The organism is Metabacillus lacus, assembly GCF_009674805.1.
In the GTDB taxonomy this organism is placed as follows: domain Bacteria; phylum Bacillota; class Bacilli; order Bacillales; family Bacillaceae; genus Metabacillus_C; species Metabacillus_C lacus.
This window is the reverse complement of record NZ_WKKI01000026.1, coordinates 1-51,741: the sequence shown is the minus strand read 5'-3', so window position 1 is coordinate 51,741 and position 51,741 is coordinate 1. Positions and strand designations below refer to the sequence as shown.

Below are 51,741 nucleotides of genomic sequence, written 5' to 3'. Positions count from 1 at the left end.
TTTTAGCGGTTTTTCAGCTCATAGCCGGAAATCCTCCGGCTATTGAGGGCTTTTTTAATAGGATTTTTTCAATAAGCGGAAAACGTCCGTCTATTTGAGTGTTTCATAATAGGTGGTCCTTCACGGGGGAGCCAGTACAATGAAGATAAGCGGATGAATTCCGGTTATATCAAAATCTGAACGAAATTTAGGCGAAATAAGGGTAGGATTTCCGGCTAATGTCATGAAAAGCCCGCATTTTAGCGGTTTTTCAGCTCATAGCCGGAAATCCTCCGGCTATTGAGGGCTTTTTTAATAGGATTTTTTCAATAAGCGGAAAACGTCCGTCTATTTTTGAAAATAAGTACCCCCCTAAGAATCATCATCCAGCCCAATCGTTCTTATCGCACAGCTACTAAACTGTCTGTTTATGAGTTATTTATTTTTACTCCTTAACCTAGTCTTATAGAGATGGACAGGAGGAACAGCAGTGAAAAAGTTTGTAAGAAGAGCGAGTTTGTTCAGCTTGGGGTTATGTACGATAGGTGTTCTAGTGATTTTGAGTTATCATCATATTCAACTGCAGAAAGAAGAAGAGTTGTTTGAGGGAAAGGGGAAACTGATAGAGGCAGCTGATACGAAGATCAATGTATATGTTGAAGGCAGGGGGACAGATACCTTTGTATTTATGTCTGGTGCCGGCATTGCTGCACCCGTTTATGAACTGAAGGGACTTTATTCCAAATTTTCAAGAAGCTCCTCCATTGCGCTTGTGGAGAGGGCTGGCTATGGATATAGTAACGAAACGAAAGATGGAAGAGAGATTGGTGAGATCCTGAATCAGACGAGAACAGCTCTTGCGAAAAGCGGGCTAAAGCCGCCATATATACTGGTTCCCCATTCCATCTCAGGCATCGAAGCAATCTACTGGGCACAGTGTTATCCCCAGGAGATCAAGGCAATTATAGGGCTTGATATCGGACTGCCTCATGAATATGCAAACCATCCGCTTGAATTTTCAGAAAAATTACAGATTGCTAGCATGAATTTTCTCCCGAAGCTTGGGATTCACCGGCTGTTTCCTGAAGCGGTCTATGACCCTGAAGTTCTAAGGCAATCCTTTCTGAATCGAGAGGAGAAGGAAATTTATAAGGCAATTTCTTATAAAAAAGCAATGACAGATAATATGAGGCAGGAGATGTTTATGAGCAGCAGAAATGGTGAAATCTCAGCATCCTTGCCTTATCCTGTACATACTCCTATGCTGTTACTCTCTGCATATAAAGAGAGTAACAGAAGCAATTTTGAAAAAAGGAAAAAAGAAAACTATGTCAATTTTGCTGATCATCTCCTACAATCAAAGGTAGCTGAGGTGAAAGGCAATCACTCTATCTATCTTTACGCTCCTGAGGAAATTCACCAGCTCACCTTGAATTTTTTAGAGACTATTGAAAAGGAGCAGTCCCATGAATTACACAGCAGCGATGATTGAGGATGATGAAATGATAGGAAGCTTTCTTAAGAAAATTCTTGAAAAAGAAGGCTTTCAGGTACATTGGGCAAAAAGCGCAGAACACGGAATTTCTGTTCTTAAAAGGGCTGACATCGGGATTATAGATGTGATGCTTCCCGGAGAAGACGGTTTTTCCTTGATAAGAAGAATGAAAGAAGGAGGATACAACATTCCAGTGATCTTTCTAACCGCACTGGATGGGATTGACGATAAGCTGGCTGGCCTGTCAGCAGGGGACGATTATGTATGTAAACCGTTCGATCCGAGAGAGCTTGCAGCCAGAATGAGAAATCTTCTTGCACAGACATATGGAACTTATACTGATATAGGCGGCGTTTTTATTAATGCCGAGACATCCAGGGTTTTTGCAGGAAAACCGTCCACCGAGGTAAAGTTAACGGCCATTGAAAGGAAAATCTTCTTTTATTTGTATCACAATAAAAATCACATTCTCTCAAAAGAACAATTTCTTACTTATTTATGGCACCTCGAGGACCGGAATGATAATCTGCTGAATGTACATATCAAAAAAATCAGGGCCAAATTAGGTGATCAACAAGGCAGATTGATTGAAAATATATATGGAGAAGGGTACAGGCTCAATACCTATAGCAAGCAATGAAATTAAAACGAAAATATCAGCTGATTTTAGGGATTGTCCTCATCTGCATACCTTTATCATTTATCGTTATTAACTTGGCTGTGACAGCGATTTATCAGCTGATAAAACCTTCAGAACCTTTTCATGAATCAATTTACTATGTTGTGATGCACGTATTGTTTATTATTTCTTCTCTTACGATTGTGGCAGCATGCTCACTGACCATCAATTCACTGCTCCATAAAATCAATAGACTCAAAGAAACTGTCAGGGAGCTTGCTTCCGGAGATACAATACCTGAAAAATTATCTGGAAATGGCAGAGATGAAATGGACGGGTTAATAGAGTCTGTGAATTTACTTATAGAAAGAACAGCGTTTAGAGAACTGGCGGCTGAACAGGAGAAGAAACTGCAGGAGGAATATTTAAAAAAACTACGGCATGACATTAATACGCCGCTGACGGCCATGCAGCTGCAATTGTTTTATCTTGAGTACGAACGGGGAGATCTGCCCTTGAAGTCGATACATTCTCAAATAGAGTATATTGGAGAACTTACGAGACAAATTCAATTAGAATCCACAGTTAGTTTGAAATCCTCCCATATACTAAAAGATCCTGTACACATAAATGAGCTTCTGCATAAAGTGGTGCAAAAGTGGAGCTATTTATTTCAATTAAACGGGATACGCATTTCAATCCATGAGTCTTCTCAGGATGAACTGATTTTGAATAGCAACAATGCCTGGCTGCACAGGATGTTTGATAATGTTTTTCAAAATACGCTGAGGCACTCAGACGCTGAGAATTTGCATATAGTCATTTCAAGAAGTTTGGTTGAGATTGAAGACAATGGGAAGGGATTTCAAAGCGGCCGGGAAAAACAAGGCCTTGGGTTAACGGTTATTGATGACATTGCTACAGCACTAGGCATCCCATATACCTTGTCCTCTGATTTTAATGGTACAAGATTTACATTTATATTCAATAGTCAAGATTTCTGAGATAACAAAAAACCCTTTAGGCAGCTGCTCAAAAGGGTTTTTTTGCTTTGGACTTTTATTTTCTGGATTGAGCTGCAAGCCACTCCATTAAAGACACTGTTTTTCCGTTAATTGTTGTTTTTACTTCATTGTTGTATACATAAATCCATGACCAGTGGCCGTCATATTGATAGGGAGTGCCATCTGCGCGTGTGTATGTTCCAGTCGTGTCTCTTACGTCATCAAACAAAGTCAGTACTGCATTCTTTGCTCCCGCAGCAAGTAAACGGTTGTGTGCAGGAATCGAATTATTCTGAGGCCGCAGCGTAAGGTCATTTAGTGCGTGAATCTGCCAGATTGGTGTGTTTGCTATTCTCCGGATATCCTCGTCGCTTACATACCTGTTATCAAGCCCCTGGCAAACTGGAAAGGCTGCAGCAAACGTATTCGGATAATCTCTTATCATCAGCATGGTCATGTAGCCTCCATTGGAAGCGCCGCCGATATAGATTCTGCTTGGGTCAATATCAGGGTTGTTTTTTACATGGCTTTGGATCAGTTCCATCAGGGCCTCTGTGTATTTGGAGGTGCCATCAGCATTCCCGGTCAAGCCATCCATCCACCGTGTTGGTGTTTGAGGCACCAATACATGTGCACCATTAAAATGGCTTTGAATGTCTTTGGTGATGAAATTGACCGCTTTGTTTGCGGCAAGGGGAATCGTAGGATCTGTACCGCCTTCTCCGCCTCCGTGAAGCCAGACAATCAAAGGGTTTCTTTTAGAATCTTTTACAGGAGAAAATGATGCATAGGTAAGGGACTTCCCTCCATGCTGAAAAAATCCTGTAGAAAAGTCTTCAATTAACAGCTTTTTGTCCCCATTGGATTTTTTCGCCGTTATGCCTGTGATTGTGCCTTTTTTCCCCGGGTTGGCTTTTATCTCTTTCGCCTGAGTGATGGTATAGTCAGTTTCAATCCAGTCATTGGATCCACCATAATAGTTTAAAGGGGAACCGATGGATAGCTGAGGACCAACTTCAAGCTCAAGCACTGCAAATTTCCCCCGTACTGCGGGACGTCCGTGCTGATCACCTGCATAAGCTTTTACAACTTTCCGATAGCCTTCTTCTAAGAACGGATTGGGCTTCCTGCTGTCATTTCTTTTGACAGACACTTTAAAAGTATCCTGGGTGATTGAATTCTTAGGAACAGGAGTACCGAGATCAATGATGACCTTGCTGATGCTCGCTCCCCAGTCATACACTTCTGTCACCGTAGAATAAGTTGTATCACGATTGTTCTTTTCTTTTGCTCCTGCATCTTCCAGGAAAAAGAATAGTAGGAACAGTGTTGTAACCATACTGATTAGTATTCTGCTTCTTTTTTTCAGCAAATTCATCTCCGCCTTTCATTATTTATGTAAGCAGTTACATTGATATTTTAATAAAAGAATAGAGAGAGAAATATGCAAAAACTAGCATTTCTTTAAGAAATTTCTGCATTATTTTATGATGGTGACTATCGCCTCAGCAATAAATAAGAGAAAAGCCCCTGCTCCATACAGACAAAGTACCAACCATGCCCACCTTTCATAAAGTGTAGAGAGAATTCTAGGCAGGTGTGGAGTGATCCGGAAATGACAGATATTTTATTGATATCGGGAAGCCCTTCGGCGTTTTCCAGAAGTGATATTGTTTTAAGTTATATTGGAATGCTGCTGGAGGAAAGCGGGCGCAGTTTTGATATAGTGAGTGTTCGTGATTTTCCTGCAGAGGTGCTGGCTCAAGGACTGTTTCAGCATCAAAGTATTAGCGAGTTCAGCAAGAAGGTTGCAGAGGCGGAGAAAATTGTAATCGCAAGCCCGGTGTATAAGGCATCCTATACAGGTGTTCTTAAAGCTTTGCTGGATCTTCTTCCCCAGGAGGCTTTTCTGGATAAACCGCTGCTGCCTGTAGCGGTCGGCGGAACAGTGTTTCATCTGCTCAGTATTGAGTACTCATTCAAGCCCCTGTTTTCAAGCCTCGGATGTACTTCCATTCTAAAAGGTGTGTATGCAGTTGACAGCCAAATTCACAAAGTTGATGGTATAACAGATTCAGCACTGGCTGAAAGAATTTCTGGAGAAGTGAACAAGCTGCTAAGTGTGTAGAAGAGCGGAGGAGCGCAGCATGAAAGTATATTGGTTTTTGCCAACGGCAGGTGATGGAAGATACCTGGGAACAAGCGAGGGAGAGCGGTCATCATCTATCGGGTATTTAAAGCAGGTGGCGATCGCTTGTGATGAAAACGGTTTTGAAGGAATATTGGTTCCCACCGGCAGAAGATGTGAGGATGCCTGGGTATTGGCTTCAAATCTCGCAGGTGAGACGGAAAAGCTTAAATTTCTAGTCGCGATGAGACCCGGCTTAATGTCACCTGCTTTATCAGCGAGAATGGCGGCGACTCTTGACAGAATCTCTAACGGAAGGGTGCTGCTGAATGTCGTTCAGGGAGGAAATCCCATCGAGCTTGCCGGTGAAGGGCTTCATTTAACAAGAGATGACCGCTATAAAATGGCCGATGAGTTTCTAACAGTCTGGAGAAACATGTTTACGGAAAAGTCGGTGAATTTTCAAGGAGATTTTCTTCATATTGAAGGTGGCGGGCTGGATCATTTTCCTGTCCAGAAGCCGTACCCTCCGTTGTTTTTGGGAGGTGCATCAAGAGCTGCGCAGGAGGTTGCCGCCAGGAATGTTGATGTGTTCTTAACGTGGGGTGAACCTGTAGATATTGTGGAAAAAAGAATTGCCGAAGTAAAGCAGCTGGCAAAAAAAGAGGGCCGGGAATTGCAATATGGTCTACGCATTCATGTGATTGTGAGGGAAACAGAGCGGGAAGCATGGGAAGCTGCTGAGTCGCTGATTAAATATGTAGACGAAGATATCATTGAAGAAACAAGAAAGAAGTTCTCTGTTTTTGATAGCAAAGCACAGACAGAAATGACCAGCCTCAGCATGAACCATGCAAATTCCCTTCAAATCAGAAAAGGACTTTGGGCAGGAATCGGCCTTGTGCGTGAAGGAGCAGGAACTGCCCTGGTCGGGGATCCCGATCAAGTTTTATCTTACATGAAAGAATACCAAAAAGCAGGGATCAGCCATTTTATTCTGTCAGGCTACCCGCATCTTGAAGAAGCCTACCGTGTCGGTGAACTGCTGCTGCCGCGGTTGAAGGATAGTTAAGGTTGACCTGGCACCTGATCGGGAATGTATCTTCTCCGGATCAGGTGCATTTTAAAAAGTCTGTTCCGCCGGTGCAGTAAGGTTTATCTATGCTTGATGGTTCTTATCATATGTAATGTTACATTTGATACTAAAGTACCCAGCACCGAAATTAATGCATAAAAGGGGATATAGATATATACGTCTAAATTGTTTAGAAATTGAAATCTTAGTAACAAGTAAGATAATAAAGAAGAAATGATCAGACTATAAAAATAAGTTCTTTTTTTGTTCTTACTTATTAAGTACAGAATGATTCCAATACAAAAAAACAAAATTGGATTGATGAAAAGCAGATTTAATATTTCCATTGGAGCGCTCCTGACTAAACCTGCATTACATAGTTTTTTAGTTATAATTCTATCTGAAACAATCATTTCATTATTTTACAATTTTAGTAAAGGGGTCATTTATACTGAAATAGAGAGTATTTGCTTTTATACGGAGTTTAGATTGCTTAGCTTATTATGTTACTACTGTTCAAACTGTACGTTACAATAGTAAAGGCACTAATCCTTAGCTTTTCGTCAATTTGTCAAATATAATTTGCCGCTCCTTTTTCAACTGCTGAAAACTTATCATAAGACCTGTAAGTCCAGCAGAAAGAGACGGAATAATACTGTATATTAGATAATTCCACTCTCCAGTAAGTAGAGAAGTTATTAGAAAAATAACTGGTAATCCGACTAATACAATTAAAGATACTGACACTCCAAGTTTGGGATTATTTTTCAATTGTTGTCACCCCTGTTCCTTTATATATCCATATTATACCATATTATACAGAAACCTTCTTTAACTAAACTGCCCTTTTAGCTTAAGAAACTTTTTTCATTTACATCTATTATGTTTACTAATTCATCTAAGGTGCCAATGCACTTAGTGATTTCAGGCAATTGATAAAAAGTACTAGTGGTTTCAAGATTATCTACTTCATTATCTGATGAATAAAGATAAATTTTCTTACTATTTCCAATAGCAATACCAAGTTCAACGTGGCTGCCTTTTCCTGCTGGTAATAAAACTACTACAAATTCAGCATCTATTACAGCATTGGTCTCCTTTTGACCAATCTCCTTAAGTTCCTCTAATGTAGTAATGTTTTCATTTAGAGTCCAATCATATGTATGGGTGAATCCTTTTTCTATCAACATTTTACTAACATACTTAACCTTTTCTGTGTTCTTAAAGCTGGATGCAATATAAAATTTCACTCTTTTACCCCCTTTTATATTCCTTCTTTCACTTAACTGTCCGTTTGTTAATTAAGGACTTCAACAAAAAAGGTGGTTAATCCTTCCTAGAGTAATAGCTGCAGTGCATTTTCTCGAATTTTACAGGAATGCTGTCTCATTAGCTACTAACAATCAAAGGTAAAAAAAAGCAATAGGGAATTTTTTTGACTACCGTCACGTACTACTCCTTACATACAAGACTAATGTGGTTTCGCTTGCTGCAAATAGAGGAATTTGATTTCCTGTCTTATCCCTTGGTAAAACAACGTTCACACCTAAAAATAGGATCTGGGAGGTATCGGCAGGAACTATGGAATGAGTTTGCAATAGCCAGGGACAAATACAAGTTACATGCTGAGATACCCTTTTCTTATGTAATCAATAGGATTGGAAATGAAACTTAAAAGTGGCAGGTCAGAAAGGAGTCTGAAAGCAGTCGAACTGAAAGATTTGGAAAATGACATAATTGAAAGCTTGCTGAACATTTGGGAAGTCTCTATATGGCAGAACCACTCGGCATTCTGGTTCAGATACAGCACTAATTACAGTATTTTACCTAGGTAAAAATACTATTACATAGGTAAAATCCTGCGTTCTGTTCCTTGCCTGCCTGTCAGCCTGCGGCTTGTCACTTATAGTGGATAACGTGTGGCCATAGTCCGGGCTGGGACGAGGTACCTGTCCCTGTGTCCCAAGCAATATCATTGCCAAACGGAGTGATGAAGCCTATAATAAGTTCTTATTCCTACTAATACGATCAGAAAAGGAGTGATTGAGTTGGCACAAACTCAATTAGGGCAGAGCCCTTCAAATAAATGGATATCCGCTCCAACAACGGTGGTTTCGAAATTAAATCCGGTTCAAAAGCCGTATGTTGCAGCAGGGGCTCTAGCAGCAGTCATTTTGTTTCTCGCTATTATTTCAATTGTCAGTACGGCACAGGGAGTTCTTTTTCTTATTGGTATATCTCTTGGTGTTACGCTTCTTCATGCCCGTTTTGGGTTTACTTCAGCATTTCGCCGCTTTGTTTCTGTAGGTAACGGGCAGGGGCTGCAGGCTCATATGCTGATGCTGGCAATTGCCAGTATCTTGTTTGCGATCATACTTAGTACAGGCTTCAGCTTCACAGGAATTACGCCCACAGGTTATGTTTCACCTGTGGGAACCAGTGTGATTGTAGGTGCATTTTTGTTTGGAATCGGCATGCAGCTTGGGAACGGCTGTGCATCCGGCACGCTCTATTCAGTTGGCGGAGGTCAATCTTCCATGATCTTGACGCTTCTTGCCTTTATCGGAGGTTCCGTGCTTGGGGCTTATCATTTTTCTTTTTGGATGAATGATACACCATCTCTGCCGGCGATTTCTCTTGCTGAATCAACAGGCCTTGGATATGGCGGTGCACTGATTCTTCAGCTTGCATTGTTTCTGCTCATTTACTGGGGAACCCTGCAGATTGCGAAAAGAAGAAAGTCTCCGAACATGAAAGCATTGCCGACTACGAACGGGTGGAAAAAGATTTTCAGAGGCTCATGGCCGCTGTTTGCAGCAGCCATCGTTTTGGCAGTTCTGAATGCGTTGACTTTAACTGTACGCGGAACACCTTGGGGAATTACGTCTGCCTTTGCTCTATGGGGCGGCAAATTCCTGATGATGCTTGGCATTGACGTGTCAGCCTGGGGTTATTTCGCAACAGAAGCCAATACCGCCGCTTTGAACAATACCGTACTCGCTGATACAACGAGCGTCATGAATTTCGGTATTATCCTTGGAGCATTTATTTCGGCTGCAGCACAGGGTACTTTTAAGCCCGGCAAAATCAAACTCGGAACTGCCGGTGCCGCTATCATCGGTGGCCTGCTGATGGGCTATGGTGCACGCCTTGCATTTGGCTGCAATATTGGTGCCTATTTCGGCGGAATTGCTTCCTTCAGCCTGCATGGCTGGGTGTGGGCAGCAATGGCTATGCTTGGTACAGGTGCCGCGCTGTTTATTCGGCCGCTGTTTGGAATGAGTAATCCTAAACCAACAGACTCTGTCTGCTAATCTATCAATCTGTGCTCGGTACAATATGTACCGGGCATTTTTTTGAAATCCCTGATCATCAACTCCACCTCATGCCTTTCCTCCTAGAAATCTCTCTATCATAAGTGTTGGAAATATATTGAATATTAGTAATATTTAATCTATTAATCTTTCTTCTATCGGAATATAATGTTATTGAAAAAGTAGAGGAGGGATCTCATGAAAAGAAGGAAGCTGTTAAACGCCGCAGCATTGATTGCTGCGGTTTCTTTCACACTGTCACCTTTTAACTACGAATCAGCAGCGGCAAAAACGCAAGTCTCCAAGGAATCAAGGGAAAGAGTAAAGGGAGTGTCTCAGGCACAGTACTCCTACAAAGATGCAATCCGGGAAACGGTATTTGTTGAAACGAAACTGGACTCAGATGGAGATGGCAAACCCGACAGAATTGCGGTTGATATTATGAGGCCAAAAGAAAGTGACAGTGGGTTAAAGGTTCCTGTGATTATGGACGCAAGCCCTTATTATGAAAGCATTGGAAGAGGAAATGAAAGCGAAGTAAAAGACCGTGACAAGGATGGAAGAAATGAAAAGTTTCCTCTTTTCTATGATAACTATTTTGTTCCAAGAGGATATGCAGTGGCTCTTCCTGAGATGGTAGGCACGAATAAGTCAGACGGTTGTCCGACGACTGGGGGCTTTGAAGAAATTGAGAGCATCAAGGCCGTGATTGACTGGATGAACGGCAGGGCAAGAGCGTGGGATGAGAACAATGGGGAAGTAAAGGCTAGCTGGACGACAGGAAACGTGGGCATGATTGGTAAATCTTACGATGGAACACTGGCAAATGGGGTAGCCGCTACAGGCGTTAAAGGGCTGAAAACGATTGTGCCGATCGGCGCGATCAGCAGCTGGTATCAATACTACAGATATGAGGGACTTACATATTATAACAACGGACCGGGCGGACTTGCCGGCAGAGTGGTCAGTTCAACACGCAAAGAAGTTTGCAAACCTGTGTTTGACCGCCTGAATGCAGGAGCTGATGATGCTTCCGGAGATTATAATGATTTTTGGGATGAGAGAAACTATGTGAAAGATGCGAAAAAAGTAAAAGCGAGTGTATTCGCAGTTCACGGCCTGAACGACTATAACGTAAAAATGAATCACTTAGAAAACTGGTGGTCAGCCCTGAATAAGCATAACGTACCAAGAAAGCTATGGCTCACCGAAACGGGACATGTTGATCCATTTGACTTTCGACGTGCCGAATGGGTTGATACGCTGCACCGGTGGTTTGATTACTGGCTCCTTGGAATGGAAAATGGAATCATGAAGGAGCCTGCGGTTGATATTGAAAGAGGAGCTGATCAATGGGAAACACATTCTTCCTGGCCGGATAGAAAGGCGCAGGCGGTAAAGGTCCGCTTCGCTCCAGGGAAAAACAGCACAACCAGCGGTGTGCTGACGACAGGTCCGGTAAAAGGAAATCCTACCCAGTCCTTTACAGATAACCCAAGACAGACTGAACAGCAAATGGTTTCCAATGAAACCAACGTCAAAAGTGACAGGCTCGCCTTTTTAACAGAAGAATTAACAGAGGATGTCAGAATCAGCGGAGTTCCGGAAGTGTCTTTAAGAGCATCCGTCAACAAGGAAGACGCGAATCTCGCGGTGTATCTCGTTGACTATGGGCTCGATACAAGAGTGCATCACGAGAGCAGAGGCGAAGGTATCAGCACCCTGAACACCGAGAGCTGCTGGGGAGAGAGCACACCTGAAGATGATGCATGTTACAGGGACACTGTGAAAACTACTCACACCGCACCGTATGAGGTAGTCACAAGAGGCTGGTTCCATGCGAAAAACTGGCGGTCAATTGAGAAAGAGAGCCTGTTGAAGCCTGGCAAAAGCTATACATTTCAATGGAGCGCACTGCCGGATGATTATGTATTCAAAAAGGGACACAGAATCGGCGTAATTATTGCAGGCAGCGACTTTAGACGGACAATTCCCTCCACTACAGGAGCTTCATTTGACGTGCAGCTTGGCCAGAGTTATATTGAGCTGCCGATCGTCAATGGGAAAAAGGCAGCGGGGTTTTAATGTTTAGAGAGAAAAATCTTACATGATATCCAATTTAGCATTAGGAATAACATTGTATGTAATTGTAAAAACTCAGACCTAAAATGCTCTGGGTTTTTTACGTTTTTATTAACTTCATAATCAGTTAAAGGACCCATTAGTATAGCATAGGGCATGTACATGATTGCTAAAACATTAGCTTATTCACTTTCTTTATACTTTAACTTCTCTAAATTTTCTTCCTTAGTTGAATAGCCTGTTTGGTAAATGTTATTCTTCTCTACCCAATAAAGATAGGTTACCTCTGGCTCGTCTTTGAATATCACCTCAATGTAATACGGATTAAGATGCTTATAACCATCTTCTCTATGAGGAATCGTTGTAATCATCCATTCGGCATGTGGATACTGTTGTTCTAAGTATGGTTCTAACATTTCAACTTTTTTCTCAATTTGTGCATCAATCCAAAAGGGTCTAGCTGTAAAAAATAAGCTATATGCGATAAGAACGACTGTGGCGAACACCAATCCAAGCTTCCTCAGCTTACCTTTCAAAATAAATGAAATAATGATGATTACTGCAATAGCCACACCTACAACCATAAACTCTATAACTTCTTTTGAGTGCATAATACCCTCCACGTTTTTTCTACTTCTATTTTACCGCCTGAAGAACAGAGACGGGTTGTATATGTCGTTTGTTTCTCTCTTGAATAACGATTTTTGATGTAATGGGCAATAATTCAGTTAAAGTTTTGGAAAAGTATGAAAATGATAAAAAGATAGAGGGATTTTCCCCTCATACTTTGAAAGCCTACCGACTTCAAGCGACTACACCTTTTTTTTGAATCAAGCTATTCTATAAAATCTATCCTTCAACAAATCGACTTCTCTACTTGAACAAAAAAAGTTAACTGCTTGTTGAAGTTAAGCTACTCGTTAACGCAATAAGAGTTAATTCTTTTTCCATCTCAATTGTACGAAATTAGAAACAAACCGAACAATTAACACTCCAATTAAAATAAAAATACCAGCAATATTCATTCCAAAAGGATTAAACCAAGAATTATTTGGAGGAACTACAAATTGTGTCCCCAAAGTTTCATTCACATCAACTATGTTTACTAAATCTTCTAAGGTGCCATTTCACTTGGTGCTTTCAGGCAATTGATAAAAAGTACTTGTGGTTTTGAGACTATCTACTTCATTATCTGTTCAATAGTAATACCAAGTTCAACGTGGCTGCCTTTTCCTGCTGGTAATAAAACTATGTTATTTTGTTTGCGGCTGGCTTATGGATATTGAGCTGATGGGGCAGTTTTATTCCCAAACAAGAGAACATCCATAAAAACTTTAATACAATAAAAAAGTAAAAATGATACCAAACAACATTTGTAATAGCATTTGCTTGAATTTCTTATCATCATTTTGGGCGCTTGATTATCCTTTTAAAAAGATACTAGTCCCGATGTGAAAATAGCATCCCACAGCTTCCAATTTTCTTTTTCTTTATTAACTTTGTTATTGTTATTGTCCAAAAATCTCCCTACCCATTATCAGATTACTTTTAACAAAGCCTCTTAATGAAATATCCAATATTTTCAATTGTATCACGTAATTCTTTACTGGAGGCTTAAAAGAATTTACAGGATGAGGATTAGCCCTTATGATTAACTCATTTTTTAGGTGCACAGTAATTATTGTAGGCTTGATCATTAAGATGCTATTTCAACACTAATTTGTTATAACAACAAATAAAGCAGGTCTAATTCATAAGTGAATTATCCTGCTATTTTTATGGCTATTTGTCACTTTTTTTTCGGAACCTCTTCATGTGCAGTGCAGACTCTTTGCTATTCACTCATGCTGCAGGGACTGTACAGCTTCTCCAAACAGAGTTTGAAAATTGCTGACCATGACATCAAGGGACCATTTTTGCTTTGCCCATTCTCTGGCATTCTGGCCCATGAGGATTCTTCCTTCATCATCAGTGAGGAGAGAGAGCAAAAGACTGCTGAGTACAGAGCTGTTTTCAACAGGAAACACCAAGCCGTTGTTTCCCTGACTGACCATTTCCGGCAGACCTGCTGCATCGCTCACAACAACAGGCAGGCTGCTGAGCTGAGCCTCCATGACGGCATGTGGCTGCGTATCCTGCAGGCTGGGCATAACAAATATATCAGCCTTGTTCAGGTAGCTGTGGATGTCTGACGTAACACCCGGAAAAACAACGAGGTTCTCTATTCCAAGGATTTTACATTGCTCCTGAAGACTATTCTTTCTTTCGCCGTCACCTACTATCCAGCACTCCCAGTTTGTACTTACTTTACTGAGAATGCCCAGTGCTTCAATAAGTGTTGAAATTCCCTTCAAGTAAACAAGGCGCCCAGTGTACAGAATGATTTTTTTCCTGCTGCTGTCATTACTGTGCTGAGGGGTTGCAGCGCTTAGAAATGCATCAATGTCCATTCCGTATGAAAATAGGGCAATCTTTGCGGTAGGTACGTGAGAATGCGTTGTGAGGATGTCTCTCATCCAGAAGGACTGAACATGAATTTTTTGGCTGAGTGCATACCCCTTTTCTTCCAAACCGTTGAAATAGGCATACTCAGCACTATGATGGATCTCATCGTCACTAGGATATTTTCCGGTGCTTTTCAGATAATAAAAGATTTCTCCCAGTAAATAACCATGTAAACTCGTTACGACAGGTACAGCAGGGGGCCTGATTTTTCCCAGCACTCCTGCTGAAATGATATCCTGAGCATAAATCACATCATACTGTTCCAAACCGTAGTGTGCTGCAGTCATCTCAAGCAGGCAGCACATGGATTCTGTATTATACATAAAAGAGTAGGGGGGAAGGGGAGGAACTTCTTGCGAAAGCCTTGCAGCGATGTCATTCCGAAACACTTCTTCTGTTACAGCTTCAGGCTGACCGATGATTCTGTAATTTAACGTTTGCTGATTCAGTGCAAGAATGTCAACAGTATGTCCTGCTTCTCTCAGCCTGTCTGTCAGACGGGACACAAACGTCCATATTCCCCCTGGGAATGGAAGTGGATTATAGGATACGACTAAAATTTTCATCTGCTTCTCCTTGAGGAGGCATGGAATTATTCAGCAAAGAATGAAGCCGCCTTGTATAGTGTATGCCGGCAGGAATTTCATTTGACTTTTTTCCGCAATCATCATGATATAATTCTCATCAATTTCATATGAATAGTGTAGGAAGCAGCCGGCGGAAAAAACTGGCTGAGAGAGGATGCTGATGATGGAATTGCCTAGAATTTCAATTGTAATTCCTTTTTATAACTGTGAATATGTGGGAAGAGCCATTTCCAGCGCACTCAACCAGACATATCCCAATATTGAAGTGATTGTTGTTAATGACGGTGCTACGCTGCACACTGAAAAAATTAATCCATACAGAGACCGTATTTCCTATCTGAAAAAGGAAAACGGAGGAACGGCAAGCGCGGTCAACCTTGGACTGCAGCATGCGGGAGGAGATTACTTTTGCTGGCTGAGCTCTGATGATGAATATGAGCTGAACAAGACGGAGGTTCAGCTGAGAACCATGCAATTGCTGAATGCGCGCATGTCTTATACGAATTTTAACATTATTGATGAAAACTCTGTTCTTCAAAAAGCAATGGCAGGACCTGCAAGTTCCAGTCCCAAGGACTTTTATTCTGGCATGTTAACCGGCTGTCCCATCAACGGCTGTACCGTCATGATTCAGTCTTCACTTTTTGAAGAGGCAGGCAGCTTCAATGAAACCCTTCGTTACACGCAGGATTATGAAATGTGGCTGCGCTTGCTGCAAATAGAAGAATTTCATTACATTCCTTATCCTCTGGTAAAACACCGTTCTCACCAAAGAATGGGATCTGTCAGATATCAGCGGGAACTATGGGATGAGTTTGCAGGAGTCAGGGACAAATACAGAGACTACTTGGAAGGTAAAATAAGGACCAGTTGAATAAGGTTTCAAAGAAAAATCGCCCTGTTCTATGATGAGGCGATTTTTCTTTGGGGTATGTGTTCTGTTAGGCAGGTTACAGTTATGATGGGGAAACTAAGTTATATTATCATATATTATCAGACAAAATCGCACACCTTTTAGCAGGGTGACAGAAGTGATTGTCAGTGTGATAGTTTGTATGCAAATGAATATGCGTATTGGTGTGTTAAAAATAGTAAGAGGGTTTTTGGAAATTTTTGTTGAATGATTAAGGAGACTTATTGTACTTGGGGGACGGGATGGTTCAACAAGAAGAAGTAATTATTTCATCACGAATGAAATCTATAACTCAAAAATTAGGAGGTTATTGATGAATCCTATTTTAAATTCGATTGGTACTGTGTTTATTCCCGTAAGCAACATTGAAGAAGCGCGTAATTGGTATTGTGATATACTAGGCTTGCCAGTAGATAGTGAAATATTATTTGGTCATTTGTACGTATTACCTATGAACGGTACAGGAATTGTATTAGACAGTAGAATTTATTCAAAGGACAATATATTCAAAACTCCACCTTTTCATCTGAACACTAACAATATAGAACAAGCCTATGAGTATATGAAGAGTAAGAATGTTGAATTCACCACAGAAATTGAGCACAACCACTGGTTTACTTTCAAGGACCCTGATGGGAACCATGTAATGGTTTGCCAATGTTAACCTGTTGTACGAAAGGGTGCTCATGTACAGCAACGTAGTTTATAAAAAAGCTCAGAGCTGTTCTTTGAGCTTTTTGCGTGCTAATATTACCGCTATAGTGTCTGCTAATTCATTGGAAAATTGTATTGCAAAAGTAACTGCTAATTCAAATACTGTACTTCAAAATAAGCCGTTAAATTATTCTCCCAGCTACTTTTAGAAAATCACCTAATACGACTGCCCCCATTTTAATTCATATTTCTCTCTTTTGTCATTTTCAGTTTGTTGTGTGCTTCTGTCTTCTCCAGCATTGTTGACTCCACAGCCCCATAAGAAAATCATGGAGGAAAGTACTAGGGTGCTGAGTACTGGTTGTGTGTTTATATGAATTTCTTCCTCTCGTCATATTATAAAATAACAGTTTATCATGCTGCCAGCGGGAAGCTGACGGATTGGACAAGAGACTGTCCCTTCGTCCCGCTTTATGGTAAAATAAATGGGTAAAAATGAGAAAATCTGGAGATGAAAAATTGACCATCACATTCATTGCTACCATTGCGATACTCAGTGCCTTGAAAGTTGCTGTTGCGAGCATTCCGACCTCTACGGTTGACTGGCTGCTACGCAAATTTGAGCTTCATCATAAATTGAGTGAGGAGAATGCAGATATTTCTTTTGAAGGAAGAGCAGTGCAGGGAGCGGAGAAAGCCAACATCATCACTGCCTGGAATGAGTCTCTCTTTTTAGAAGAGTATTATGTGCATAGTGGAAACAGGGAATATTATTCCAATCCCTCACACGGCATCTCTCCAATTGAGATTGTCCTTGATACAGGAAAAACACCTGTCATGTTCCATGTCTATCAGCATGCTGAATATGTGGACGTTGTGAAACAAGTGAAGAGCAAAGTGAGAGCATACAAGATCAAGGCAGAAATGCTCCATAACAAAGCTTCCGGGAAAGCAGTATAACAGCTTCTAATGGATAGAGAGGGTATCTTCAGCATGCTAAGATACCCTTTTTTTATAGAGTTTTAAGGAAATAAAAACTGTGTTCTGCTCCTTACCTGCACTGTAAGTTTGAGGATTGTCACTTAATAGTGGGTAACGCATGGTCACAGTCAGGGCTGGGACGAGGTACCCGTCCCCTTGTCCCGGTTTTTTTTTTGCTTTTCCTCATTCTATGCTTCGTCAGATTATGGTAAAATATTGAAAGGTAAAGGAGATGAAGGTATGGGAGCAGCATTAGCCATTTTAGGGTTTTCTATTTATTTTGGGTTTTTGCTCAGCGGAGGAAAACCCATTGGGGACATTATGATTATATGGGGTTATAATCTTATGATTTTGATTGCTCCATTTTTGTCGTGGAGCGTTTCCATGTTGGCCACCATTTACTGGGGAGACGACTTTCAAGGAATGAAGCTGCTGACAGTGATGGCTGTGATTTTATTTTGTTCGGGACTGTTTCTGCTCCTTGGAGGACTGTACAAGAAGAAGAAACAAGTTAACATATCCAATTTGCAGGCGTAATGTCTATTACATAATGTTGAAATGATGATAAGAAGGGAGGAATGAATGTGAAAGGACCAGCCAGACACCGTTTTGAGAAAGCAAGAATGAAGATGCAGGAAGCAAGGGGACTGGAGAGGGAACGTTTTGAGTATGCTTTTGGAGATGGCAGCAAAGAGCTTGTGATGAAACAGCTTGCTTTCTTTCAAAATGACGATGGGGGCTTTGGCCATGGAATTGAACCTGATTTTTTGCTGCCGCTGTCTTCTCCGATGAGCACTTGGGCTGCAGGACAAATATTGCTGGAAGTAGGAGCAGATAGTGATGAAAACATGGTTCAGAAAATGCTGGGCTATCTTGTGAACACCGCCAGTTGTGATACCGGCATATGGGAAGCAGTCATTCCTGAGGTAAACGAATTTCCGCATGCTCCCTGGTGGCACTGGGAAGAAAACAATCAAGAAAAATGGATGTTCAATCCTGGCGCAGAGCTGGCAGCTTTTCTTGTACATTGGGGAGAAGAGGGCAGCAGGCATACTTCCCTGGGCTGGATCTGCCTCGAGCGAGCAGTGGATTATTTGATGGAGAAAACAGAAATGGACAAGCATGAAATTCAAAATTTTCAACAGATGCTGAAAATCATGCACCCATACGCTGAACTCTTTCCGGGCAAGGTGTCCTTCTCACATGAGCAGGTTGCAGATAAAGTGCTGTATCTGGCAGAAAAAGCAATAGAAAAACAGCCTTCACGCTGGTCAGAAGGGTATGTAGCCATGCCTCTGGACTTTATTGATAGCCCTGACCATCCTCTATGTGAAAAATTAGGAAAGTTAATTCAGGAAAATATCCGTTTTTATATGGAGCAGATGAGTGATCAGGGAATGTGGGATGTCAACTGGGACTGGGGAAGCTATCCGGAAAGTGCTTCGACAGCGAGAAAGCACTCGCAGGGAATTCTTGCTGTGAACAGATATAAACAGCTGAAGGCTTTTGGATATTTGGATTAATGGTACGATGAGTTGGAGAATCCATATAAACTATTTCCAGTGTAATTGGAGGAAAAGATATATGACTGCTTCTGAAATAATCGTGTTGTCCATGATATGGGGAGGATCCATTGCCTTCTTTCTCATGCCGAGAGATACCCGGAGGAGAGGAACACTCCGCACTCTTACTTAAAAGAATTAATGGGGAACTTCACAATAGTGGGGAGTCATAAAAAAGCACTGGGTGCCCTTGTTTTATATATTGTGACTGTTGTTTTCATCTGGTCCTATTTTTCACAGCTGAAACACTATCATCAACTGCATGCCATATCTCAGGGAGAAAGCTTTGGACATATGGCTGTATTCTTAATCATAGGTGTGACAGTATATACGCTGCTGATTTATTGCGCTCTCGTATTGTATTGGACGAACATAGGAAGAAAAAACATTCGAGTACGATAAGAAAGGATAGGCGATAAGAAGCCTATCCTATTTTGCGTCCGGAAGCAGCAGTTTAACGGCTGCCAATGCCTGCTTCATGGAAGAGTAATGTTCTATTTGAATGCCATCTGTACCTGACATCACCCAGTGTTTTGCCATGTTGGGCCGAATGCCGCTGACGACCATTTTGACCCCGATGAGACTGGCCGCAGACTTAAGCTTTGTCATCGCTTCAAAGAACACCGGGCTGGTTTCCCCCGTTCTGACGGATCAAGTGTGTTTGTACATTTAAGTACTTATTGTATTTTCCCCATCTGAGCGGAACCGCTTCCAACACAATTTCTCTTTGATACTTTACCGTATTTTCCACATGCCGATAATCCTCCGGTGCTTCCGGAAAAAAATCATACATGCTTATTCCCAATGCATCATTCTTGTCCACCTGCAGCAGCTTCTCACTGGCAGGATTCATATATGTAATGCGATAGCTAGTATCAATCGCCAGTACCGCACTGTTTAGCTCATCCAGTATCCCAACAGGTAACCATTCCATGTCATTTCTCCTCGCCTGGGTATGCTTACATCTCTCACTTCCTTCATACTATCACAAAAATGTTAATCGTATATGTATTAATTGTTTCAATTTTCTTTATAGATAGAAAAGAATTCATAGAGTGCTCCAATTGCGTTTTCTTGGTACGTTTTATTAAGGTGTAAAGCAGTTCACCAAGCTTACAAGCTTCACAAAAAAGAGCCGGCTTCTTTGAAAAGAGCCAGCTCCACACGCAAGTTATCGATCTCCATAAGGGTCGATTGTCTGAATTGTACCATCGGGATTATAGGTGAGTTCTGTAAATTTAACCGAGCGCTTATGGTCAACGCCTCCGGACAATGAGCAATCATGGTAAAACAGATACCATTTGTCCTTAAACTGAACGATAGAGTGATGAGTCGTCCAGCCGCTCACTGGTGTCAGAATCGTGCCTTTAAACTCAAAAGGTCCCTGCGGATTCTCACTCACTGCGTACACAATCTTGTGAGTTGTACCGGTTGAATAAGAAAGATAGTAAAGACCATTGTATTTATGTACCCAAGGTCCTTCAAAATAGCGGCGGTCTTCGTCACCAGCCGTGATAGGCTTCCCGTTTTCATCTACAATGCTAATTTCCTTCGGCTCTTCTTTGAACGAAAGCATATCTTCACTCAGCTCTGCCACTATAGGTCCTAAAGCAGGCTCATGTGCAGCAGGTCCCTCTGCCTCAGGAGTAAAGGTGCCAGTCTGCCACTTTTCAAGCTGGCCGCCCCACAAGCCGCCAAAGTAAACATAAGACTTGCCATCTTCATCGGTGTAAACAGCCGGATCAATACTATAGCTTCCTTCTATATAATTCTCCTGTGCTGAGAAGGGGCCTTCCGGCTTTTCGCTTGTCGCTACACCAAGGCGGAAAATCCCATCTTTGTCTCTCGCAGGGAAGAACAAATAGTATGTATTGTTTTTATAAGCAGCATCTGGTGCCCAAAGCTGCTCACTGGCCCAGGGAATATCCCGTAAATGAAGCGCTTCCCCGTGATCCACACAAGGAGCCGTCACATCATCCATCGACAACACATGATAATCCTCCATCGCATACTGATCACCATTATCGTTGGAAGGTCCGTCATGATCAAGATCGTGGGAAGGATAAATATAAAGCTTATCATTGAACACATGGGCAGAAGGATCTGCGGTGAAAATATGGGTAACCAAAGGTTCGTTAGGCTTAGAATTTTTAGTCATAATGTACCTCCACATAAGTAGTCTGATAACTTGTAATTTTATTATAATGGAAGTTGGGGGACTTTGTACAATGGGGGGACTAACTATTTATTTATAGTTCGAATGTTTTTTACTTATTTGTTTTTCCTGGTTTGAACAACAATTCTGGAAACCAAACAACAGAATAAGCCAGAGTTGGATCGGAAATACTCAGATAGCCTGGGGCCGTTCAAATATAGCTGGACCATTTGTTCTTAAAATTCTGCAGTGAATGTTCGACGCTTTTATTTGGGTCATGGCTGGTTCTCCCCTAATGTATTAGTAATAGTCTACTTGAACCTAAAATTTCTGTCCAACTAAGTGTAGCCTATCCAAAATCCATCAAAGACATATGGAGATTGACCAGCTTATAAATAGCTAAGAAATTAATAGCTTGGGCATACCAACTAAGGATGGGCATCCTAGACATCCAATATACCTCTCAAATGACATAGAACTTTTTCTGTATAAACGGCCCGGAAAAAGAGTACAGAAATTGGGCAGAACTGTTCAAGCTATAGAGCATCATGGTCAAGATTTTAAAGTTCTTATGGAGATATTATCATTTAAGTTAAAGCTCAGTTAAGAATTTATCGGTGACTTGATTTATTTTTTGATTTTATTAAAAATCCATTATGCAGTCCTCCTTGGTTAACTAAGTTAGGGGTCAATTCGTGCAGATTTGACACTCCGTATCATACCAAGATGGCTCTTTTTTGTTCAAGTGCCCGTAAGTCCTTTTAAAGAAATGCTCCTATTATAAAGATTTAAAAACCATTAAATCCTCTTCAGTAATTAAATGAGAAAGAGAAAAGCGTATTGTATTTCTAATTTCTTCCAATGGTAATCCAATTGAAGACAGTACATGGCTTGGTTTACTCGAACTGCAAGCAGAACCAGTAGAAACAGCGATCACAGGGGCCAACTTTTTTACTAGTATTTCGTTGTTGACACCCCTGAATTGAACGTTCAAAATGCCAGGAACTTTATTGATTTTATCATTGTTAAAGACAATTTTTCGACCAAATTTTGCATTTAAAATATTTGTTAGTTGTTCTTCCAGCATCTTTAACTTTAAAATGTTCTCTTCTAGATAATTATTTGCTAATTCCGCTGCTTTACCCATGCCTACAATATTATGTACCGCAAGGGTGCCGCTTCTTATTCCCCCCTCCTGTCCTCCACCATGTAGAAGGGGAGTAAGAGGAACCGGAACTCCATATTCGTCTCTTCGAATAAATGTGACCCCTGTTCCCTTGGGACCATGAAATTTATGAGCAGAGCAAGATAAGAAAGAAATACCAGGCAAATCTTCTAAACTAAAGTCTATTTTTCCAACAACCTGAGTTGCATCAGTATGAAAAAATACATTACTTTCTTTACATAGAGCTGCTATTTCCTCAATAGGATTCAAGGAACCAAGTTCATTATTTCCCCACATAATCGAGACTAAAATAGTGTTATCAGAAAGAGCATTTTTCAAATTATCCAGGGATACTCTTCCATATTTATCTACATTTAAATATGTAACTTGAAAACCTAGGTCCTCCAGGTACTTGCAGGTATCCAGGATAGAGGGGTGTTCAGCTTTTGATGTAATAATATGGTTACCTTTAGTTTGGTAGTAATCAGTTACCCCTTTAAGAACCATATTATTTGTTTCTGTTGAACCGCTGGTAAAAGATAATTCTTCTGGCTTGCATCCTAGAAGATTTGCAACATTTTTACGAGCTTGCTCAATTGCTTTAGTTGCATTAATTGCTTTGGAATAATACTTACTTGAGGGATTTCCAAATTCCTCAAGTAAGTAAGGAAGCATAGCCTCCCGGACTACAGGTAGCAGGGGAGTGGTCGCACTATTATCTAAATATAACAATTGAATCACCCTTATGCATCAATTTTGAAAAGATTATTCAGGAGTTTATCGTAGTTTCCAGCGTGACGGTATTCGTTTTCAAGTAACTTAATGCCCCTGTCTAAGTGAGCATTAAAGTAGTCTGGAAAGTATTCTTCATCTGAAAGGTTTTTTTTTGAATGCTGCCTGATTAAAGCCTTATAGATATAATCATTCTCACCAGTCATAGCATTCCTATGGATGTCTACACCACTTTTGTCTTCAACTAAATCAGGAATTTCTTTGATTCGTAGAGATAAGCCAACAGCCAAACGTGAGAGAATATTCCAAGTTAATCCTGTTGAAGCTTGAAGGCTTTTTAATTTTTCCCCAGTGTCTTTTGATGTTTTGATTCTGAAATTCATCTCTTAAACCTCCAAGCTCTTAAACGTGAAGTAATTAGGTACCACAATAGTTTCTTTTTTATTAACATCAAAGTTCAAAGTGAATTCTCTAGCGGTATAAGAGTGTAATAACTCGTAATTATACTCATCAATTTCAGAATCAGTTGAGAGAATTATTACTTGTTTTCCGCTATTAGGAATAAAGTGAGTTAAAATACTAGTTTTATGAGTTCTGTCTAATCTTCCTAATAAAGTATCAAAAATGAACGGAACATTTCTTCCAGAGCATTTGAAAATTGCCCAGATGATAGAGAGAAGTAATATCTCTTTTTCCCCAGCAGAAAGTGTGGACTTTTCAATAGCTTCTTTATTTTGGTCAAAAAGAGAGACCTCAAAAGTAGATGAATCAATTTTCATTGACGCAATATAGTTTCGTTTTCTCATTAACTTGTTCAACATACGTAAAGCTTCCATTTGTACTTCCTGCAATTTCTTCTTTAATTGAATTTCACGGAATTTCTGGCTCAATGAAATGATCTTTTGAGATTCTACAAAAGAGTTTCTGCTTTTTTCTTGGTCTCTAAACAGAGCTTCAATAGTTTCAATGGAGGAATTAACTTTTAACAAGTCATTCTTAACTTCATCTTGCATTTCTTTTTCTGTTTCAATTTTTTTAAAGGCTTGTGAGATTTCTTCCGTGTATCTTTCCATATCCTCCAACATCTCACTAAATTCGGAAGAGGAGTCATTTACTTTCAGCTTTTCTCTCAGTCCCTGTGCTTCTATTAACTTATCTTTGTTTTCTTGTATAAGCTGTTGATAAGATATTAACTTTTGCCCTTTAACTTCTTGATAGACGTTTTCAACTTGCCTACTTTCGGAAAAAGAGGCCCTATGGATGATTCCCGTTTCATCAGAAGGTTTTACTGTTAAGAGGATCTCATCCTTTAAAAGTTGGCTTTTAATTTCTTGATTATCCACTTGAAGCTTCTCTAAAATTGATGAAATTTTTTGATCTGTAAGCTGCTTGTTAAGTGATGAGTACAGTTGAAATTTTTCCTCATTAACTAATTGCTGTCGAGTATCAATTACGAGTTCTTTAGCAATGAAGAAAGGGAGAGAGTTTGCAACAAATTGCCTTATCGTTTCATGATTTTGTTTTCTCATATTTTCAATGTTATTAATTTCCTGATTTAAATGTTCCCTCTCATCACGAACCAGCCCTCCATACACTTCAAAATCTGACTTTACATTTTTGAAATCTTCCTCTAACTCTTCTTGCTTTTGGAATATGGAGTGTAATCGTTCCTCAATTTCGTTTAAATGACTATTTAGTTCTTTTCTTTTTTCTTTTAATTCAAACAATTCCTTTTCTTGTTTGTTAAGTGAAGATATCTGTGTATTCTGGTGACTGTATGATTCCAAATCTATTTCCAAAGCCTCAAATAGGTCTAGATTAAACAGCACATGAGACAGGTTTTCGATATAACTGGATAATAAATTATTATTAATAATTCTTGATATTTCTTCACCATCAAATAAACATAAATCTAAAAGTTGGGGGGGCATTATTTCTCTTAGTCTTGAGTTGAATAAATCTTTTTCATATTCATTCAAATGCTTTCCATTCTTTAACACGTCAAATGCTTCCTTGATGTTTCCATTGAGGAATCTCCAGCTACGATATAGTGAATATTCAGCCTTAGAAAGTTCGTCTGTGATATCAAAATCTAATTTTAAGCGAAAGTTATTCTCACCAACGGCTTTTGCTGCATGGTTCAAGAGTGATTCCACTTTCTTGAAGTATTCCTTGTTTTCTGTCTTGTAACCATAAGCAAAAGAACCAAAAAGCCCCATCTTGATTGAATTTAAAAAGGTTGTTTTTCCCGCACCGTTTTCTCCGCCTATTAAGATGGTGTTGTTTTCTTTTGTTGTACTCAGGTCGATAGAATGCATTCCCCGGTATGGCCCTATATTAGTAAGCTGAATTTTTTTGATATACATTGTAAAACCTCACAATAATTATTAAAGATGTAGGTAATCCTGTTTAAGCGCCTTCGAGATTTCATCCATTAATCCACGGCGAACCTTAAATCCTGAAAAATCTTTTTCTATAGCTAGCAGTTTTTTAACTACTTTAATATCAACCTTAAACTCATCACATAGAAGTTCTAAATCTGAAACTTGATCCTTTTTGAATAGGGGACGATCATCCACTTCCCATTCAAGGTCATAGCCCATAACTTTATTGAAGATTTGAGGGACATGATCATCCCAGTCACCTTTTTTATACCAAACTTTCCTAATGGCCTTTAGTTCTTCTTCTTGAATTAATTTATAATTAGGGTCATTAGGGTGCTGCAATTGCTTTTGTACTCTTAAAAGGTTTTCTAAGATTTCTCTTCTTGTTTCCATGGTGAATGGTCCGAGGCCGAGCTGGGCAAGATTTTCATCATTAGTATCTTCGTCAAAATAGCTAACTAAAATCATATGATCACCATTTACACTCAGGTCAATCTTATTATCTTCTAAATACTCTTTAAGCTTATCTTTTTCTACAATAGTATATTGGTCCAAAGGAATAAGCTGCTTAGGTCTGCTGCCTTTTTTGGCGATCAAATGATGTGGAACCCCATCTACATCTTCAACTTTAATGTCCTTAAAATAAATTTGACCATTCATTCTATATTTCATTCGTCTGCTGCGGTCATCTCTAATAGATGAAAGCCAGTTACGAAAATTCAGTAAAGGCTTCATCCAATCATGTCCGCTCTGGATAAATCCTGAGAGAGCCTTATCTTCGTTTACAACCGTACAAACCCAGCATCCGAATCTGCTGTTACCGCATGAGCCAGCAGACTCTTTTACAGTCTTATCTACTACTAAAGGACATTCTCCGCTGCTTGAATCTTGATATAGTCGATGGAGTTCAAAGTTATCGTCACCCCAAGGAGAAGGGTTACTAAGTAAATAATCCCAAACATCATCTAAAGAGAAACGCTTGATAGGCGCATAAACATAAGCATTTGATAAAGTTGAATGACGCATAAGAACTTTACCTTCAACGGTGTGAGAACGAATAACATTAGCTCTTGTAGCACTTTCGTCTTCTCTAACACCCAATACCATAATTACTTCTCCAAATGAGCTGACCTTGTCTGTGATGAACTGATTGGCAGGGTCAATTTTTAATCGGTCTGTACACCATCTGAACTGTTGGTTAGGGGAAGGGTAACCCTTGCCGATAATATTCAACCAGAATGACTGTTCTACAACAGGTTTTACTTTATGTGTTTCTATAGGGAGCCCTAATTCCAGTGCTTTTTCCTGGATCTTTCTTAACGTTTGGTTAATCGATTGGATAATCAATGGTGTTTCCACAAGTGTATCGGAAGAAATAACATATATTTTCTTTGTTAACTCTTCAGCAGGCAGCTCTTTAAGTGCTTCAAAAACAAGCTGCACTACAACAGTGGAGTCTTTTCCGCCGCTATAACCGACAACCCAAGGACGTTCATCAGATAGATATATTTTTTTAATCTCCTCTTTAGATTCCTCTAATACTGTTTTTTCTTCATTAAAAAGACTTGAGATGATTCCTTCGCTCATATTACATTTCTCCCTGCTTAAATTTATTCTCAATAGTCTGTTCATTTTCTAAAAGTGGCAAGCCCAGTAAGTTCTTAATCTTATTCGTTGTCAGTTGAATTGTAAGGTTTGTTTTTTGAATACGGCCGTTCGAGTTAAAAGCTCTGCCCAGCCAAGATTCTGTGTTTTCTCTGTTCCAATCTATATCTGATAGTTTATGAATATATTTTTTCCAGTCTACCTGGTGATACTCTCTTAAATATCTTCCTAAAACACCGATCGCTTCTATAAAAACTCCATGTCCAACGATAAAGTTAGCTCTAAGTTCTCTAGGGGATAACTCTTTATTTAAAACCTGATTCCATTCCTTGATAGAATCAGTTAGTACTTCCCAGAATTCAAAAAGAAACTTCTGGTCATCATTTGAAATCTGATCTCCTTTGCTCTTCCCCAATAACTTAAGGTTCGTGTTAAAAATATGGTTCAAAGCTAATATTTTTGGAGAGTTTTTTGACAATGAAACTCTTTCTCTATCTGTATAGCGTTTAAGTAATGGAATTTCAGTAACCAATTCTTTAGTCACAAGTGATAGTTTATCACGATGGTCATATAAGATACCAATAGAAGATGTCGTATTTACCGCATGACGATTAAGGTCTGAAAAGATCTGTTGTGACTTAGTCAGCCCTTCATCATGATAAAAAACAACTGATATTGTTTCCGATCCAATTTCTGGAGATACCTTCAACGCTTCTTCAATTGCGGCCCGGCGATGCTGGCCATCATTAATTAAAAATCTTGAATCTAATGATATTCTTAGCTGACCTAAGTCCTTAGATGATGGATCTTCACTGAAAGATATAAATTCTATTTCTCCATCTATCGAAGCAGTAAGGGATGAAAAGACATAATCATGGTTATTTTCAACTATGTAGTTGGTGATCTCAGGAATCCTTGATTTGTTTAATATTCTTTGAGCTCTGTGTTCTGGCGGGATTTCATCTTCATCAAACAAGAAAATCTTTGGGATTATTCTCAATGGGCACATTGCAACATAATACTCTTTATTAGCTTGTACTCCACGAATGGCTGAAAAACTATAACTAAATGCTGCATCCATAGTAACGCCTCCTGATTACGTACGTAATGTGATGAAATGATTATATACTTTTTAATTTTTATATACAATAAAAAATGCCGAACTTTTATTCGGTTTTTGCACGATTGGATATTATTTTACATTCCTAAACATCTTTGTTAAAAATTCATTAAGATTTTATGTTAAAATCATGTTATTAGAATAGCATTCGGAGTGATGAAATATGGAAAGTCAAACTTTATACTTTTTAAGTTTTCTCGAAGATATAAATCAAGTTGCAGCAAAAAATGCAAAGAAGATGGAAGAGCTGTTATATGAGGATCCAGCTAGTTCCATAGTGAAGGCTAGGCTCTTTGCTGAAGCTATCCTCAACGAAGTATTTAGGATAGAACAAATTGATGCTCCTTACATTTCTACACTTTTTGAAAAAATCTCTCATCTTGCAAGAGAGGATTATATTAAGAGGGAAATTCAACAGTCCTTTGACACTATACGGTTATCTGGAAACAAGGCAGCCCATGATGGAGATTTTGATGATATAAGTGAAGCTTTTAAGTTACATAAAGAAATGTATAATATAGGTCTTTGGTTTTATGAAGTGTATTCTTCTGAAGAATTAAAAGTTCCAGCTTACGATACTCCTAAACCACCCAAGAAAGAAGAAAAGATCGAGGAGTTAGTAAGAAAACAAATTTTAGACCTTTTAGGTTCTAATCATATTAGCGGGACACAGGTTAATACAGAAAAAGAGGAAGACATCATTGAAAAAATTGTTCAACCTGACTATATAGAAAATGAAGGTGAAGTCTCCCTTATAACAAAAGATCTCCCAAATGGGCAAAGCTATCTATTACGCGAATTGAAAAGATTAAAAGATTCATCGCAGGAAGCAATTGAAAATGCAAATCAATTCAGTGCCTTCAAAGACTACTTGCATGTAGACCGTAGAATTCAGTTAGACTTAGAGCGTATTTTAGAAGAACAATCCATAAAGGAGAAAGGGAATCTTATTTTACTTTGCGGAAGCGTAGGAGACGGTAAGTCGCATTTACTAGCTTACCTAAAAAAGAAAAAGCCTCATTTAATTGGTAAATATACAATTTTTAATGATGCTACAGAAAGTTTTTCTCCAAACAAAAATGCGATGGAAACTCTTGAGGAAGTATTGGAAAATTTTTCAGACCAAAACATTCATGACTCAAATCAGAAAGTTATTCTGGCCATTAATATGGGTGTTTTACACAACTTTATTAACACGCAGCATGAAAAATATTCCTACCAAGTGCTAAAGGAATTTGTCGAAAAAAGTGATTTGTTTTCGCAAAATATAACAACATTGTTTAGTGAAGGGTCTTTCGGTTTATTAAGTTTTGGGGATTACCATTCGTATGAACTAACTGAAAAAGGTCCCACTTCTAGTTTCTTTTCAACATTAACGGAAAAAGTTTTTTCTGAAACTAAGGAAAATCCATTTTATGCAGCATTGAGAGAAGATGAGGCGAACGGTGTAAAAACCATAGTGCATGAAAATTTCCAGTTAATGCAGAATGATTTTTTGCAGCAGCAAGTAGTTCAATTAGTCATCAAAACTATAGTCAAAAGCAAATTGGTGATTTCGGCAAGGGCTTTCTTGAACTTCATCGCTGATATCTTAATACCTGATGAAGTCAAAAATATTAAGTTAGTGACAGAATTTGAGACATTGAAGGACTCATTGCCAACACTTCTATTCAATAGAAGAGAACGATCTGTTTTACTAAATGCATTAAATGAAGTCGACCCAATACACAATAGATCTATATATATAGACCAGGTGGTAATTGACCTGAACACTCTAAGTAACTGGGAATATTTAATAAATATTAATATTCAAGACAGCACTCCAATCGAATGGCTGAAACCGTTCATAAGCAATGAAAATTTAAGTGATTATTCATTCAATCTGTTCTTTGAGTCTTTTATAAGGTTAGCATACTTAACTAACGAGGAGTTTGCCTCAAAGCTTTCAGATTCAAGTTACAGTGAGTTTACTAAAAATCTATTTTATTTTAACGTAGGTGAAAAGAGAAAGATTAAAGGCTTTTACGATGAGATAAAAAGAGCTATTTTCAATTGGAAGGGAAGTCCAAAGAGGGGATATATATACCTGAATAAACCTGATGAAAAGTTTCGTCTCGCACAAAAACTAAATTTGAGGCCTACAATTGAGCATTTAACGACTAGAACTGAGGAACAATTAGATTCTTTTAAATCATCTATCCTCTTAGCATACCATGGCGGTAATGCTGAAGATAAAATTTATTTAGATATAGACTTTCAACTGTATCAATTACTTGTTAAAGTACAGCAAGGGTACCGTCCCAATAAAAAAGATGAAGAAGATGCTATAAAATTTGTAGAATTTATTGAGAAATTAATGGCGTTTGGTGAAAAGAGAAGTGAGTTGTTAATACATTATCCAAATGACAAGAAATATTACACGATTAAAAAAGATGACTTTGGCAGTTTCGTATTTGAAAAGGAGTAGTAAATGGTGATTGAGAATCTATATCGAGAATTTTTAAAAGAACATTTAGTAAATAAAAATAAACATGATGTAGGAAAGGTTCTCGATGTTTTGCCTTTTTTGTCTAAGAGAACCAGGGCAATCAGAGGAAACTTCGGTAAAGTTCTTGGAGAATATATTCGCTTGTTATGTCAGGTAGAGATTGATAAAAAGGCAATCAAAAAACAGGATTTCTATACTTCAGCTGATGAAAATGACTTGAGTGAACATATTGCTTCTAAGGTGGACTTTATAGAGGACGAAGAGGCGTCAGATGATTTTATTAGGTTTCTGGATCAGTACTTATTCAGTAAAGAGGAAATAAAGCCCATTCATCCCTACCTGTTCAATTATATTACCTATGAAGATAAACAGAAAAATGAGTTTAAAAAGTATGCACAATTTATGGGGGACACTTTAGCCTCGGGTAATAGGGAACTTAGGGAAATATTTAAAAATAAAAACACAGAAGACATTCTTACTGAGCTGATACTAAGTCAGCTTGATGCATTGAAAGAGGCTAAGCCATCAGATAAACAGTACCAGCAGCTAGTACAACCTTTAATAACATGTTATCAAGAAGATCTTTTATATTTGAGTAAGTATAAGGATTATTTCCTGGCTTCTTTTCCAGTTCTGACTCACTTCTACACTTTAATATATTCCTGTCAATTACTGTTAAAATTCGAACAATTCACTAAAGCAAACTTTGACGAAGTGCATCCATTGTACTTTGCATTGGAATGGGAATCGATTAATAAAAGAAGAAAAGCAGCAGATGATTTAGAAGGATTTAAGTTTATAAAAGAAAAAGCTAAAAACTTATTTCCTCATATTCATACAATTTCACACTTGAGCCATAATGCTCTAAACAAAGAATCATCCAACGATAGATTTCAATTTATCCCATATAGTATTCTTTATAAGAAGATCCAAGACAGGGGAGAAGCATTTGAAAAGGCATTTCTCAGGGAATTGAAAAATTGGATAGAAGATTATAAAAACCTGCCATTTACAGGAGTTTCTATTCCTGACAATTCTGATTCAATCCCCGAAGCTTTTGAAGTCTTATTTGAATGTTTAAAGGATGGAATGAGTACCGGGGTTTGTGAAAAATACGGTAGAAACATTGAAGATTTGGCGTCTAACCAATTCTTGAAAAGCAGGGGAAGCTTAGGGCAAGTGCTAAATATTAAGCATGATTTTCTGCTTCTGATAACAGCGGTATCCGTTAAGGATAAGAGAATTCCATTGAACGATCTATTTAAAGAATTTGAAAAGCGCGGGATAGCGTTGGACCGTTATTCCAAAAAGGAAGTAGTAAAGTTATTTGACAACTTAAATATTATTGACAAAAAAAGTGATAGTGGTGATGCTCAGTATGTCAAACCAATTTTATAATTATATAGCTTCAATACTTAAAAATTTCTTTAAAGAATCCGGTATAAACAATGGGGATAGATACTATCTGCAATTAGACAGTCATTCAGATGTGGAAGCTCTAGTTGACTCGTTAAAAAATATTGAAAGTGCTAAAAAGTTTGAATATAAACATGAAATGGGAGAGAAATACGTAACATTTTCTATCCCGTTTCAGGAGAGACATCTAGTTGTAGCTCATACATCTGCTTCTGTGAAGCCTGATTTCTTAGTGACTCTAAGAAATTTAGTCGGAGAACAGACTGGAGAATGGAAAGACACAGCCTTACTAAGTATAGTTTCGGAACAGTTAGATTCTATTCAAGGAGGAAGCAGTGACCTGCAAAAGGAAGGCATGCCCTTGCATCCTTCTTCCATCTTTAAAAATTTGAAGTTTGAAATTGAACACAGCGTTCTTGAAAAGGTAGATCGGATAATTCTGATGGATAACTTGGAATATTTAATGAAGGAGCAGTCCTTCCAGCAAATTACTATCTTTGAATTTGAAGATATTTTTTCTACTTTAGAAAAAGGGTCAATCAATGATAATGAATACTATAAATACGGAATTTTTAAGGATCCCGATTTGGATTCTTTTAAAGGAAAAGAGCAACAAGCGAGAATAAACGAGAATAGAGAGTTATACGATTTTGTCCGGAAGGTTCATGACTTTGGCTTGGGTGAAGATGAATTGGAGAAAAGATTTACTCCCCAGGCAAAAAAAGGCTTAATGGATGAGGATTGGAAGCAGCTTACCTTTCCGAAAGTTCATAAGTATCATCAAGACTATTTAGATACTAAGAAAGGGGTCAAAGTTGAATTAGAAGCGATTAAAATTAGTGATAGACTCATTAATTGGAATAGACCTCTTAAAGAAACTGCTGCCGGTAACAGAAAAAGACATATCATTATCTTTAATCCAGAAAACAAAGAAAGTATAAATCTTCAAATTAGTTTTGAACTAAACGGCGGTATAACAAGTTTATCGAAAGAATTTCTTACGGTTCCTAAAGAGTTTGATGGATCGTCAACTATTGAAGTAAAAAAAACGAATATCTTTGCAAATATAAAAACCAAACACGAGGAAGTATCTTATCTTAAGTTGGCCTATAAACATGATAAGAAGTCTACCCTGGGGGCAGAACTTTCTATAGCAGTTTTGCCTATTGATCCAATTTATCTAGATAAATACAAATCGACATATACCGTTGACCCTATTCTAAAGACAGTCGGATTACAGTATGAGGAAGAAGTATTAACTTTTGGTCAAGGAATGGAAAGCAAAAAGCTTCAAATAGAATCTCAATTACAAACAGTAATGTTTACCCAAGATCAGCAGGTTACAGTTGAGCCACTCCCGGAGTCCTTTAATGACGAGGATGAATTAATAATAAAAGCTCAATTTGATAATACTGTTGTGCTACTAAAGTTAAAAAATGAACTTCCAGAGTCAATGCCGATTACCGGACAGCGTCTATGGAAGTTAATTCGTGAGACCAGCCATGACGTAAAGTGGATAAAAGAAAATAACCGACTTATTCTGGAAAACAGAGAGTTTTATTTCCATTCTGAATATAAACAGTACTTTGAGTGGGAAAATCAATGGGTCGAACAAGGGATAAAACATGCATATTTCGAGTCCGACCAGTTAATTGAAAAAGATGTTGTATTAAAAGATGAACTAAGAGAAGCATTCAGCCGATTTATTAACTATTTTAAAAGGACTGAAGGTATTCCAAGTTTATCAGCAGTTTCTAATGAATTAAGAGATAGGTCTATCGCTTATATTAAGGCTTACCTAGAGGAAATCAAAGGCTTTGTCACAGGAACACCTGCTGGAAAAAAAGGAATGGACTTATTCAAGTTAGGAACTCTTCATTCACCAAACATGGTTTACTTCACGCCTTTTCACCCCCTTATGGTTGCCTATAAATTAAAAGTATATAACCTGCTGGGTCATGAGGAAATTGACAATAGTATTTTGAATCGCTTAAGCCCAGATGCGCTTGTTCCATTTCTATATAATGAAAATGAAAGATTATACAAACCGGATTATCAGCAATCAGCCATGGAGTGGTTGACTTTTAAGCCTGTAAACCAAGTCTCTGTCTCTGATGCTAACCAATACCTTGCAAAAGTAGTTAGCGATAAGATATCCCAATTCAAGGATCACTTTTCATATTTGTTTATAGAGAGTTCTATGGCTCCATTGCAGATTAATATTATTAATATTGTAAACGATAAAGAAGTTCTCAAAGGGATCATACATTGGATGCTGAAGGTGATCGAGCGTGAGGGAATAGATTATTTAAAACCAGTTGAAGTAACACTATATAATGACCAAGAAATAGAGAGTGCTTTTGATTTATATGCTCGTACGGAAACGGTTGAAAAAATGGAAGAGCTTTTTGATATTAAGTTAAAAAAGAAGGACTTAGACGAAGAAGATGTACTAAGAAAAATAAGGCAAAATTTATTCTTCTATAAACAACTGATAGGCGAGGAATATAAATATGCTCATATTTCTTTTTATAAGATGAAAGCTCAAGAAAAATATGCAGTCCAGCCAATGAAGGATATGACTTCTGGTATCGCACTTGATGGGCTGTACTCAAGTGTTCCTTCAATGAAAGATCAAGAGAATTACAAGAGTGGATTCGGCACCCAGGCTTATTCCATTGACCAAGAGAACTTATTGGCATCCACTTCTTATTATGTTAATGAACTGGCAGCAAACCTGCGAAACAGTGGGAATGACAGTTACCGAAAGGAAGAAGTGATATTCTCACGAACAACAACAACCGATGAAGAAAATCTGGAAAAAATCTTTAAATCTTCTTATTGGGTTACTTTTGTAGACCCATCTATCGATTTAGAGTACTTCAATCAATATGATGGCAACCTTGTGGTAATTCATTACAGTGACCAATACTCTTCATCAAGCCGTTATGATGCTATTACAGTAACAGATAAGTCACAACAATATTATGCCGTTATTAAAGAATTTCTTGCTCAAAAGAATGTTGAAGGCACAGATGAAAATGTTCTAAACACTATTAAAGCTTTTAATACGTTTAATGGTGAATGGTTGTTAAGGATTATAGGAAGTAAAGGACATTATGACAGGGAGAAATTAAGCATTATCTCTGCTATCAAATTCTCGGTATCCTATTTTGATCACCCGAATATTACATGGGTGCCTATTTCATTGGAGGAAGTGCTGAGAGTAGCGGGTGCTGTCAGTCTGAGTAAATCTGATGGAATCTTTACAGCAAAGAATTTAGGCGTTAAGGGAAGCCATAGTGACGACCTATTATTGATCGGACTTGAACAAAAAGGTGAAAATATATCACTTCATTTTTACCCTGTAGAAGTAAAGATTGGTTTCAATAAAGGAACAGTACTTGATAAAGCAAGAAAACAGGTAAAACAAACGAAACAGCTGTTCGTTGATACACTAACAGGAGAGACTGGAGAAACTTTCACCGGTAAATTCTATCGTAACTTCTTTGCTCAACTTCTTATTTCTAATGCACAAAAGCTGCAGCAAAGTGACTTCTGGACTGAAAAGGGCTATGCCTTGCCTGAATCTTCCCTAGAGAAGTTGTTAAAAGACGACTACACAGTGTCAAATAGACTTTCCAGTTATATTGGAGATGGTGCAATCCTGTCATTCCAAAAAGATGCCCATCATCGAAGTGCAGCAGTTGATTCTGAAGTTCTTCTGTTAAATTTAACAGAAAGTGATGGATACGAGGGACTCGTCAGGCCTATAAAGGAGCTTCGTAAGTGGATTCAAGAAGAGGAAAATGATTTTGTAAAAGAGGATATGTTATCTTATAGCTATAAACAGAGTGTTTCAACAGAGGAGCAGGAAATTTCAGAGCAACCAGAATCTACTTCAGAAGAAACTGTCAATTATGAATCTGCAGACGAACATGTAGCTGAAAGTTATACTGAAGAGAATAATACAGAAAATGAGCCTGCTGATGAACACTCGCAATCAGAATCAGAAAATCCTCCCGCAGACCAAAATGTAGAAGAGGCGTTAACGGGTAATGATACAAGCAGCGATCTAGAAGATACAAGGATCTTGTTGGGGAAGGCAGAAAACTCGAACCGGAACATTTATTGGGAGTTTGGGAATAAAGGTCTTGCTAATAGACATTTACTGATATCAGGAAAATCAGGACAAGGTAAAACCTATTTCATGCAATGTCTGCTTCTGGAAAAGTCAAAAATGGGCATTCCGAGCATCATCATTGATTATACAGAAGGCTTTTTGCCAAACCAGCTGGAAGAAGAGTTTGTTACAACTTTGGGGCCTAAGCTCAAGCAAAAGATTGTATACAGCGAGAAACTTCCTATTAATCCTTTTGAAAAGAATGTCCGGGATATAGGAGGAATTCAACTTCCAGAATCAAATACAGATATAGCTGAAAGAGTGAAGAGTGTATTTGCCTCTGTATACAAATCACTCGGTATTCAACAACAGAATGCCATTTATGAAGCCATACTGAATGGGCTCGAACGTTATGATGATAAAATGAGTCTTGTTAAGTTAAAGGAGATGCTCGAGGAAGATGGAAGCAATTATTCCAAGACAGCTTTATCCCAAATCAGGCCTTTAATTGACAGGGATCCTTTCAGTACAGAAAATACTGTGAACTGGAAGGACATAGTGAATAGCAACGGAGAGATATACATTATTCAGTTAACTGGTTTCCCGCGAGATGTCCAATTAATGATAACGGAGTTTATTTTATGGGATATGTGGAATTACTCTGTGAAGCATGGTTCTAAAAATCATCCAATGCCAGTAATTATGGATGAAGCGCAAAACTTGGATCATACTGAAAAATCTCCTTCTGCGAGAATACTGACGGAAGGTAGAAAGTTTGGCTGGTCAGGGTGGTACGCTACTCAGTTTTTGAAGTCTCAATTGGATCCTGATGAGTTAGCTAGGTTGCAGAATTCGTCTCAAAAAGTATATTTCTCTCCACCAGAGCAGGAAATATCCAGTATAGCCGGCAGCTTATCTAAAGATAATAATGAGAAAAAACAATGGGAAAATAAATTAGCTTCATTGAAAAAAGGGCAGTGTATTGTACATGGACCGGTCTTAAAAGATAATGGAGAACTATCCAATCCAACTGTTACGGTAGTAGATATTACTTCACTTTCAGAGAGATTATAATTAAATACCCCCGCCAAATCAGCGGGGGTGTTTTGTTATAGAATCATTAATCGGAAATCTTCCATGGAGGTTTTGTTTTTATGAAGTTTCTCAACTAAACGAAGTCCATGTTCTATAAAGGTTAGCATATATTTGTGAAGTTCTTCGTCTGATAGTGGTTGATTAAGTTCAGTAATAATGAGATGTTTGAAAAGAACATATTCTCTATCCTTAATAATATTATCAGGGATTGGCCATTTTTTACCTAAGGCATAATTTGCATTCAATGCACCATTGGATTCTGAAATTCCTTTTGCCAAAGCGATCTTTATCGCCTGCGGTCTGTCAACTTCCAATAAATCTACAAACTGATCTAAAATTTTCTTTCCTTCTTCAGAAAGCGATATATTTCTATTTGACATATTCTCACATCCTTACAAAATCAAAATACCCATCTCTAATTACAGTATATTTTTCTTTTTCGTTATAATCTAACATGTATTGTTTATAGGATGAGCTTTCCATTAAGTCTACATATTCTTCCGTAATCTCGGTATCAGTAGATAGAATAATTACTTGTTCGCTTAATTCTTTATAATAATGGTTGATCAAATGATTTCGGTGATAGCTGTCCAACCTTCCTAATGGAGTATCGATTACCATAGGAAGCGACAAGTCCGACGCTTTAGTTAGAGCCCAGATCAAAGCAGAGGAGATCATTTGCATCTCACCAGCTGACCTTTCCTGGATGCTAATCTCCTGCATGCGGTCACTATAAAGCCTGATAGAATATGTGCCAATATCAAACTCAATTTTACCAAACTCATCCTGCTTTCTGAAAAGAACTTTGAGCATCTTGGAAAATTCTTCTCTTATGATTTCAGCTTTCATTTTTGTAACCTCGGAAATGTAATCATCCATAGCAGCAAGTGTTTTTTCAATATTAATAAGTTGCTCCTGGAACTTTTCTTTATTTCCATCTTTGTTAATTAGGCGCGTAAAATTATTTTTAAGCTTTGCTCTTTCATCAAGATGTTTGTTTAGTTTACTTACTACTACTTTAAACTTTGTTTCGATTTCTCCCAAGGCTTTAACTAACATATCTATTTTTTCGTTTTCTTTATCTAGGTTAACTGCTTCTGGAGCATTTCGTATGTCAGTTTCCAAAGCTTCAAACTCTTGTGTAAGTCTTTCAATTTTGTTTATATATTGTGTTACTTGATGCTTATCCTTTCCTGCCAAAGAGATTAAGTAGTTGTAATCTTTATTAGAAATATCATGGATCTCTTTATATTCTTTATCCACGTAGTTTCTAATATCGTTTTCTTTAATCCATATTTCCTCACCAAGTTCTCTTATTTGCTTTAATTGCTCCTGAGAAAGGGGGGGAGTGATCGATGTATTTAATAATTGATTAATAAAGTTCCGATAGGGAGACAGGGAAGCATCCTGTAATATTCTCTTATGACTTACCTCATTTTCTTTCTTCAATCGTGTCTTTAGTTTACTGATCTTCTCACTTAATATTACATAGAGAATATTACTCGAATAGAAAGAGCTATATTCTTTTTTTATTATCTCTAATTCTGTTGCAACCCGGGTTTGCTTCTTCACAATTACTTCTCTAGATTTAGAATTTTGGGTTAGTTTTTCGTTTCTCTGTTGTTTTGCAGCTTCTATTAATCTTAATTGGTGTAGCCGTTTTGTCTGTAGTCTTTCTTTCTTTTCTTCATATTTAGCAATATCTTCATTAAGCTCAATAAGTTCTTTTTCAGCATTTTTTAAGCTGGCATGATTAACAGAGCGAGCCAGTTGCTTTTCGATAGACTGCTTTAATACTGTAAGATCTTTTAGAAGCTGCTTATACGATTCCATACCAGTGATTTTTTGAATAGCCTCTTTCATTTCCTGGCTGTTTTGTCGAAGAATAATATCTTTTATCTCTTCACCATCAAAGATGAAGAAAGGTGCGGCATGGTAGGGAATTATTCTATCAATAAACTTATTAAAAACCTCAATATTGTCTATTTGAGCATGTTTAGGTCTACTTGAACGAGGCGTTTTAACTTCAAGGGCTCGCTCTTCATGAGATAATCTTTTTAGCTGGTCAAAGTGCCATTTTACCTTTAAGTGCCATTCCTCACCCGTGTCAAGTTCAATAACTAACTTAACGCCACACTTGCGACCACCTTCGTTAAAGTATGTGTTATTAATGATATTGGAGAACAATCTTTTGTACTCAGTCTCAGACATTCCTCTTTTACCAAAAAGGACGTATAGAATTGCTTTGAGGATTGTTGTCTTTCCGGCGCCATTTAATCCACCTAGTAAAATTATATTCTTCCCGTTTTCTCTTCTTTCGTGTTCAGGTATATATAAATCAACTGCTTGTACACCATAATAGGTTTTATAATTGTCAAATTCTAATTTTTTTAATAACATATGTACTCACCTCAATTCTTTTCCTTAAAGTGAAAATCTATTAAATTTTGGTACTCCTTGACTCTAGTAGCTTGAGTGTTATTTTTATAAGCCTCATTTTTAGCCATTTTTAATAAAGCTTTTCCAAGAGTAGTTGGAATTTCATTCCTAGCACAAACTTTTGACATAAGCTCTATTTCTCTAATTTTAATTTTATTCATAAATAACCACCTACTTTTATCGATTAAAGTCATAAATTGTCTATTTTATTATTTTACTATATATAGAATTGGAATAGTAACTACTTATTCAAAACAATAAATTACAGCTCGCATTTAAAGTGTATGAATTTATACCACTATGATTAAAAGTTTGGTAAACTTTATAGTTATAAAGGAAGGGAAGAATCAAAGAGACATGAGTTGGGATTTAAAAATAGGGGAAATTAAACACTCATATATTAGCGATATTGACATATGGCAAGCAATTAATCATTTCTACTTTCATTCACAAGTAACCACTTCTTATAAATTTGGCTTTTTCAAATCTTTATTGGAGAACTTATACAATGTTAATGATGAGCTTGTTCTAAATTATAATTATTTATTCTACTCTTTTACAAAAATTTATTGGAACTTGGTTGTGCATCATGGTCTTTGGCAATCTAATAACAGGAATCAACATTCTGTAATTCAAAGGATATTAGAGACATACAGTGAGAAATATGCAATACCAAAACAATGGAGTTTTGACAAGTTAGATAATGAGTTGCAATTAAAAATTGTAAAAGCAGTAAAGACTAATGGAAAAAGGTATTTTATTGGAGCATTCTACGGAGACACGAATGGACTTTTTTATGAATTTAATTTAAAAGCAGAACATTTAAAGTTTAATAAACCAGTTTATGAGTTTCTACAACATCACCAAAGGACCTTAATTCAGCTCACTAATTACCAACTGGCTAAGTTCTTAGAAAAAAATAATAATGTGCCACATGTTGATTATTTGTTAACTAAGGTAGAGGTTATATCTAGGAGAAGCTCTTTAGATAAATTTTACCAAATAATAAATAAGTACGAAAATAATAATTGCTTTTATTGTAGTAGTAAGTTGAAGCAGAGATCCGTTCACCTTGACCATTTTATTCCTTGGAGTTTTATTCAGACAGATGATCTTTGGAACCTAGTGTTATCTTGCCAAAGATGTAACTTGCAGAAAAGTGATAAAGTCGCAGAAAGTAATTATTTGGATCATATTATTAAACGAAATGATATCCTATTGGATAACTTAATTAATGAAGAGGAGCATTATTTTGAGTACTATTTAGCTGAAAAACTCATTACTCTTTACGAGTACTCCCGATTTAATGGATACACAGGAAAATGGAAACCATATAGTATTTAATTAATTAGATGTCAACCAATATTCACTTTAATTGGTTCCCTATAGAATATTGGGGAGGTACCAGTATAGATATCAAAAGCCCCTAACATCTCCATTTGAGTTCTAATCGGCGTATGAATTCTTAGAAATAGATACAATATTATCATCTTTTATACAAGAATCAAGCACACCTTTTGACCCTGCTAAATCTAAAACTGAATACGTTCCTACCCAATATATAGCAGAGTTGATTATGTCAAAAGGATATGATGTTACCATATTTGACGAAAATGACTTAGAATTAATAGCAATTGAGACTATACTGGTAAACAACATAATATACAAATACAAAAGATCAGAATTTTCATATATCGAGCTTTCTTTTATAACAGTATTGTTAAGGTAGTGTTCTTGTCGTTTAGGCTCCTAATTCAAAATGTTATTTTTGTTGTCATATATTGTACTAATTAACTTACTTTCAGTGTGGTTTGTGAGAGTCGTTTTTGTGTGCAGATTTGTGTGCAATCCTATTTTCCCACATTAAACTGGACTTGAAGCTTTTTTAAATCCTATTTCTTCTTGTTATATATTTCAAAATGAATGGGCGAGTCGATATGGTGAGTGCAATCAATACTAAGTTAATAAGAATCCGAGCATTTTTAAATTATATGGTAGGATGTGAAGTAATTAAAACTAGTCTAGCTAAGAAAGTAAAAAAAAAGAAAAAGATGTAAAGGTTGATGTTTTCAGTGATGAGCAAAACCGCCAGATGTTGAATTTCTACAGAAGTATAAAATAAACAACGTGAAGTAGCTATGTAGCTTATTGAGATTATATTCTTATCGTTACAATAATCGGTACTGGGATTAGAAGAGGTGAAATTATTTATCTTCATCAGTGGTCTAACATCGGAAATAAGCAGGATGAGTTTAATATACATCAGCTACTTTTAAAGTTATGAGTATTTTAGATATATCATTAATTAATAAGGCCCAGACAAATCCTGGTTAAATTAAAGATGCCCCACGACACGAATCAAAGTTGTTCGAAGGGGCATTATAAATTTGTTATGTGTTAAATTTAATAATCTTTCTTATACCACTGCTATTTATCTCTAACCTAGCCACTCGTTTAAGATACCCATTAGTTACTGTAGCCATCTTAAGAAGAACCACTTGTCTCAATCCACTTTCCTATCACCCATCGAAGGTTTTCTTCTTTATCCTTTACGTCATCCATATTTAAAAATCTTACTACAGCCCTATCATTACTCTGCCATTCCAAGATTCCAGTGTGGTCATCAAAAAGAGGCAGGGGCAATTTAGGTTTTACCTTTGCTCCGCAATGGAATACAAGGCGGAAAAATCCTTTTCCTTTCAGATTAAAGGTGATCCGGTCCTCATTTCCAATACAAAAACTAGGGGCATTCCATTTTATATGTTCTGTAAATCTCTCATCGGCACTTAGGATTATCCTACGCACTTCCTCTATTTCTTCTTGTAAAGGGTGTTGGAGTTTGTCCAAGAAATCTAAAACTTGCTGATTGCCGGATATTGTCTTTTTGGTTGAATTTCTTTGGGGCTTATCACTCATCCTTCATCATCCCTTCTCATAGTGTGAGGAGTAAAGTTAGTTCAAATGGTTGGTCAATTTACTGATAAGCGACAGTAGGTGTTCCAATTGTTTTAGTAATCTGCTCTGCTGCATTGCAGTTTCGTACTCTTGCATGCTGCACAATGGTTATTTTAAGCCAATGACCATCCATCTGTTTATGGAGCAACCAGTTAAAACCGAAAACGAAATACTTTTGCAAATTATAAGGGAAGGTTTTCCTTACAAGCTGTTTAAAATCCTTCCTTATATGATTTTTTGAGTATATAGTCGGAATGTTTCTGCTTGCTGATTGAGGTACTTTTTGAGGAACATTGCCTAGCAAACGGAAAAACTCCTGTATTGGAAGATTGAGAGTTTAACACGCTTTCCCAGCGGGTTTAAGCTTAAATAATTAAACTTTGCACTCATAACCAGAACTTTCTAATCCAGGAAAAATTGTGTAGGTAATTCCTTTGCTAAGGTTTATAATTGTAGAATGATGAAAGGAAATAGGAGAAAAGTATGATGGAAGATGGATGGATTTATTTGCTGTTGATTGGAGTCGCGGGAATTTTAAGTTTGGTGTTGAGCCTTTTCTCCCACTTTGCATTAAAAGATGCTCCGGGTGCCAGGCAGTATGCCATGGCTGCGTTATGTTCAGCTGTCTTTTCGTTCGCTTATCTTTTTGAATTGAATAGCAGCAGCTTAATAGAGGTGAAATTCTGGCTGGGGATTGAATATTTGGTGATGCCGTTTATTCCTGGTTTTATTCTGTGGATGTGCATCGATTATGCAGCTGTTAAACTGGGGAAGAAGTCTCTCTTTCTGCTGTTTGGACTGCCTGTACTTACCGTTTTTCTGCATCATACCAATGATCTTCATAATCTTTACTATACATCGATCAAACTGAAGGAAGGGGTTCCTTTTGAGGTTGCAGAATTCACGTATGGACCTTTCTTCTTCTTTCACGCTTTATATTTGTTTCTATGCTTAATCATCAGCATGGTGATTCTGCTTTTTCAGTTAGCAGGATCAACACTCCGGTTTCGGGTTCAGATTTCTTTTATGATTGCGGGATTGTTTCTGCCCATTGCCGCCAATCAATACTATTTGAATGATTCCAGTCCATATGGCATTGATCTTGGTCCGGTTTCTATGAGCATTTCATTTGTTTTTCATGCTCTTTCTTTATTCTCTTACCGGATGTTTCATGTTCTCCCCATTGCGAGGGAAAAGGTGTTTGACAGCATGAATGAAGGAGTCATGGTCCTGGATCATAAGGGAGCACTGGTTGATTATAATAAGGCGCTAAAAAAGGTGATTCCTCATGTCACATCCTCGTCTATCGGAAGTACAATCTCTCATGTTATGAAGCAAAATCGATTATTGCTGGATATCATTGGCGGAGGCAGAGATTCAGATTTTGAGCTGGAGCCGGACGGAGTAACAAAGCATTATCAGGTGACATTTTCCTCTGTATTTAAAAAACATACAACCATCATCGGCAGCATCATTACGTTCACTGATATCACAGACAGGGTGATTCTTCAGAAAAAGCTTGCAAGACTCGCAGCCTATGACGGACTGACGCAAATTTATAACCGCACCCACTTTCTTGAAAAAGCAGAAACAGCGCTTATAAGCCTTATGAAAAAAGAAAGCAGTGCAGCTCTCATTTTGTTTGATATAGATCACTTCAAATTGGTGAACGATACATATGGTCATCAGATGGGGGACACGGTCATTACCCATGTAATTCAGAAAGCGCAGGCTTGCCTTCAACCTCAGGATTTGATCGGACGCTATGGTGGAGAAGAGTTTATCATCTTTCTTCATGAAGCGAAGGAAGAGGAAGCGATTGCTGCGGCTGAAAGTATCAGAAGTTCTATTGAAGAAAGCCTCCTCAGCAGTGAAAGCTACAAGCTGCATGTAACCTCCAGCTTCGGTGTCTCGGCGGTTTCCTGCCATTCTGTTTCGCCAGGTGAAGCAATCAAAGAAGCTGTCGAACATGCAGATCACGCCCTTTATGCCGCCAAGAGAGCTGGCCGTAACAATGTTCAGCTTTTTGAGGAGAGTGAGCTGTATAGCGTGTAAGAAGAATTTCGAAATGATCAGCTTTGATGGAAAAGCTCTTCAAGCCCCTGGGAATCTTGTCCCTCGACAAGCCCGCTATTTGAATTCACAACCATGCTTTGAAATAATAGGAGCAGCACCATTATGGAAAGGAGTATGGTTATGAAGGTATTAATCGTTGGAGCTAACGGCCAGATTGGAAAGCACTTGGCAGCATTGCTGAAGGAGAGTCAAGGTTACAGCCCCATTGCAATGGTCCGCTCAGAGGAGCAGGCAGAGGAGTTTGGGAAGTCCGGAGTAGAGACGAGGCTTGCTAATTTGGAAGGCACTGTTACTGAGCTTGCCCAAACAGCTTCCGGATGTGATGCGATCGTTTTTACTGCCGGATCCGGCGGGCAAACGGGAGCAGACAAAACACTTCTGATTGATCTGGATGGAGCCGTGAAAATGGTTGAGGCGGCTGAAAAAGCGGGCGTTGTGCGGTTTGTAATGGTAAGCGCTCTTCAGGCTCACAACAGAGAAAACTGGAATGAGCACATCAAACCGTATTATGTGGCGAAACATTATGCTGACAAAATGCTGATCAACAGCAGCCTTCACTATACAATTATCCGCCCGGGCGGCCTGCTCAATGAACCTGGAACAGGAAGGGTATCAGCAGCTGAGAACCTAGACAGAGGCTCCATTGCCAGAGAAGATGTTGCGAAAACCATCCTTGCCGTTCTGGACAATGAAAACAGTATCCGCCAATCTTTTGATTTGATTTCCGGAGATACAGAGATTGCGAAAGCAGTTCAAAATCTGTAGAAAGCATAACAGCCCCTTTCACATGGAAAGGGGTTTTTTATGTAACTTCATAATGTGCATGATCATTGCTGCGCTGACCCCAAAGCGGCAATAGCCAGTTCAATCCTCGTGATACATTATCCCCGCCGTTTCTTGAAAACAGCAGTCCCATTGGTCATGATGGTGTTCAACAATGCCAGCCAAACACTATGGTCGGGATTGGGAGATTTTCCATTCCCCATTCGGGCCAGCTGCTGCTCATACCAGACAATCTCTAACATGGAAGCAGATTTATCGAGCCATTTCAAACCTGTTTTCGTCGGCTTTAACTGTATGGTTTGGTAGGTTCCTTGGAAAATTTGCTGAGGAAGGTCAGGCATCAGGGCAAGAGGCTTGGCAATTCCAACCATATCAATTTCTCCTTCAGCAACTGCGTCTGTCATCGCCTTTTCAGAACGAAAGCCTCCTGTGACGACCAGTGGTGTGGAAACGATATTCCTTACCTTTGTGGCGAATTCCAGAAAGTAGGCTTCCCGTTTTTTCGTGCTTTCTTTCACATTCGACCCCTGCATCATGGGATTCTCATAATTCCCACCTGAAATCTCAATAAGATCGATTCCCGCGTCGGCCAGGCTGCGAATGACTTCCAATGATTCTTCTTCCGTAAAACCGCCTCGCTGGAAGTCAGCAGAATTCAATTTGATTCCTATTGGGAAATTAGCGCCGGTCTGTTTACGAATTTCCTGATAAACTTTCAACACAAATTTCATTCGATTTTCCAAACTGCCGCCCCATTCGTCAGAACGCCGGTTATGAAAAGGAGATAAAAACTGACTGATCAGATAACCGTGGGCACCATGAATCTGCACTCCGGTAAATCCGGCTTTTTGAGCCACTCTGGCCGCGTTTCCAAACCGGATGATCAAATCCTGTATTTCCTCTGTGGTAAGCGCCCTCGGTTCATTAAAGAATCTTTTTAGATTGCCGGAAAGCGGTATCGCGCTTGGAGCCACAGGCTTTTTGGACAGCGTTCTCGGTGACTGCTTTCCGGGATGATTTAACTGCATCCAGAGATGAGTATCATTCTTTGTTCCAGCCTTCGCCCACTTCTTGAGCATCTCTAGATCTCTTTCATCCTCAATCACAACGTTGCCTGACTCTCCAAGAGCACTACGGTCTACCATGACATTTCCTGTCACAACAAGGCCTGTCCCGCCTTCAGCCCAGGTAGTATATAGTTTGATCAGAGCGGGAGAAGAGTTGTGATCTTTCGTTCCAAGCGCTTCGCTCATTGCAGATTTGAAAAAACGGTTTTTTATTTTGGTTCCATTCGGAAGTGTTAACGGTTCTGATAAGGGATGTACGTTGTTTGCCATTTGTTATCCACCTCAATTTTTTAGACCTTCTCTTATTATTGAGGCTGAAGGAGATTAAATCAACCAATTCAGTGTCTATGCATTCTGAGCTAGAGTTTGAATTTCTTCTTCGGTAAGGTCATAAATTTTTGGAGACAAAGACTAAGGTGTTGATATTTACGCAGACCGGAGAGTTAATTAAGTATCTGTGAATTAAACTGAATCAAAGATACAGTCACTTCAACATAAGAATGGCTGTTTTTTTATATCTCAGGCAAAAACTTCGATCTTGATACGATTAGAATTTCGACAGGTACTGAGTAGCTTTAAATCATCGTTGGTAGATCAAAAAGACAGCCTTTTTAATGTCTATAAAACAATTCCAACTCCTTCGGGCAGCAAATTATGTAAATTTTTGTTAATAAAATTGTTAATTTCTTTAAGGAAAATAGTCTGAAACTGGAAGTTTATGACTGAACCATTTTGCACAAGTATGCTTACATAGGTGCTCGATATTTATTAAGTATTACGAATGGTCCGGATAAATGGACCCTTAAGGAGAATATTTCCTTTACATATCTTCACACCAAATTCAAAAATGTTTTTTATACTTTCGTTGTACCAATATTTAGGGAGGGATAATGAATGAAATACGATAAAGCGTTTGATGAGGCGGTTAAAAGTTGGAGTGAAACAGCTTTTAGTAGAAATATGGACCGAAGAAATTTTATAGCGGGTGCCAGCAAGCTTGCGGGTTTATCACTTGGTCTTGCTCTTGCGCAATCTGTAACAGGGATTGAGGTTTCTGCAGCTCCAAAATTCAGTGATTATCCCTTTTCCCTCGGTGTAGCTTCAGGTGATCCGTTGTCTGACAGTGTCGTTTTATGGACAAGGCTTGCTCCGGATCCGCTGAATGGAGGCGGAATGCCAAATGAAGCGGTAAAGGTGAAATGGGAAGTTGCCCGAGACGAGAATTTCCGCAGAGTCGTCCAGGAAGGCAAGGTGGCAGCAAGGCCTGAATTGGGGCATAGTGTGCATGTTGAAGTGGACGGACTAAAACCAAATCAAGTTTATTATTATCGTTTTACCTGCGGCGGGGAAGTCAGCCAGACTGGAAGAACTAAAACACTGCCGCCAGCCGGGGCTAAGGTTGACAGACTCAAGTTTGCATTTGCTTCTTGCCAGCAGTTTGAACATGGTTACTTTACGGCATATAAACATATGGCGAAGGAAGACCTTGATTTGGTTTTTCATCTTGGGGATTACATATATGAATATGGCCCGAATGAATATATAGCATCAACCGGAAATGTCCGGGTGCACAGCGGCCCCGAAATCATAGCCCTTGAGGATTATCGAAACCGATATGCGCAATACCGCTCCGATGTCCACCTGCGCGCTGCACATGCTGCTTTCCCGTGGGTAGTTACGTGGGATGATCATGAAGTGGAAAATAATTATGCGAATGTGATTCCGGAAAAAGGACAATCTGTTGAAGCATTTATTAAAAGAAGAGCTTCTGCATATCAAGCTTATTATGAACACATGCCGCTGCGGAGATCTTCTTTGCCTAAAGGTTCTGATATGAGGCTTTACAGAAGCTTTACTTATGGAACTCTTGCTGATTTCTTTGTATTGGACAGCAGGCAGTACCGTGATGACCAGGCGAACGGTGATACCAGTTCTCCACAGACTCCGGAGTCACTTGATCCCACAAGAACTCTTCTTGGAGCAGAACAGGAAAAATGGCTGGCAGATGGTTTGTCCGGTTCAAATACAGGATGGAAAGTGCTTCCGCAGCAAATCTTTTTTGCAGAACGCAACTATGGTACACCTGAAGCACCTAGGTTCAGCATGGATTCATGGGATGGTTACCCGGCTGCCCGCGATCGCTTAATGGAAGTAGTCAAGAGCAATGACATTACAAACTTGGTTGTCCTTACAGGAGATGTTCATGCAAGCTGGGCATCCAACTTAAAAGAAGATTATAAAAACCCTAGCAGCAAGACGGTTGGAGTGGAGTTTGTTGGAACTTCCATCACGTCAGGAGGGAATGGTGCGGATAAGCGGGCAGATACCGATAAAATTCTTGCTCAAAACCCTCATATAAAATTCTTTAATGATTATCGCGGATATGTCAGATGTACAGTAACACCGGAGCAATGGCGGACAGATTATCGTGTTGTTCCATTCGTAACCGAACCAGGGGCAGACATATCAACGAGAGCTTCATTTGTTTATGACAAAGATCAAATGGGCTTAAAAAAGGTTTCTTCTGTACAAGTGCCTGACGGTGTGAAGCAGACAAAAGAAGTGGAAGAAGATAGAAATAGCGCCCAAAACCGTGCACATGAAAAGCAAAAGCACAAAAAGAAACAGAAGAACAAAGAAAAAGAAAAAGTAAATAATTAAACAATAAATTCTACAAAGAAAAGGAGCTGTATTTATGCTTTCAAACATAGGAGTGCCAGGGTTAATTCTTGTCCTAGTGATTGCCCTAATCATTTTTGGTCCTTCCAAGCTTCCCGAACTGGGGCGTGCAGTAGGATCAACGCTCAAAGAATTCAAAAGATCAACAAGAGATCTTGTTTCAGATGATGACGAGCCGAAAGAGGAAGATGCTGTGCCTTTAAGGAAAGAAGGATTGTAGATGCAATACTTGAAAGAAGATGTGAGCAGATTGCCTACATCTTCTTTCAATAAAAAAAACATAAAGACTGGGAGGGGTCGAAGATTGCAGAACAAAGATACTCTTCTTATTGAGCATTTAGAGGAGCTCCGGCGTCGGATTATTTTAACTCTTTGTGCATTTATCTTTTTCTTTATCATAACATTCGTTTTTGTTACCGATATTTACAACTGGCTGGTAAGGGAAGTTGATGGAAAACTGGTCATCCTAGGACCAAGTGATATTTTGTGGGTGTATATGATTTTATCAGGTGTATTTGCGTTAACCGCTACGATTCCTGTAGCTGCCTATCAGACCTGGAAGTTCGTCGCACCGGCCTTAAATCCCGAAGAGCGTATAGTGACTTTGAGATTTATCCCAGGTTTATTTGGACTTTTTATCACTGGAATTTCCTTTGGTTATTTCGTCTTGTTTCCGATTGTATTAGGATTTCTAACAAATCTCGCTGGGGGACAATTTGAAACGATGTTTACCGTGGAAAAATACTTTCAATTTTTGATTAGCATCACCCTTCCTTTTGGATTTTTATTTGAGTTGCCTTTGGTAATCATGTTTCTGACCAGACTCGGAATATTAAATCCTAACAGACTCATCAAAGCAAGAAAATTATCGTACTTTGGGCTGGTAGTAGTATCCATATTGATTACACCTCCCGACTTCATTTCAGATGTGCTGGTGATTATACCGTTGCTGACACTTTATGAAATCAGTGTATCACTATCTAATATCATTTATAAAAAGAGATTGAAAGCTCAAGCTATGTTAGAAGTGTAAGTGAACGTGTAAAAGGATTTAATATAGTGTTTTCGTAATCTCTGTATCTTCAGAGATTACATCAAATGATTAATGGATACTGTTTTCAATGTTAATAACTACATTTTAAAACCTCTAGGAAGATCAGCAGCCCCTTCCAAATGAATAGGGGCTTTTTGGTGATAGCTGAAAAAGCTGATTGGATATCGAAATACTTTGACTTTTTCCGCTCTCCTTCGTTTACAATAGAAGCAGTACATCTTATGAGGAGCGGCACTATGAAAAATAATTCACTCACACTGTCGATATTATTGCTGAATCTGTTTATCGCTTTTTTGGGAATTGGACTGGTGATTCCCGTGACACCAACGATTATGAATGAGCTGAACCTGTCCGGTGCTATGGTGGGCTACATGATTGCAGCTTTTGCCGGAACACAGCTTCTGCTTTCGCCCCTTGCTGGCAGGTGGGCGGATCAGTATGGACGTAAAATCCTGATTATCATTGGTTTATTCATCTTTAGTTTTTCTGAATACTTGTTTGGAATTGGAACTTCTGTTGAGATGCTGTTTTTGTCCAGGATGCTTGGGGGAGTAAGCGCCGCACTAATTATGCCCGGCGTGACAGCGTTTATTGCAGATATTACAACTTTGGAAACGAGGCCGAAAGCACTTGGCTATATGTCAGCTGCCATGTCCACCGGCTTTATCATTGGACCGGGCATCGGAGGTTTTATGGCTGAATTTGGGACACGCCTGCCCTTCTTTTTTGCTGCAGGATTAGGGGCATTGGCAGCAGTACTGTCTATTTTAATTTTAAAAGAGCCGGAGCGTAATCCGGAGAATGAAATGATAGAGTCCAGCATTGCAGGTAAGGGCATCGGGAGAATACTTACTCCTTTATATTTTCTGCCGTTTCTCATTATCTTAATCTCTACTTTTGGGTTAGCATCTTTCGAGTCTCTGTTTTCCCTTTTTGCAGACCGGAAATTCGGATTTACCCCAATGGATATTGCAATCATGATTACAGGCGGCGCCCTGATTGGTGCCTTTGCGCAGATTGTCCTGTTTGCCAGGCTGGCAAAACTTCTTGGAGAAATAAAGTTGATTCGCTACAGCCTGATTGTTTCAACCATCTTGGTGTTCTTTATGACCGTTGTGAATCAATATGTCAGCATCCTTTTGGTGACGATTACGCTTTTTGTAGGATTTGACTTGATGCGTCCGGCCGTTACCACCTACCTATCCAGAATTGCGGGAAGCGAACAAGGCTTTGTCAGCGGAATGAACTCCATGTTTACGAGTATCGGCAATGTTATGGGCCCGGTCATTGGCGGCCTCCTGTTTGATGTGAACATGAATTATCCCTTTTACTTCGCTACCGTTACTTTATGTGCAGGAATTGGACTGACGCTTCTGTGGAAAGTCCCGGCGCCAGTGAAAGCAAAAATATCAGACTAGCAGACTGGGCGGGGGAGCAAATTTTTTTTTTCACCCCGACCGGGCGATTTTAAACAAAAGCGCGCCCACGAGACAAGGCAGGGGCGCGG

The 51,741-nt window shown here is 38.8% G+C and carries 41 protein-coding genes; 23 read left to right on the top strand and 18 right to left on the bottom strand.

The features are described from left to right. Positions 1-469 precede the first annotated feature (469 nt). Genes GJU40_RS13240 through GJU40_RS13230 form a run of 3 tightly spaced genes read left to right on the top strand, consistent with a single transcriptional unit; the run spans position 470 to position 3,097 of the window. Positions 470-1,471, top strand: coding sequence for an alpha/beta hydrolase (locus GJU40_RS13240; protein ID WP_343031548.1), 1,002 nt, complete (start codon positions 470-472; stop codon positions 1,469-1,471). Then, the gene (locus GJU40_RS13235; RefSeq protein ID WP_246188366.1) at positions 1,446-2,114 is read left to right on the top strand and encodes a response regulator transcription factor; all 669 of its coding nucleotides are present in this window, start codon (positions 1,446-1,448) and stop codon (positions 2,112-2,114) included. The genes GJU40_RS13240 and GJU40_RS13235 overlap by 26 nt, the downstream gene beginning before the upstream one ends. Then, complete coding sequence (locus GJU40_RS13230; protein WP_154308384.1) at positions 2,111-3,097, top strand: sensor histidine kinase; 987 nt, start codon at positions 2,111-2,113, stop codon at positions 3,095-3,097. Before GJU40_RS13235 ends, GJU40_RS13230 begins: the two co-directional genes overlap by 4 nt. 55 nt (positions 3,098-3,152) lie before the next feature. Here the strand turns inward: GJU40_RS13230 and GJU40_RS13225 are convergent, their stop codons facing one another. Further along, positions 3,153-4,469, bottom strand: a complete 1,317-nt coding sequence (locus GJU40_RS13225) for a prolyl oligopeptidase family serine peptidase (RefSeq protein WP_246188365.1) — start codon at positions 4,467-4,469, stop codon at positions 3,153-3,155. 243 nt (positions 4,470-4,712) lie between these two features. On the opposite strand from GJU40_RS13225, the gene ssuE reads away from it, so the two are divergent. Beyond that, complete coding sequence (gene ssuE / locus GJU40_RS13220; RefSeq protein ID WP_154308379.1) at positions 4,713-5,225, top strand: NADPH-dependent FMN reductase; 513 nt, start codon at positions 4,713-4,715, stop codon at positions 5,223-5,225. Positions 5,226-5,244: 19 nt separating this feature from the next. Next, entirely contained in the window at positions 5,245-6,297 is a 1,053-nt protein-coding gene (ssuD, locus tag GJU40_RS13215) for an alkanesulfonate monooxygenase (RefSeq protein ID WP_154308378.1), read from the top strand. A gap of 851 nt (positions 6,298-7,148) precedes the next feature. On the opposite strand, the gene GJU40_RS13210 is transcribed toward ssuD, so the two are convergent. Further along, positions 7,149-7,550, bottom strand: a complete 402-nt coding sequence (locus GJU40_RS13210; RefSeq protein ID WP_343031547.1) for a nucleoside 2-deoxyribosyltransferase — start codon at positions 7,548-7,550, stop codon at positions 7,149-7,151. A gap of 798 nt (positions 7,551-8,348) precedes the next feature. Between GJU40_RS13210 and GJU40_RS13205 the strand changes: the two genes are divergently transcribed. Both GJU40_RS13205 and GJU40_RS13200 read left to right on the top strand, forming a co-directional pair. After that, complete coding sequence (locus tag GJU40_RS13205) at positions 8,349-9,614, top strand: YeeE/YedE family protein (RefSeq protein ID WP_154308376.1); 1,266 nt, start codon at positions 8,349-8,351, stop codon at positions 9,612-9,614. A gap of 198 nt (positions 9,615-9,812) precedes the next feature. Then, positions 9,813-11,699: a Xaa-Pro dipeptidyl-peptidase gene (locus tag GJU40_RS13200; protein ID WP_154308374.1), complete on the top strand. Its 1,887-nt coding sequence runs from the start codon at positions 9,813-9,815 to the stop codon at positions 11,697-11,699. A gap of 179 nt (positions 11,700-11,878) precedes the next feature. Here the strand turns inward: GJU40_RS13200 and GJU40_RS13195 are convergent, their stop codons facing one another. Together GJU40_RS13195 and GJU40_RS13190 are read right to left on the bottom strand one after the other, a co-directional pair. After that, entirely contained in the window at positions 11,879-12,307 is a 429-nt protein-coding gene (locus GJU40_RS13195; RefSeq protein ID WP_154308373.1) for a hypothetical protein, read from the bottom strand. Between the two features lie 1,227 nt (positions 12,308-13,534). Further along, positions 13,535-14,767 (bottom strand): glycosyltransferase family 4 protein, encoded by a 1,233-nt coding sequence (locus GJU40_RS13190; protein ID WP_154308371.1) that lies wholly within the window; start codon positions 14,765-14,767, stop codon positions 13,535-13,537. A gap of 181 nt (positions 14,768-14,948) precedes the next feature. Here GJU40_RS13190 and GJU40_RS13185 point away from each other — a divergent pair, with 181 nt between their 5' ends. From GJU40_RS13185 to GJU40_RS13160, 6 genes are all read left to right on the top strand, one after another. Then, the gene (locus GJU40_RS13185; RefSeq protein WP_246188364.1) at positions 14,949-15,662 is read left to right on the top strand and encodes a glycosyltransferase; all 714 of its coding nucleotides are present in this window, start codon (positions 14,949-14,951) and stop codon (positions 15,660-15,662) included. A gap of 352 nt (positions 15,663-16,014) precedes the next feature. Then, on the top strand, positions 16,015-16,365 hold the full coding sequence (locus GJU40_RS13180; RefSeq protein ID WP_154308369.1) for a VOC family protein: 351 nt from the start codon (positions 16,015-16,017) through the stop codon (positions 16,363-16,365). Between the two features lie 509 nt (positions 16,366-16,874). Next, positions 16,875-17,315: a YfmQ family protein gene (locus GJU40_RS13175; protein WP_170289406.1), complete on the top strand. Its 441-nt coding sequence runs from the start codon at positions 16,875-16,877 to the stop codon at positions 17,313-17,315. A 261-nt stretch (positions 17,316-17,576) separates the two neighbouring features. Beyond that, complete coding sequence (locus GJU40_RS13170; RefSeq protein ID WP_154308365.1) at positions 17,577-17,873, top strand: hypothetical protein; 297 nt, start codon at positions 17,577-17,579, stop codon at positions 17,871-17,873. 47 nt (positions 17,874-17,920) lie between these two features. Continuing rightward, positions 17,921-18,859 (top strand): hypothetical protein, encoded by a 939-nt coding sequence (locus GJU40_RS13165; protein ID WP_343031546.1) that lies wholly within the window; start codon positions 17,921-17,923, stop codon positions 18,857-18,859. 198 nt (positions 18,860-19,057) lie between these two features. Beyond that, the gene (locus GJU40_RS13160) at positions 19,058-19,300 is read left to right on the top strand and encodes a hypothetical protein (RefSeq protein ID WP_170289405.1); all 243 of its coding nucleotides are present in this window, start codon (positions 19,058-19,060) and stop codon (positions 19,298-19,300) included. Positions 19,301-19,327: 27 nt separating this feature from the next. On the opposite strand, the gene GJU40_RS13155 is transcribed toward GJU40_RS13160, so the two are convergent. From GJU40_RS13155 to dndB, 8 genes are all read right to left on the bottom strand, one after another. After that, the gene (locus GJU40_RS13155) at positions 19,328-19,522 is read right to left on the bottom strand and encodes an STAS domain-containing protein (RefSeq protein WP_212029834.1); all 195 of its coding nucleotides are present in this window, start codon (positions 19,520-19,522) and stop codon (positions 19,328-19,330) included. Further along, complete coding sequence (locus tag GJU40_RS13150) at positions 19,512-19,832, bottom strand: PAS domain-containing protein (RefSeq protein WP_154308359.1); 321 nt, start codon at positions 19,830-19,832, stop codon at positions 19,512-19,514. The genes GJU40_RS13155 and GJU40_RS13150 overlap by 11 nt, the downstream gene beginning before the upstream one ends. A 237-nt stretch (positions 19,833-20,069) precedes the next feature. Further along, complete coding sequence (locus GJU40_RS13145; RefSeq protein ID WP_154308357.1) at positions 20,070-21,056, bottom strand: glycoside hydrolase family 43 protein; 987 nt, start codon at positions 21,054-21,056, stop codon at positions 20,070-20,072. A gap of 775 nt (positions 21,057-21,831) precedes the next feature. Further along, positions 21,832-22,950 carry a cysteine desulfurase family protein gene (locus GJU40_RS13140; protein WP_154308355.1) on the bottom strand — a complete coding sequence of 373 codons (1,119 nt, stop codon included), beginning with the start codon at positions 22,948-22,950 and terminating at the stop codon, positions 21,832-21,834. 11 nt (positions 22,951-22,961) lie between these two features. After that, positions 22,962-23,333 carry a DNA sulfur modification protein DndE gene (dndE, locus tag GJU40_RS13135; protein ID WP_154308353.1) on the bottom strand — a complete coding sequence of 124 codons (372 nt, stop codon included), beginning with the start codon at positions 23,331-23,333 and terminating at the stop codon, positions 22,962-22,964. A gap of 3 nt (positions 23,334-23,336) precedes the next feature. Further along, positions 23,337-25,316, bottom strand: coding sequence for a DNA sulfur modification protein DndD (dndD, locus tag GJU40_RS13130; protein ID WP_154308351.1), 1,980 nt, complete (start codon positions 25,314-25,316; stop codon positions 23,337-23,339). Positions 25,317-25,337: 21 nt separating this feature from the next. Continuing rightward, positions 25,338-26,921 carry a DNA phosphorothioation system sulfurtransferase DndC gene (gene dndC / locus GJU40_RS13125; RefSeq protein WP_154308349.1) on the bottom strand — a complete coding sequence of 528 codons (1,584 nt, stop codon included), beginning with the start codon at positions 26,919-26,921 and terminating at the stop codon, positions 25,338-25,340. A gap of 1 nt (position 26,922) precedes the next feature. Continuing rightward, the gene (gene dndB / locus GJU40_RS13120; RefSeq protein ID WP_154308347.1) at positions 26,923-28,020 is read right to left on the bottom strand and encodes a DNA sulfur modification protein DndB; all 1,098 of its coding nucleotides are present in this window, start codon (positions 28,018-28,020) and stop codon (positions 26,923-26,925) included. A 202-nt stretch (positions 28,021-28,222) separates the two neighbouring features. On the opposite strand from dndB, the gene dptF reads away from it, so the two are divergent. Genes dptF through dptH form a run of 3 tightly spaced genes read left to right on the top strand, consistent with a single transcriptional unit; the run spans position 28,223 to position 37,160 of the window. Beyond that, positions 28,223-30,526, top strand: a complete 2,304-nt coding sequence (dptF, locus tag GJU40_RS13115) for a DNA phosphorothioation-dependent restriction protein DptF (protein WP_154308345.1) — start codon at positions 28,223-28,225, stop codon at positions 30,524-30,526. 3 nt (positions 30,527-30,529) lie between these two features. Next, complete coding sequence (dptG, locus tag GJU40_RS13110) at positions 30,530-31,945, top strand: DNA phosphorothioation-dependent restriction protein DptG (RefSeq protein WP_154308343.1); 1,416 nt, start codon at positions 30,530-30,532, stop codon at positions 31,943-31,945. Further along, positions 31,926-37,160: a DNA phosphorothioation-dependent restriction protein DptH gene (dptH, locus tag GJU40_RS13105; RefSeq protein ID WP_154308341.1), complete on the top strand. Its 5,235-nt coding sequence runs from the start codon at positions 31,926-31,928 to the stop codon at positions 37,158-37,160. The genes dptG and dptH overlap by 20 nt, the downstream gene beginning before the upstream one ends. Positions 37,161-37,195: 35 nt before the next feature. Here dptH and GJU40_RS13100 read toward each other — a convergent pair whose 3' ends face one another. The 3 genes from GJU40_RS13100 to GJU40_RS13090 are packed head-to-tail and all read right to left on the bottom strand — an operon-like array spanning position 37,196 to position 39,781. Beyond that, entirely contained in the window at positions 37,196-37,561 is a 366-nt protein-coding gene (locus tag GJU40_RS13100) for a hypothetical protein (protein WP_154308339.1), read from the bottom strand. 4 nt (positions 37,562-37,565) lie between these two features. Continuing rightward, complete coding sequence (gene dndD, locus GJU40_RS13095) at positions 37,566-39,581, bottom strand: DNA sulfur modification protein DndD (protein WP_154308337.1); 2,016 nt, start codon at positions 39,579-39,581, stop codon at positions 37,566-37,568. Positions 39,582-39,592: 11 nt separating this feature from the next. Then, the gene (locus GJU40_RS13090; RefSeq protein ID WP_154308335.1) at positions 39,593-39,781 is read right to left on the bottom strand and encodes a DNA modification system-associated small protein; all 189 of its coding nucleotides are present in this window, start codon (positions 39,779-39,781) and stop codon (positions 39,593-39,595) included. Between the two features lie 196 nt (positions 39,782-39,977). On the opposite strand from GJU40_RS13090, the gene GJU40_RS13085 reads away from it, so the two are divergent. Then, on the top strand, positions 39,978-40,964 hold the full coding sequence (locus GJU40_RS13085) for an HNH endonuclease (RefSeq protein WP_170289404.1): 987 nt from the start codon (positions 39,978-39,980) through the stop codon (positions 40,962-40,964). Between the two features lie 1,140 nt (positions 40,965-42,104). Here the strand turns inward: GJU40_RS13085 and GJU40_RS13080 are convergent. Next, the gene (locus GJU40_RS13080; RefSeq protein ID WP_154308331.1) at positions 42,105-42,536 is read right to left on the bottom strand and encodes a DUF1801 domain-containing protein; all 432 of its coding nucleotides are present in this window, start codon (positions 42,534-42,536) and stop codon (positions 42,105-42,107) included. Between the two features lie 58 nt (positions 42,537-42,594). Then, positions 42,595-42,879 (bottom strand): hypothetical protein, encoded by a 285-nt coding sequence (locus tag GJU40_RS13075; RefSeq protein WP_154308329.1) that lies wholly within the window; start codon positions 42,877-42,879, stop codon positions 42,595-42,597. 179 nt (positions 42,880-43,058) lie between these two features. Between GJU40_RS13075 and GJU40_RS13070 the strand changes: the two genes are divergently transcribed. Together GJU40_RS13070 and GJU40_RS13065 are read left to right on the top strand one after the other, a co-directional pair. Next, on the top strand, positions 43,059-44,630 hold the full coding sequence (locus GJU40_RS13070) for a histidine kinase N-terminal 7TM domain-containing diguanylate cyclase (protein ID WP_154308327.1): 1,572 nt from the start codon (positions 43,059-43,061) through the stop codon (positions 44,628-44,630). A gap of 141 nt (positions 44,631-44,771) precedes the next feature. After that, the gene (locus tag GJU40_RS13065) at positions 44,772-45,416 is read left to right on the top strand and encodes an SDR family oxidoreductase (protein ID WP_154308325.1); all 645 of its coding nucleotides are present in this window, start codon (positions 44,772-44,774) and stop codon (positions 45,414-45,416) included. A 116-nt stretch (positions 45,417-45,532) separates the two neighbouring features. Here GJU40_RS13065 and GJU40_RS13060 read toward each other — a convergent pair whose 3' ends face one another. Beyond that, positions 45,533-46,771 carry an NADH:flavin oxidoreductase/NADH oxidase family protein gene (locus GJU40_RS13060; protein WP_154308323.1) on the bottom strand — a complete coding sequence of 413 codons (1,239 nt, stop codon included), beginning with the start codon at positions 46,769-46,771 and terminating at the stop codon, positions 45,533-45,535. Positions 46,772-47,395: 624 nt separating this feature from the next. Here GJU40_RS13060 and GJU40_RS13055 point away from each other — a divergent pair. The 4 genes from GJU40_RS13055 to GJU40_RS13040 all read left to right on the top strand — a co-directional run bounded on the left by GJU40_RS13055 (position 47,396) and on the right by GJU40_RS13040 (position 51,652). Next, complete coding sequence (locus GJU40_RS13055; protein WP_154308321.1) at positions 47,396-49,162, top strand: alkaline phosphatase D family protein; 1,767 nt, start codon at positions 47,396-47,398, stop codon at positions 49,160-49,162. A gap of 34 nt (positions 49,163-49,196) precedes the next feature. Beyond that, positions 49,197-49,400: a twin-arginine translocase TatA/TatE family subunit gene (locus GJU40_RS13050; protein ID WP_154308319.1), complete on the top strand. Its 204-nt coding sequence runs from the start codon at positions 49,197-49,199 to the stop codon at positions 49,398-49,400. 84 nt (positions 49,401-49,484) lie between these two features. Next, complete coding sequence (tatC, locus tag GJU40_RS13045; RefSeq protein ID WP_154308317.1) at positions 49,485-50,213, top strand: twin-arginine translocase subunit TatC; 729 nt, start codon at positions 49,485-49,487, stop codon at positions 50,211-50,213. 257 nt (positions 50,214-50,470) lie between these two features. Continuing rightward, positions 50,471-51,652: an MFS transporter gene (locus GJU40_RS13040; protein ID WP_154308316.1), complete on the top strand. Its 1,182-nt coding sequence runs from the start codon at positions 50,471-50,473 to the stop codon at positions 51,650-51,652. Positions 51,653-51,741 lie beyond the last annotated feature (89 nt).

Excerpts from the sequence above, each read along its gene's own strand:
- GJU40_RS13040 (WP_154308316.1), top strand. The coding sequence starts at position 50,471 with ATGAAAAATAATTCACTCACACTGTCGATATTATTGCTGAATCTGTTT.
- GJU40_RS13150 (WP_154308359.1), bottom strand. The coding sequence starts at position 19,832 with ATGGAATGGTTACCTGTTGGGATACTGGATGAGCTAAACAGTGCGGTA.
- dndD (WP_154308351.1), bottom strand. The coding sequence starts at position 25,316 with ATGTATATCAAAAAAATTCAGCTTACTAATATAGGGCCATACCGGGGA.
- dndC (WP_154308349.1), bottom strand. The coding sequence starts at position 26,921 with ATGAGCGAAGGAATCATCTCAAGTCTTTTTAATGAAGAAAAAACAGTA.
- GJU40_RS13070 (WP_154308327.1), top strand. The coding sequence starts at position 43,059 with ATGATGGAAGATGGATGGATTTATTTGCTGTTGATTGGAGTCGCGGGA.
- GJU40_RS13090 (WP_154308335.1), bottom strand. The coding sequence starts at position 39,781 with ATGAATAAAATTAAAATTAGAGAAATAGAGCTTATGTCAAAAGTTTGT.
- GJU40_RS13055 (WP_154308321.1), top strand. The coding sequence starts at position 47,396 with ATGAAATACGATAAAGCGTTTGATGAGGCGGTTAAAAGTTGGAGTGAA.
- GJU40_RS13235 (WP_246188366.1), top strand. The coding sequence starts at position 1,446 with ATGAATTACACAGCAGCGATGATTGAGGATGATGAAATGATAGGAAGC.
- GJU40_RS13050 (WP_154308319.1), top strand. The coding sequence starts at position 49,197 with ATGCTTTCAAACATAGGAGTGCCAGGGTTAATTCTTGTCCTAGTGATT.
- GJU40_RS13100 (WP_154308339.1), bottom strand. The coding sequence starts at position 37,561 with ATGTCAAATAGAAATATATCGCTTTCTGAAGAAGGAAAGAAAATTTTA.
- ssuD (WP_154308378.1), top strand. The coding sequence starts at position 5,245 with ATGAAAGTATATTGGTTTTTGCCAACGGCAGGTGATGGAAGATACCTG.
- dptG (WP_154308343.1), top strand. The coding sequence starts at position 30,530 with ATGGTGATTGAGAATCTATATCGAGAATTTTTAAAAGAACATTTAGTA.
- ssuE (WP_154308379.1), top strand. The coding sequence starts at position 4,713 with ATGACAGATATTTTATTGATATCGGGAAGCCCTTCGGCGTTTTCCAGA.
- GJU40_RS13185 (WP_246188364.1), top strand. The coding sequence starts at position 14,949 with ATGATGGAATTGCCTAGAATTTCAATTGTAATTCCTTTTTATAACTGT.
- dndB (WP_154308347.1), bottom strand. The coding sequence starts at position 28,020 with ATGGATGCAGCATTTAGTTATAGTTTTTCAGCCATTCGTGGAGTACAA.
- GJU40_RS13195 (WP_154308373.1), bottom strand. The coding sequence starts at position 12,307 with ATGCACTCAAAAGAAGTTATAGAGTTTATGGTTGTAGGTGTGGCTATT.
- GJU40_RS13080 (WP_154308331.1), bottom strand. The coding sequence starts at position 42,536 with ATGAGTGATAAGCCCCAAAGAAATTCAACCAAAAAGACAATATCCGGC.
- GJU40_RS13180 (WP_154308369.1), top strand. The coding sequence starts at position 16,015 with ATGAATCCTATTTTAAATTCGATTGGTACTGTGTTTATTCCCGTAAGC.
- GJU40_RS13190 (WP_154308371.1), bottom strand. The coding sequence starts at position 14,767 with ATGAAAATTTTAGTCGTATCCTATAATCCACTTCCATTCCCAGGGGGA.
- dptH (WP_154308341.1), top strand. The coding sequence starts at position 31,926 with ATGTCAAACCAATTTTATAATTATATAGCTTCAATACTTAAAAATTTC.
- GJU40_RS13145 (WP_154308357.1), bottom strand. The coding sequence starts at position 21,056 with ATGACTAAAAATTCTAAGCCTAACGAACCTTTGGTTACCCATATTTTC.
- GJU40_RS13085 (WP_170289404.1), top strand. The coding sequence starts at position 39,978 with ATGAGTTGGGATTTAAAAATAGGGGAAATTAAACACTCATATATTAGC.
- GJU40_RS13060 (WP_154308323.1), bottom strand. The coding sequence starts at position 46,771 with ATGGCAAACAACGTACATCCCTTATCAGAACCGTTAACACTTCCGAAT.
- GJU40_RS13170 (WP_154308365.1), top strand. The coding sequence starts at position 17,577 with ATGGGAGCAGCATTAGCCATTTTAGGGTTTTCTATTTATTTTGGGTTT.
- dptF (WP_154308345.1), top strand. The coding sequence starts at position 28,223 with ATGGAAAGTCAAACTTTATACTTTTTAAGTTTTCTCGAAGATATAAAT.
- dndD (WP_154308337.1), bottom strand. The coding sequence starts at position 39,581 with ATGTTATTAAAAAAATTAGAATTTGACAATTATAAAACCTATTATGGT.
- GJU40_RS13065 (WP_154308325.1), top strand. The coding sequence starts at position 44,772 with ATGAAGGTATTAATCGTTGGAGCTAACGGCCAGATTGGAAAGCACTTG.
- dndE (WP_154308353.1), bottom strand. The coding sequence starts at position 23,333 with ATGAATTTCAGAATCAAAACATCAAAAGACACTGGGGAAAAATTAAAA.
- GJU40_RS13230 (WP_154308384.1), top strand. The coding sequence starts at position 2,111 with ATGAAATTAAAACGAAAATATCAGCTGATTTTAGGGATTGTCCTCATC.
- GJU40_RS13200 (WP_154308374.1), top strand. The coding sequence starts at position 9,813 with ATGAAAAGAAGGAAGCTGTTAAACGCCGCAGCATTGATTGCTGCGGTT.